55 protein-coding genes (3 of these 55 only partly in view) are annotated in these 54,504 nt (G+C 68.2%); 35 read left to right on the top strand and 20 right to left on the bottom strand.

Annotated features, from left to right (window positions below; genetic code table 11):
- Position 1, bottom strand: a 1-nt sliver of a protein-coding gene (locus AB4Z46_RS21040) for a hypothetical protein (RefSeq protein WP_442285475.1). The gene continues 446 nt to the left of window position 1, outside the view; a 1-nt sliver of its 447-nt coding sequence is all that appears in the window; only part of the start codon is in view: it crosses the left edge, with 1 base visible at position 1; its stop codon lies beyond the left edge, outside the window.
- Positions 1–371 carry the 5' portion of a hypothetical protein gene (locus tag AB4Z46_RS21035; protein ID WP_442285474.1) on the bottom strand. Its footprint begins 10 nt before the window's first position, so 371 of the gene's 381 nt are visible here — the first part of the coding sequence; it begins with the start codon at positions 369–371; its stop codon lies beyond the left edge, outside the window. Before AB4Z46_RS21035 ends, AB4Z46_RS21040 begins: the two co-directional genes overlap by 11 nt.
- A 72-nt stretch (positions 372–443) precedes the next feature.
- Positions 444–818, bottom strand: coding sequence for a hypothetical protein (locus AB4Z46_RS21030; RefSeq protein WP_442285473.1), 375 nt, complete (start codon positions 816–818; stop codon positions 444–446).
- Between the two features lie 51 nt (positions 819–869).
- Complete coding sequence (locus tag AB4Z46_RS21025; protein ID WP_442285472.1) at positions 870–1,034, bottom strand: DUF1328 domain-containing protein; 165 nt, start codon at positions 1,032–1,034, stop codon at positions 870–872.
- A 174-nt stretch (positions 1,035–1,208) separates the two neighbouring features.
- Positions 1,209–2,549: a sensor histidine kinase gene (locus AB4Z46_RS21020; protein WP_442285471.1), complete on the bottom strand. Its 1,341-nt coding sequence runs from the start codon at positions 2,547–2,549 to the stop codon at positions 1,209–1,211.
- A 107-nt stretch (positions 2,550–2,656) separates the two neighbouring features.
- On the opposite strand from AB4Z46_RS21020, the gene AB4Z46_RS21015 reads away from it, so the two are divergent.
- Positions 2,657–3,289, top strand: a complete 633-nt coding sequence (locus AB4Z46_RS21015; RefSeq protein WP_442285470.1) for a response regulator — start codon at positions 2,657–2,659, stop codon at positions 3,287–3,289.
- A gap of 265 nt (positions 3,290–3,554) precedes the next feature.
- Here the strand turns inward: AB4Z46_RS21015 and AB4Z46_RS21010 are convergent, their stop codons facing one another.
- A complete protein-coding gene (locus AB4Z46_RS21010; RefSeq protein WP_442285503.1) occupies positions 3,555–3,944 on the bottom strand; it encodes a response regulator in 390 nt (129 codons plus the stop codon).
- Positions 3,945–4,249: 305 nt separating this feature from the next.
- On the opposite strand from AB4Z46_RS21010, the gene AB4Z46_RS21005 reads away from it, so the two are divergent.
- Together AB4Z46_RS21005 and AB4Z46_RS21000 are read left to right on the top strand one after the other, a co-directional pair.
- A complete protein-coding gene (locus tag AB4Z46_RS21005) occupies positions 4,250–4,456 on the top strand; it encodes a hypothetical protein (protein WP_442285469.1) in 207 nt (68 codons plus the stop codon).
- Positions 4,457–4,465: 9 nt separating this feature from the next.
- On the top strand, positions 4,466–6,505 hold the full coding sequence (locus AB4Z46_RS21000; RefSeq protein WP_442285468.1) for an AsmA family protein: 2,040 nt from the start codon (positions 4,466–4,468) through the stop codon (positions 6,503–6,505).
- Here AB4Z46_RS21000 and AB4Z46_RS20995 read toward each other — a convergent pair.
- The 3 genes from AB4Z46_RS20995 to gpmA all read right to left on the bottom strand — a co-directional run bounded on the left by AB4Z46_RS20995 (position 6,502) and on the right by gpmA (position 9,603).
- The gene (locus tag AB4Z46_RS20995; protein ID WP_442285467.1) at positions 6,502–7,263 is read right to left on the bottom strand and encodes a HesA/MoeB/ThiF family protein; all 762 of its coding nucleotides are present in this window, start codon (positions 7,261–7,263) and stop codon (positions 6,502–6,504) included. The genes AB4Z46_RS21000 and AB4Z46_RS20995 overlap by 4 nt on opposite strands.
- A 54-nt stretch (positions 7,264–7,317) precedes the next feature.
- Positions 7,318–8,760, bottom strand: coding sequence for a S41 family peptidase (locus AB4Z46_RS20990; RefSeq protein ID WP_442285466.1), 1,443 nt, complete (start codon positions 8,758–8,760; stop codon positions 7,318–7,320).
- Between the two features lie 99 nt (positions 8,761–8,859).
- The gene (gpmA, locus tag AB4Z46_RS20985; protein WP_442285465.1) at positions 8,860–9,603 is read right to left on the bottom strand and encodes a 2,3-diphosphoglycerate-dependent phosphoglycerate mutase; all 744 of its coding nucleotides are present in this window, start codon (positions 9,601–9,603) and stop codon (positions 8,860–8,862) included.
- Between the two features lie 72 nt (positions 9,604–9,675).
- Between gpmA and AB4Z46_RS20980 the strand changes: the two genes are divergently transcribed.
- The 4 genes from AB4Z46_RS20980 to AB4Z46_RS20965 all read left to right on the top strand — a co-directional run bounded on the left by AB4Z46_RS20980 (position 9,676) and on the right by AB4Z46_RS20965 (position 11,951).
- Positions 9,676–10,083 carry a rhodanese-like domain-containing protein gene (locus AB4Z46_RS20980; protein WP_442285464.1) on the top strand — a complete coding sequence of 136 codons (408 nt, stop codon included), beginning with the start codon at positions 9,676–9,678 and terminating at the stop codon, positions 10,081–10,083.
- Between the two features lie 20 nt (positions 10,084–10,103).
- Complete coding sequence (grxC, locus tag AB4Z46_RS20975; protein ID WP_286504919.1) at positions 10,104–10,364, top strand: glutaredoxin 3; 261 nt, start codon at positions 10,104–10,106, stop codon at positions 10,362–10,364.
- A 97-nt stretch (positions 10,365–10,461) separates the two neighbouring features.
- Positions 10,462–10,926 carry a protein-export chaperone SecB gene (gene secB, locus AB4Z46_RS20970; protein ID WP_442285463.1) on the top strand — a complete coding sequence of 155 codons (465 nt, stop codon included), beginning with the start codon at positions 10,462–10,464 and terminating at the stop codon, positions 10,924–10,926.
- 23 nt (positions 10,927–10,949) lie between these two features.
- Positions 10,950–11,951: an NAD(P)H-dependent glycerol-3-phosphate dehydrogenase gene (locus AB4Z46_RS20965; RefSeq protein ID WP_442285462.1), complete on the top strand. Its 1,002-nt coding sequence runs from the start codon at positions 10,950–10,952 to the stop codon at positions 11,949–11,951.
- A 21-nt stretch (positions 11,952–11,972) separates the two neighbouring features.
- Here AB4Z46_RS20965 and AB4Z46_RS20960 read toward each other — a convergent pair whose 3' ends face one another.
- The 3 genes from AB4Z46_RS20960 to AB4Z46_RS20950 form a co-directional block, all read right to left on the bottom strand.
- Positions 11,973–12,770 carry a segregation and condensation protein A gene (locus AB4Z46_RS20960; RefSeq protein WP_442285502.1) on the bottom strand — a complete coding sequence of 266 codons (798 nt, stop codon included), beginning with the start codon at positions 12,768–12,770 and terminating at the stop codon, positions 11,973–11,975.
- Positions 12,771–12,896: 126 nt separating this feature from the next.
- Positions 12,897–13,103, bottom strand: coding sequence for a DUF3460 family protein (locus AB4Z46_RS20955; protein ID WP_442285461.1), 207 nt, complete (start codon positions 13,101–13,103; stop codon positions 12,897–12,899).
- A gap of 24 nt (positions 13,104–13,127) precedes the next feature.
- Complete coding sequence (locus tag AB4Z46_RS20950) at positions 13,128–13,322, bottom strand: hypothetical protein (RefSeq protein WP_442285505.1); 195 nt, start codon at positions 13,320–13,322, stop codon at positions 13,128–13,130.
- Between AB4Z46_RS20950 and AB4Z46_RS20945 the strand changes: the two genes are divergently transcribed.
- The 6 genes from AB4Z46_RS20945 (at position 13,228) to AB4Z46_RS20920 (ending at position 20,027) form a co-directional block, all read left to right on the top strand.
- Positions 13,228–13,881 (top strand): hypothetical protein, encoded by a 654-nt coding sequence (locus AB4Z46_RS20945; RefSeq protein WP_442285501.1) that lies wholly within the window; start codon positions 13,228–13,230, stop codon positions 13,879–13,881. The genes AB4Z46_RS20950 and AB4Z46_RS20945 overlap by 95 nt on opposite strands.
- A gap of 27 nt (positions 13,882–13,908) precedes the next feature.
- Complete coding sequence (locus AB4Z46_RS20940) at positions 13,909–14,382, top strand: outer membrane protein assembly factor BamE (RefSeq protein ID WP_442285500.1); 474 nt, start codon at positions 13,909–13,911, stop codon at positions 14,380–14,382.
- 371 nt (positions 14,383–14,753) lie between these two features.
- Positions 14,754–15,296, top strand: coding sequence for a fimbrial protein (locus tag AB4Z46_RS20935; RefSeq protein ID WP_442285460.1), 543 nt, complete (start codon positions 14,754–14,756; stop codon positions 15,294–15,296).
- A 225-nt stretch (positions 15,297–15,521) separates the two neighbouring features.
- Positions 15,522–16,298 (top strand): fimbrial biogenesis chaperone, encoded by a 777-nt coding sequence (locus AB4Z46_RS20930; RefSeq protein WP_442285459.1) that lies wholly within the window; start codon positions 15,522–15,524, stop codon positions 16,296–16,298.
- A gap of 11 nt (positions 16,299–16,309) precedes the next feature.
- The gene (locus tag AB4Z46_RS20925) at positions 16,310–18,991 is read left to right on the top strand and encodes a fimbria/pilus outer membrane usher protein (RefSeq protein ID WP_442285458.1); all 2,682 of its coding nucleotides are present in this window, start codon (positions 16,310–16,312) and stop codon (positions 18,989–18,991) included.
- A 1-nt stretch (position 18,992) separates the two neighbouring features.
- The gene (locus AB4Z46_RS20920) at positions 18,993–20,027 is read left to right on the top strand and encodes a fimbrial protein (RefSeq protein WP_442285457.1); all 1,035 of its coding nucleotides are present in this window, start codon (positions 18,993–18,995) and stop codon (positions 20,025–20,027) included.
- Positions 20,028–20,091: 64 nt separating this feature from the next.
- Here the strand turns inward: AB4Z46_RS20920 and AB4Z46_RS20915 are convergent, their stop codons facing one another.
- From AB4Z46_RS20915 to AB4Z46_RS20895, 5 genes are read right to left on the bottom strand one after another with little or no spacing between them, the layout of a single operon-like run.
- On the bottom strand, positions 20,092–21,804 hold the full coding sequence (locus AB4Z46_RS20915; RefSeq protein WP_442285456.1) for a SulP family inorganic anion transporter: 1,713 nt from the start codon (positions 21,802–21,804) through the stop codon (positions 20,092–20,094).
- Positions 21,805–21,833: 29 nt separating this feature from the next.
- Positions 21,834–22,055, bottom strand: coding sequence for a hypothetical protein (locus tag AB4Z46_RS20910; protein WP_442285455.1), 222 nt, complete (start codon positions 22,053–22,055; stop codon positions 21,834–21,836).
- 40 nt (positions 22,056–22,095) lie between these two features.
- Positions 22,096–23,259, bottom strand: a complete 1,164-nt coding sequence (locus AB4Z46_RS20905) for a CaiB/BaiF CoA transferase family protein (protein WP_442285454.1) — start codon at positions 23,257–23,259, stop codon at positions 22,096–22,098.
- Positions 23,256–24,209, bottom strand: a complete 954-nt coding sequence (locus AB4Z46_RS20900) for a Bug family tripartite tricarboxylate transporter substrate binding protein (protein ID WP_442285499.1) — start codon at positions 24,207–24,209, stop codon at positions 23,256–23,258. The genes AB4Z46_RS20905 and AB4Z46_RS20900 overlap by 4 nt, the downstream gene beginning before the upstream one ends.
- 56 nt (positions 24,210–24,265) lie before the next feature.
- On the bottom strand, positions 24,266–25,018 hold the full coding sequence (locus AB4Z46_RS20895) for an enoyl-CoA hydratase/isomerase family protein (RefSeq protein ID WP_442285498.1): 753 nt from the start codon (positions 25,016–25,018) through the stop codon (positions 24,266–24,268).
- A 58-nt stretch (positions 25,019–25,076) separates the two neighbouring features.
- On the opposite strand from AB4Z46_RS20895, the gene AB4Z46_RS20890 reads away from it, so the two are divergent.
- Positions 25,077–25,748: a GntR family transcriptional regulator gene (locus tag AB4Z46_RS20890; RefSeq protein ID WP_442285453.1), complete on the top strand. Its 672-nt coding sequence runs from the start codon at positions 25,077–25,079 to the stop codon at positions 25,746–25,748.
- On the opposite strand, the gene metG is transcribed toward AB4Z46_RS20890, so the two are convergent.
- On the bottom strand, positions 25,745–27,829 hold the full coding sequence (gene metG / locus AB4Z46_RS20885; RefSeq protein WP_442285452.1) for a methionine--tRNA ligase: 2,085 nt from the start codon (positions 27,827–27,829) through the stop codon (positions 25,745–25,747). The genes AB4Z46_RS20890 and metG overlap by 4 nt on opposite strands.
- Before the next feature lie 125 nt (positions 27,830–27,954).
- Between metG and AB4Z46_RS20880 the strand changes: the two genes are divergently transcribed.
- On the top strand, positions 27,955–28,422 hold the full coding sequence (locus tag AB4Z46_RS20880; RefSeq protein WP_442285451.1) for a GNAT family N-acetyltransferase: 468 nt from the start codon (positions 27,955–27,957) through the stop codon (positions 28,420–28,422).
- Between the two features lie 42 nt (positions 28,423–28,464).
- On the opposite strand, the gene AB4Z46_RS20875 is transcribed toward AB4Z46_RS20880, so the two are convergent.
- Positions 28,465–29,685: a patatin-like phospholipase family protein gene (locus tag AB4Z46_RS20875; RefSeq protein ID WP_442285450.1), complete on the bottom strand. Its 1,221-nt coding sequence runs from the start codon at positions 29,683–29,685 to the stop codon at positions 28,465–28,467.
- Between the two features lie 115 nt (positions 29,686–29,800).
- Here AB4Z46_RS20875 and apbC point away from each other — a divergent pair, with 115 nt between their 5' ends.
- From apbC to AB4Z46_RS20835, 8 genes are all read left to right on the top strand, one after another.
- Positions 29,801–30,892 carry an iron-sulfur cluster carrier protein ApbC gene (gene apbC / locus AB4Z46_RS20870; protein WP_442285449.1) on the top strand — a complete coding sequence of 364 codons (1,092 nt, stop codon included), beginning with the start codon at positions 29,801–29,803 and terminating at the stop codon, positions 30,890–30,892.
- Positions 30,893–30,908: 16 nt separating this feature from the next.
- Complete coding sequence (locus tag AB4Z46_RS20865) at positions 30,909–31,853, top strand: LysR substrate-binding domain-containing protein (RefSeq protein ID WP_442285448.1); 945 nt, start codon at positions 30,909–30,911, stop codon at positions 31,851–31,853.
- Between the two features lie 153 nt (positions 31,854–32,006).
- Positions 32,007–33,821: an NADH-ubiquinone oxidoreductase-F iron-sulfur binding region domain-containing protein gene (locus tag AB4Z46_RS20860; protein ID WP_442285447.1), complete on the top strand. Its 1,815-nt coding sequence runs from the start codon at positions 32,007–32,009 to the stop codon at positions 33,819–33,821.
- The gene (fdhF, locus tag AB4Z46_RS20855; RefSeq protein WP_442285446.1) at positions 33,818–36,709 is read left to right on the top strand and encodes a formate dehydrogenase subunit alpha; all 2,892 of its coding nucleotides are present in this window, start codon (positions 33,818–33,820) and stop codon (positions 36,707–36,709) included. Before AB4Z46_RS20860 ends, fdhF begins: the two co-directional genes overlap by 4 nt.
- Positions 36,691–37,593, top strand: coding sequence for a LysR family transcriptional regulator (locus AB4Z46_RS20850; protein ID WP_442285445.1), 903 nt, complete (start codon positions 36,691–36,693; stop codon positions 37,591–37,593). Before fdhF ends, AB4Z46_RS20850 begins: the two co-directional genes overlap by 19 nt.
- Before the next feature lie 100 nt (positions 37,594–37,693).
- Positions 37,694–39,988, top strand: a complete 2,295-nt coding sequence (locus AB4Z46_RS20845; protein ID WP_442285444.1) for an FdhF/YdeP family oxidoreductase — start codon at positions 37,694–37,696, stop codon at positions 39,986–39,988.
- The gene (gene fdhD / locus AB4Z46_RS20840) at positions 39,985–40,875 is read left to right on the top strand and encodes a formate dehydrogenase accessory sulfurtransferase FdhD (protein WP_442285443.1); all 891 of its coding nucleotides are present in this window, start codon (positions 39,985–39,987) and stop codon (positions 40,873–40,875) included. Before AB4Z46_RS20845 ends, fdhD begins: the two co-directional genes overlap by 4 nt.
- A gap of 95 nt (positions 40,876–40,970) precedes the next feature.
- Complete coding sequence (locus tag AB4Z46_RS20835; RefSeq protein WP_442285442.1) at positions 40,971–41,381, top strand: FHA domain-containing protein; 411 nt, start codon at positions 40,971–40,973, stop codon at positions 41,379–41,381.
- Positions 41,382–41,397: 16 nt separating this feature from the next.
- Here AB4Z46_RS20835 and AB4Z46_RS20830 read toward each other — a convergent pair whose 3' ends face one another.
- Complete coding sequence (locus AB4Z46_RS20830; RefSeq protein WP_442285441.1) at positions 41,398–41,928, bottom strand: hypothetical protein; 531 nt, start codon at positions 41,926–41,928, stop codon at positions 41,398–41,400.
- A gap of 187 nt (positions 41,929–42,115) precedes the next feature.
- Between AB4Z46_RS20830 and AB4Z46_RS20825 the strand changes: the two genes are divergently transcribed.
- From AB4Z46_RS20825 to AB4Z46_RS20770, 12 genes are all read left to right on the top strand, one after another.
- Positions 42,116–42,700 carry a DUF3305 domain-containing protein gene (locus tag AB4Z46_RS20825; protein ID WP_442285440.1) on the top strand — a complete coding sequence of 195 codons (585 nt, stop codon included), beginning with the start codon at positions 42,116–42,118 and terminating at the stop codon, positions 42,698–42,700.
- Entirely contained in the window at positions 42,693–43,283 is a 591-nt protein-coding gene (locus AB4Z46_RS20820; protein ID WP_442285439.1) for a DUF3306 domain-containing protein, read from the top strand. Before AB4Z46_RS20825 ends, AB4Z46_RS20820 begins: the two co-directional genes overlap by 8 nt.
- A complete protein-coding gene (locus AB4Z46_RS20815) occupies positions 43,243–45,324 on the top strand; it encodes a 4Fe-4S binding protein (protein ID WP_442285497.1) in 2,082 nt (693 codons plus the stop codon). The genes AB4Z46_RS20820 and AB4Z46_RS20815 overlap by 41 nt, the downstream gene beginning before the upstream one ends.
- 2 nt (positions 45,325–45,326) lie before the next feature.
- Complete coding sequence (locus AB4Z46_RS20810) at positions 45,327–45,944, top strand: TorD/DmsD family molecular chaperone (RefSeq protein WP_442285438.1); 618 nt, start codon at positions 45,327–45,329, stop codon at positions 45,942–45,944.
- 103 nt (positions 45,945–46,047) lie between these two features.
- On the top strand, positions 46,048–46,275 hold the full coding sequence (locus AB4Z46_RS20805) for a formate dehydrogenase (RefSeq protein ID WP_442285437.1): 228 nt from the start codon (positions 46,048–46,050) through the stop codon (positions 46,273–46,275).
- Between the two features lie 15 nt (positions 46,276–46,290).
- Positions 46,291–49,275: a formate dehydrogenase subunit alpha gene (locus AB4Z46_RS20800; protein ID WP_442285436.1), complete on the top strand. Its 2,985-nt coding sequence runs from the start codon at positions 46,291–46,293 to the stop codon at positions 49,273–49,275.
- A 12-nt stretch (positions 49,276–49,287) separates the two neighbouring features.
- Positions 49,288–49,908, top strand: coding sequence for a formate dehydrogenase FDH3 subunit beta (gene fdh3B, locus AB4Z46_RS20795; RefSeq protein ID WP_442285435.1), 621 nt, complete (start codon positions 49,288–49,290; stop codon positions 49,906–49,908).
- Positions 49,905–50,156: a hypothetical protein gene (locus tag AB4Z46_RS20790; protein ID WP_442285434.1), complete on the top strand. Its 252-nt coding sequence runs from the start codon at positions 49,905–49,907 to the stop codon at positions 50,154–50,156. The genes fdh3B and AB4Z46_RS20790 overlap by 4 nt, the downstream gene beginning before the upstream one ends.
- Positions 50,157–50,168: 12 nt before the next feature.
- Entirely contained in the window at positions 50,169–51,404 is a 1,236-nt protein-coding gene (locus tag AB4Z46_RS20785; protein WP_442285433.1) for a formate dehydrogenase subunit gamma, read from the top strand.
- Positions 51,401–51,820, top strand: a complete 420-nt coding sequence (locus tag AB4Z46_RS20780) for a hypothetical protein (RefSeq protein WP_442285432.1) — start codon at positions 51,401–51,403, stop codon at positions 51,818–51,820. The genes AB4Z46_RS20785 and AB4Z46_RS20780 overlap by 4 nt, the downstream gene beginning before the upstream one ends.
- Complete coding sequence (locus AB4Z46_RS20775) at positions 51,817–52,677, top strand: formate dehydrogenase accessory sulfurtransferase FdhD (RefSeq protein WP_442285431.1); 861 nt, start codon at positions 51,817–51,819, stop codon at positions 52,675–52,677. Before AB4Z46_RS20780 ends, AB4Z46_RS20775 begins: the two co-directional genes overlap by 4 nt.
- 314 nt (positions 52,678–52,991) lie before the next feature.
- A protein-coding gene (locus tag AB4Z46_RS20770; protein WP_442285430.1) for an ABC transporter permease crosses the window boundary here: on the top strand, positions 52,992–54,504 show its 5' portion. 1,004 nt of this gene lie beyond the right edge of the window; only the first 1,513 of its 2,517 coding nucleotides appear in the window; it begins with the start codon at positions 52,992–52,994; its stop codon lies off the right edge, out of view.

Raw genomic sequence — 54,504 nt, 5'->3', positions numbered from 1 at the left:
TGGTGCTCTCCGGCCGTGCGAAGCGCCTGTACGTCGGCGTCGAGCTGGGCCTGAAGGTCCGCGAATGCGTGGAAGGGCGGGGGGCGTGCCGCGACCAGCGCCAAGACCACGGCGATGAGGACCGCGACCCCCGGCACCGCGGCCAGCACCCAGTGGAAGCTGCCATACAGCGTCCCGAGCATCACGGCGACGCCGATCAACCCCAAGGCCAGCATGGCGCTGACCGCCGCCAGGACGCCCGCCGCCATTCGGGCGACCAGACTGCGGCTGGCCTCCTGGGTTTCCTGCCGTACCAGTGCGCCGTAGTTGGCGAGGTGTTCGGCGATCAGCTCCGGGTGGCCGAGCGCCGTCGAGACAATGGGATGGAGCATGTTGCTGCGCAGGCTGAAACGGAGTCACGCGGCCGAAGCCGCGCGTTGCTTGAAAAAAACGCCTGCAGCGGATCAGTAGTCGTTGCGGCGGCGGCTTGCCAGAACGATCAGCGCGGTGATGGCGGCACCGGCGGCGGCGGCCACGAGCACCGAACGTACAGGCTGGTCGGCGATGTACTTGCCCGTGACGTCCGCGGCCGCTTCGAGGCGGCGTTGAGCCCGGGCGCTGGTGGTCGATGCGGCATCCAGGCCACGCTGGACCGCCTGCTGGACACGCGCCGCCAGTTGCTCCACGGCCGGCTCGGCATCGCGACGCAGGTCGCGAACCTTCTCTCCGGCGGCATTCACGGCATTCTGTGCGTAGGCGCGCGTGGTGTCGATGGCATCGTTGGCCGTCTGACGCGCCTCGTCGGCGAGTTGCGAAGGCGTCTTGGTGGTCGTGTTCATGAGATAGGTCCTTCCGGAAAATGATTGCGTTACCCGCCCATCGTAACGACGCTAGCGCCGTCGCATCAAGCCCGCGATGAAGCTGGCGATCGCCAGAACGATGAAGACGATGAAGAGAATCTTCGCGATCCCGACTGCACCGGCGGCGATGCCGCCGAATCCGAACAGCGCGGCGATCAAGGCAATGACAAGGAACACGACGGCATAGTGCAACATGCTGACTCCTTTCGAGGGTGGCCCCGTTGAGGTGAAAACCAATGCGTTCGCGATGGGAACGGCTTGGAGTCCACGTTAGGCGGACGACCGCGAAGACCCTGTCAGCAGCGGCGGCCTGGAGGCGTAGGAGAGAGCCGTAAGAGCCGGAGGCGGCCCCGCACAAGGCGGCCGGGGTCAGGCCCGCTTGGCGGGCAGGATCGCGCTCAGGTGCGTGCCCTTGCCGGGTGTCGACGACACGGTGAGCTTGCCATTTGCGGCTTGCACGCGATGGCGCATGCCCGCGAGGCCATGGGTCGAAGGACGTGCGTGCTGGGTGTCGAAGCCCTTGCCGTTGTCCGTCACTTCGACGACCACGTGGTTGCCGTAGTTCTTCATCACGATGCTGGCTTCGGTGGCCTGCGCGTACTTGCCGATGTTGGTCAGGCTCTCCTGCACCATGCGATAGGCCGTGAGCTGGTTGTCCTCGTCGAGTTCGACGGGTTCGAGCACCATCTCGATCTCCATGCCCGAGTGCTCGGCGAACTCCCGTCCGAGGATCTCCAGCGAGGCGACCAGGCCCAGATTGGACAGCGACGAGGGCCGGAGGTCCTCGATGATGCGACGCTTGAGCGCGATGCCGCTGTTGAGCAGCTCGTTCAGGTGCTGCAGCCGCTGCGTCGCGTCCGGCGCGTCGTTGAGCCTTGATTTCAGGCGCGCGACATCGAGCTTGGCGGCCGTCAGCAGCGAGCCCAGCTCGTCGTGCAGTTCGCGCGCCAGGAACCCGCGCTCGGACTCCCGCACCTGCTGCAGGTGCGTGGCCAGCTCGGCCAGCGTCGCGGTGCGCTCCCGCACCTCGCCCTCGAGCGCATTGCGTTCGCGCTGCAGCGCCTCCTGCTGGCGCTCGCCGGCCGAGCGCAACGCATGGGTCTGGCGCAGGTAGAGGTAGAACGCGGCCAGCCCCGCGAGCGCCACCAGCGCGATGCCGATGCGGCCGAAGCGCAGCGAACTTGCGATCTGGGCCTGCCCGCGCGACAGCTCGTCGTTGCTGGTCGAGATCAGCGCCCGGACCTCGCTGCGGATGGCCTCCATCTCCTCGCGGCCGACATCGGTCGTGATGACGAACTTCCAGGCGTCGTCGCTGCCGTTCTGGCGCAGGCGTACGCTCATTTCCATCTCGGCGAGCTTGCGCGCCACGTGCTTGGACAACTCGCCCAGCCGTGCGAGCTCGCTCGGCCGTCCCGCGTAGAGGGCCTGGAGCGTCGCCAGGTGACCGTCGACCTGCTTCACCGCGAGGTCGTAGGGCTCCCGATAGCGGGCTTCGCCCGTCAGCAGGAAGCCGCGCTGCCCGGTTTCGGCATCCAGGACGTTCTGCAGCATCAGGTTGAGCACGCTGCGCGCCTGCTGGGCGTCGCTGACATTCTCCAGGGCGCGATGCGACTGCTGGTAGCCGGCCTCGTTGATGCCCACCAGCGCCAGCGCCGCCAGTGCGGCGAGCGTGAGGCCGAGGGCCATCTTGGGGAAAGCTATCCAGCGCATGAGGTCTCCGGGCAATGCCTGTGGTTCAAATTCGGGAATAATCAGAGCCGTCCAGGGATCGGCATGTTGCGACGCAAAAGACGGCAATACAACGACGAAGGTAACAGATGATCAAGATCGGAATTGCGGACGACCACGCCATCGTGCGTTCCGGCTTGCGCCAGTTTTTCTCGGAGCACGTCGACCTTCGCGTGGTGGGTGAGGCGGCCAGCGGCCGCGAAGCGATCGAGCTGGTCCGGACCACGGAACTCGATGTGCTGGTGATGGATCTCTCGATGCCTGGCCAGAGCGGCATCGACGCGCTGGCCATGATCCGCGCCAAGGCGCCGGACGTCGGCATTCTGATCCTCAGCGCCTATCCGGAGGAGCACTATGCGATGAACCTCATTCGCCAGGGCGCCAGCGGCTACCTCAACAAGGAGTGCGAACCGATCGAGATCGTGAATGCGATCCGTACCATCTCGCTGGGCCGGCGCTACATCACGCCGGCGGTGGCCGAACTGCTGGCGCGCCAGCTCGACCGCAAGGACAATGCGGCGCCCCATGAACAGTTGTCGGAACGCGAGTTCCAGGTTTTTCTCAAGCTGGCCAAGGGCGAGACCGCGGGCGACATCGCCAAGACGCTGTCGCTGTCGGTGAAGACCGTGAGCACCTACCGCACGCGCTTGATGGAGAAGATGAACCTGTCTTCCAACAGCGACCTGACCTACTACGCCCTCAAGAACAAACTGATTGATTGAGCTCGCCCCCAGGTTGGGCTCACTGCGTGTAGCCCGCCCACCCCCTACCGGGGGCGCAGTCAGCGGCCCGGCGAAGCCGGTTCCGCGACTGCTCACGAACAGGCGCGCTGCGCGCGGCCGTAGAAAAACACAGCCCGATGGCTTGGCCGGCGCAGCCCGGTCCGTTGGTGAAACACCGCGGAACCGGCTTTGCCGGGCCGCTGGTGTTGCCCCCGGTAGGGGGTGGGCGCCCGGACACGAAGTGCCGGGCAACCTGGGGGCGAGCTCATGCCGTTCGGGCGGCAGCCTGCGCGATGCAGAAGTCGATCAGGGCGTCGATCTCGTTCGACTTGTCGAACACCGCATCGACGCCGAACTGGGCGCAGCGTTTGCGGATGTCGGGGGTGGCGTAGTTGCTGAGCACCACAACCTTCTGATCCGGCCGGCGCGCCAGGCAGGTCTGCAGCACGCCAAGCCCGCTTCCCTGTTTCAGGAACAGATCGACGATCGCCAGTTCCCACTCGTCGGCATGGTCGACGAGCCATCGGCTGGCCTCCGCCTCGGTCTCGGCAAAGCCGACGGCCGAGATGCACGTGAGTTCCTCCAAGGTGCCGACGAGATTCTCTCGGATCGTGACGTTGTCTTCGACGATGTAGGTTTTCAATCTTGGATCCATGAGAACCGCTGCCCTTTGGCGAGCCTTGCGGGGCCAGGCTTGCCCCTGGGAAAGCAGGCATTCGCAATGGTAGTGAAGATCAGCCTGCATCATGAAGGCTTGCGCGGCCGGACGCTGTAGGCTGGTTCTTACGACCGAGTGCGAGACCGTCGTAGGCCGTGCCCCACAGTGACGTCGGCCGGCGGCCGACCCCGGCGAGCGGGCCGTTGTTCTAAGCTGCGGCACGGCTGTGGGGTCTCTCTCTGTGCAGGCTCGCTCGCCCAGTCCTTTTCCGGTGATTTGTCCGTCCCGTCGCAAGGTGCAGCATGAACATCGTCTGGAGCTATGTCGCCGCAGGGATCCTCACCCTGGTTGCCGGACTCGTGGTCGCGGGCGGCGAGCCGGCTGTGGCCGAACTGCGGCTGGCCGAGGCTGCCACGACCGCGGCGGCTGCCGGCGTGTCCGTCGTCTGCCTGCTCGTCCAGCCGGCCGGGAAGGCGGTTTCGGCGCGCGCAGCCGCTCCGATCGAGTGAAGGGTGCGGGTGCAGACTGCGACTGCCGCAATCCCGCCGCGCCGCCGGATCTGGTTCAAGCTCGGCGCCATCGCGCTAGGCGTGCTGGCGGCGCTGTGGCTGGCTCTCGCCTTGTTCCCTTGGGACCAGCTGCGCGAGCCTCTCAATCGCTACGTCAGCGAGCGCACCGGGCGCAAGTTCGAGATCACTCGGCGGCTCGACGTCGACCTGGGCTGGCGGGTCGCCACGGTCAGCTTCGACGGCATCGAGTTCGCCAATCCCTCCTGGGCGCGCGACCCCTACCTGGTTCGTGCCGAGCGGGCCGAATTCGACATCCGCTTCTGGCAACTCCTGGCACGCCGGATCGTGCTGCCGCGGCTCGTGTTGAGCTCGCCGTCGATCGGACTGCAGATGGAGGAGAACGGCCGCCGCACCTGGGCTCTGGGCAAGGATGGTTCCGACGCAGGCACGGTGCCGAACATCGGTCTGATCCAGGTCGATGGCGGTACGGTCGATTTCCTCGCGACCTCGCTCGACGTGGATCTGCATGCGGCGTTCAGCCTCGACAGCAGCCGCGGCGAAATGCCCTTGAGCTATGAGATCAAGGGCCGTTACCGGAGTCAGCCGCTGACCGCTTCGGGTCGCGCCGGCAACGTGCTGCAGCTCAATGCCGCCGGGCAGCCGCCGTTTCCGATCGAGATCGATCTGAAGGCCGGCCAGACCCGGCTCAAGGCGCATGGCACGGTGGTCGAATTGGCCGACCTCGACGGTCTGGACGCCGAATTCGAGATGCGAGGCCAGAACCTCGGCCGTCTCTACCCGGCCCTGGGCATTGCACTGCCCCAGACACCGCCTTACGCGTTGAGCGGCAATTTGCGCAAGAAGGCCTCTCTCTGGGAGGTGCGCGGCCTGAACGGCCGGCTCGGTCTCTCGGACATCCGCGGCGACATGCAGTTCGACAAGTCGCAGAAAGTCCCTCACCTGGGCGGTACCCTGCGCTCGCGCGTGATGGACATGGACGACCTCGGCCCGTTCATCGGCCTGCCGCCCACCGCGCGGTCGGCCAACGCAGTCGACGGCGTGGCGCCGCCGCCCGCGATCCTGCACGCCGGCAAGCGCAAGCAGGTCGATCCCGGACGCAGGGTGCTGCCGGACGCGACGCTGGACTTCGAGCGCCTGCGCGCCATGAATGCCGACGTCACGTACACCGCGGAGCGGATCCAGAACGTGCGCGAGCTGCCGATGGACAAGGGCAGTGTGCAAGTGACGCTCAAGGACGGTGTTCTGGCGCTCGACCCGCTCGAGCTGGGCGTGGCCAGCGGCAGGATCGCCGGCGCGATCCGCATCGACGCGACGCAGAACCCGGCCGACATCAGGGCCTCGCTGGACATCCGCGCGATGCAGCTCAGCCGGCTGATCCCCAAGGTCGAGACCTTGAAGACGAGCTTCGGCAGGCTCGATGGGCGAATCAACCTGTCCGGTCGCGGCAACTCGGTGGCGCACTGGCTGGGCGGCGCCTCGGGCGATGTCGCGGCCATTACCGGGCGCGGCCAGTTCAGCAACCTGTTGCTGGAATTCCTCGGGCTCGACGGCGGCGAGATCATCAAGTTCCTGCTCGAGGGCGACCACAACGTCGAATTGCGCTGTGCCGCCGTGGCCTTCGATGTCGACAAGGGCGTGATGAACGGTCGCAGCCTGGTCTTGGCCACTTCCGACACGGTGTTCAACGCCGGCGGCCACATCAACCTGGCCAACGAAAGCATGGACATCGTGGTGAAGCAGCAGCCCAAGGACATGAGCATCCTGGCGCTGCGCACGCCGCTGCATCTTCACGGCACCTTCGCGGCGCCGAAGGCCGGTGTCGAGGCCGGTCCGCTGGCGGCGCGCGGTGCTGCGGCGCTCGCCCTGGCCGCGATCAATCCCCTGCTGGCCTTGGCCGCAACCGTGGAAACGGGGCCGGGAAAGGACGCGGACTGCACGGAGGTGCTGGCCGAGGCGAAGAAGCCATCCTCGCGCGCTGCCGCGGCCGGCGCGGCCAGGGCCAGGCAGCGGCCGCCCGGCGGCGGCTAGGCCGAGGGCGGGCGGTGCCCGCACACGGCGCAGCCCGGATCGCGCGCGACGCCGAGCGTGTCGAACGCGCTGCGGCGGCCATCGAACATCAGCAGGCGGCCGGCCAGCGAGGGCTCGATGCCGGCGAGCAGCTTCAGGGCTTCGCTGGCCTGCAGCGTGCCGATGGTGCCGACCACCGGGGCGAAGACGCCGAGCACGGCGCAGCGCGTTTCCTCGAAATCGGCCTCCGGCGGGAACAGGCAGGCGTAGCAGGGCGAGGCCGCATCGCGCGTGTCGTAGACACTCAGCTGGCCGTCGAAGCGGATCGCCGCGCCCGCCACCAGCGGCTTGGCATGCGCGACGCAGGCGCGGTTCACCGCATGGCGCGTGGCGAAGTTGTCGCTGCAGTCGAGCACCACGTCGGCGCTCGACACCAGCCTGGCGAGCAATTCGTCGTCGGCCCGCAGGCGGTGGGTCTCGATCGTGATGTCCGGGTTGATCGCCTGCATCGCGGCGGCTGCGGACTCGACCTTGGGCATGCCGACGCGCGCCGTGGTGTGGGCGATCTGGCGTTGGAGATTGGTGAGGTCGAGGTCGTCGTCATCGACCAGCGTGATGCGGCCGACGCCCGCCGCGGCCAGGTAGAGCAGGGCCGGCGAGCCGAGCCCGCCGGCGCCGATCACGAGCGCATGCGCGGCGCTCACGCGCGCCTGGCCGTCGATGCCGAATTCTTCCAGCAGGATGTGGCGCGAGTAGCGCAGCAGGTCCTGATCTTCCATGCGCCGCGCCTGTCGCCGGGGCGTGGCTCCCGCGGGAGCCACCGTCGCCCGGGATCAGTTGTCCTTTTTCTCTTCCTTGTTGTCGATGATGACCTGCGTCTTGCTCACGAGCACCGGCTGGCCCTTCAGGCTCTTGACGGCCTGCGCCAGGGCGAAGTCGTCGGTGGTGCCGAATTCGGGCACCTTGCGGTCCTGCGGCGGCTTCTTGGCTTCTTCCTCGAGGCGCTTGCGGGCTTCGTCGCGCGCCTTCTCGCGCTCGGGGTCCTTGCTCTCGGGGCCCTGGCCGCTGGCCAGATGCTTCTCGAGGTCGGCCTCGCGCATGCGCAGCGCGGCGAAGGGGCTGCCCTCGGCGCTTTCGTCGACCAGCACGTTGGGCACGATGCCCTTGGCCTGGATCGATGTGCCGCTCGGCGTGTAGTAGCGCGCGGTCGTGATCTTGAGGCCGGTGTCGGGGCCGAGCGGGCGCACGGTCTGCACCGAGCCCTTGCCGAAGGTCTGGCTGCCCATGATGGTGGCGCGCTTGTGGTCCTGCAGGGCGCCGGCGACGATTTCGCTGGCCGAGGCTGAGCCTTCGTTGACGAGCACCACCAGCGGCACGGTCTTGAGCGCGGCCGGGAGGTTGCGCAGCGGATCGCTGCCGGCACGGCGCTGGTAGAACTCGGGCGCCGCTTTGTAGATCGACTTGCTCTCGGCCAGCTGGCCGTCGGTCGACACCACCGTGACGTTCTCGGGCAGGAAGGCCGCTGAGATCGCCACCGCGGCGTCGAGCAGGCCGCCAGGATCGTTGCGCAGGTCGAGCACCAGGCCCTTGAGGTTGGGATCCTGCTTGTAGATCTCTTCGATCTTCTTGACGAAGTCGTCGACGGTGCGCTCCTGGAACTGCGACAGGCGGATCCAGGCGTAGCCCGGTTCCATGACCTTGCCGCGGACCGACTGCGTGCGGATTTCCTCGCGCGTGATCGTGACCGGGAAGGTGCGGTTCTCGTCCTTGCGGAAGATCGTCAGCAGCACCTTGGTGTTGGCCTCGCCGCGCATCCGCTTGACGGCCTCGTTGAGCGACAGGCCGCGCACGGCCGTGTCGTCGATCTTGGTGATCAGGTCGTTCGGCTTGAGGCCGGCGCGAAAAGCCGGCGAACCCTCGATCGGCGACACCACCTTGATCAGCCCGTCTTCCTGGGAGATCTCGATGCCGACGCCGACGAAGCGGCCGGTGGTGCCTTCGCGGAATTCCTTGAAGGACTTCTTGTCGAAGTACTGCGAGTGCGGATCGAGCCCGGCGACCATGCCCGAAATCGCATCGGAAATCAGTTTCTTCTCGTCCACCGGCTCGACGTAGTCGCTCTTGACCATGCCGAAAACCGCAGCCAACTGCTGCAGTTCCTCGAGGGGCAGGGGGGCCAAGGAGCCTCGCGCAACGGTTTGTAACGAGACGGTGGTCAGCACGCCGGCGAAGGCGCCTGCGGCGACCCAACCGGTGATCTTCATTTTCTGGCCCATGTAATAGTGTCCTTGTCGCCTGTCAAACCAATATACACAGCTTGGAAGCAAGTTGTCTGCCCGGGTTCCGCGACCCTTTGAACAAATTAAGAATTTTTGTTAAGCCTTGCCTTGCGCGGCGACTGCGGCAAGGGCCTTCTCGGCCGCCTCGGCGTCACCGAGATAGTAGTGGCGCAGCGGCTTGAGATCGTCGTCGAGTTCGTAGACCAGCGGGATTCCATTGGGAATGTTCAGGCTCACGATGGCGTCGTCGGAAATGCCGTCGAGGTACTTCACCAGCGCACGGATCGAATTGCCGTGCGCCGCCACCACCAGCCGGCGGCCGGCGCGGATCGCCGGCGCCATGGATTCGTTCCAGAACGGCAGCACCCGGGCCACGGTGTCCTTCAGGCATTCGGTCAGCGGCACCTGGTCGGGCGCCAGTTTGGCATAGCGCACGTCGCCGCGCTCGCTGCGCGGGTCGTTCGGCTCCAGCGGCGGCGGCGGCGTGCTGTAGCTGCGGCGCCAGACCAGCACCTGCTCGTCGCCGTACTTCCTGGCGGTTTCGGCCTTGTTCAGGCCCTGCAGGCCCCCATAGTGGCGTTCGTTGAGGCGCCAGGAATGGACCACCGGCAGCCAGGTGCGGTCGAGTTCGTCGAGCGTGTGCCAGAGCGTGCGGGTGGCGCGCTTGAGCACGCTGGTGTAGGCGACGTCGAAGTCGTAGCCCTCGGCCTTCAGCAGCCGGCCGGCCTGCTTGGCCTGCTCGACGCCGGTCGGCGTCAGGTCGACATCGGTCCAGCCGGTGAAGCGGTTTTCGAGATTCCAGGTCGATTCGCCGTGGCGGATCAGTACCAGTTTGTGCATGGGAGAGGCCTTTGGGAACGCGTGCGGAAAGCCGACATTCTAAAATCCGGGGTTTGCCACTCAAGGAACACCGTGAAATTCATTGTCGACAACTGGATGCTGATCCTGATTGCGCTCAGCTCGGGCGGCATGCTGGCGTGGCCGATGGTGCGCGGCGCGAACGCCGGCTCGCTCTCGGCGCAGGGCGCGGTGCAGTTGATCAACCGCGAGCGCGCGGTAGTGGTCGATGTGCGCGAGCCGGAGGAATTCGCGGCCGGCCATGTCACGGGTGCCAAGAACGTGCCGCTGAACCAGCTCGAGCAGAAACTGCCGACGGCGGTCAAGAACAAGTCGTTGCCCTTGTTGCTCGTCTGTGCAAGCGGGTCGCGCGCCCAGCGCGCCGTGGCCACTGCCAAGAAACTCGGCTACGAGCAAGCCCAAGCGGTCGCAGGCGGACTCAAGTCGTGGAAAGACGCTAACCTGCCGCTTGAAAAGGCCTGACCCTCCACAAGATAGTCCCGATGCAAGCCGTCAAGATGTACACCACCGCCGTCTGCCCCTACTGCATTCGCGCGAAGCAAATCCTCAAGTCCAAGGGTGTCGAGCAGATCGAGGAGATCCGCATCGACAGCGATCCCCAGGCACGCGCCACGATGATGGACCTCACGCGCCGGCGCACCGTGCCGCAGATCTTCATCGGCGAGACCCATGTCGGCGGCTGCGACGACCTGATTGCGCTTGACGGGCGCGGCGGCCTGACGCCGTTGCTGCAGGGCGCCTGAGCCCGATCCGGCGGGCGATAATCACCAGTTACTTCAGCAGCCCGCACCGGGAGACCCCCCGGGGCGGGCATCGTTTTGATTCTCGAAAGTTAGAGCCATGGCCGACCAGCAAGCACAAGATCCCGTTTTCCAGATCCAGCGCGTCTACCTGAAAGACCTGTCGCTCGAGCAACCCAATTCGCCGGCCATCCTGCTCGAACAGGAACAGCCCACCGTCGACATCCAGCTCGGCGTCGACGCCCAGCCCGTGACCGACGGCATCTTCGAGATCACCGTGTCGGCCACCGTGCAGACCAAGATCAACGACAAGACCGTGTTCCTGGTCGAGGCCAAGCAGGCCGGCATCTTCGAGATCCGCAACCTGCCCGATGACCAGATGGGCCCGATCCTCGGCATCGCCTGCCCGCAGATCGTCTACCCCTACCTGCGCGGCAACGTGGCCGACGTGATCCAGCGCGGCGGCTTCCCGCCGGTGCACCTGGCCGAGATCAACTTCCAGGCGATGTTCGAGCAGCAGCAGGCCCAGGCCGCCGGCCAGGCCTCGCCGATCGTCACGCAGTAAATCCGGCGCAGCGCCTGCCGCCGATGAAGATCTGCGTGCTCGGCGCCGGCGCCTGGGGCACGGCGCTGGCGATCAATGCCTCCGGCCGGCATGCGGTCACGCTCTGGGCGCGCGATGCCGAGCAGGTCCGCGCGATGGCGCAGGCGCGCGAGAACGCGCGCTACCTGCCCGGCTTCGCATTCCCTCCCTCGCTGACCCTCCAGGCCGGCGCGGCGCTGTCGGCGACCGAAGGCGCCGACCTGGTGATCGTGGCGACGCCGATGGCGGCGCTGCGCGGTCAGCTCGGTCAGCTGCGCGATGCGGCCTGCCTGGTGGCTTGGCTCTCGAAAGGCGTCGAGCCGGCCGAGACCGGCTCCGGCGAACTTGGCCTGCTGGCCCACGAGATCCAGGCCCGGGTGGCGCCCGGGCTGCTGGCCGGCGTGCTGAGCGGCCCGAGCTTCGCGCAGGAGGTGGCGCAGGCCCGACCCACCGCGCTGGTGGCAGCCAGTGCGCATGCCCGCGTGCGCGAGGCACTGGTCGCGGCCTTCCACGGCCCGGCGCTGCGGGTCTATGCCAACGACGACATCGTCGGCGTCGAGGTCGGCGGTGCGGTCAAGAACGTGCTCGCGATCGCCACCGGCCTGGCCGACGGCCTCGACCTCGGGCTCAATGCGCGGGCCGCACTGATCACGCGCGGCCTGGCCGAGATGACCCGCTTCGGCGTCGCTCTCGGCGCCCGGGCCGACACGTTCATGGGGCTGTCCGGCCTCGGCGACCTGGTGCTCACGTCCACCGGCGACCTGTCGCGCAACCGCAAGGTCGGATTGCTGCTGGCGCAGGGCCGGTCGCTGTCGCAGGCGGTGGATTCGCTCGGGCACGTGGCCGAGGGTGTCTACTGCGCGCGCACCGTGGTGCAGCGGGCGCGGCACCTGGGGATCGAAATGCCGATATCCGACAGCGTGGTGGCGGTGCTGGACGGGCGGGTCAGGCCGGCGGAGGCGGTGGCCGGGCTGATGGGGCGCGAGCCGGGCGTCGAATCCGCCTGAACCGGCCCGAAAGGCAATGAATCAAGCCGGCGCGTAGGCCAGCCGCACGTAGATCGGCGCGAAGGCCTCGGCCTGCGTGATGTCGATCAGGGTCTCCTTCGCGAGCTCGAGCATCGCGATGAAGGTGACGATCAGCACCGGCGTGCCGCGCGTGACGTCGAACAGCTTCTCGAACTCGACGAACTGCCGCCCCTGCAGGTGCCGCAGCACGATGCTCATGTGCTCGCGCACGCTGAGCTCCTCGCGCGAGATCTTGTGGTGCTGCACGAGCTTGGCACGCTTCAGGATGTCGGCCCAGGCGTCGCGCAGGTCGACCACGTTCATGTCCGGGAAGCGCGGCTTGAGCGACTGCTCGATGTAGACCTGTGCCTTCCAGAAGTCGCGTCCGGCCTGCGGCATGGCGCTCAGCGAGGCGGCCTGCAGCTTGGTCTGCTCGTACTCGAGCAGGCGGCGAACCAGCTCGGCGCGCGGGTCCTCGGCTTCCTCACCCTCGGCCGACTTCTTTGGCGGCAGCAGCATGCGCGACTTGATCTCGATCAGCATCGCCGCCATGAGCAGGTATTCGGCGGCGAGCTCGAGGTTGGTCTGGCGGATCTCGTCGACGTAACTCAGGTACTGCCGCGTCAGCCCGGCCATCGGGATGTCGAGGATGTTGAAGTTCTGCTTGCGGATCAGGTAGAGCAGCAGGTCGAGCGGGCCTTCGAAGGCCTCCAGGAAGACCTGCAGCGCCTCGGGCGGAATGTAGAGGTCGTTCGGCAGCGCGAACAGCGGCTCGCCGTAGAGGCGGGCCAGCGCGACCTGGTCGATGACGTCGGGCATCGCGGCGACCACGACGGCGCCATCGTCCGCGATGACCTCGTCCGGCGCCGAACGGGCGCCCTTGCCCGACGCGCCGCCCTCGCCCTGGCGACGGGCGCCGGAACCCGGAACGGCGCGGATGGTCACTTACTTGACGCGGGTCTGGTAGACGTAGGGCTGCTGCGGCACATTGGCTTCGCTGTACTCTTCGAGCAGGCCGCGGTCGAGGTGCTTGTCCCACAGCAGGGCACGGCCGGCGCGCTGTTCGGCCTCCAGCGTCGGCTTCCGCTCCTTCATCTGTTCGATGAAGTTGGTGATTTCGGACGTGTAGTGGGGGCGGGCGAAGATGGACATGCAATAGGACCTTTGGCGCGGATTTTACCGGGTGGAATCCGCCTTGAAGCCGCCGTCGGCATGCGCTAGCGTGGCGGCTCCGATTCCAAACCCAGGAGAAACGCTCATGAAGCGCCGACATTCGATGGTTTTCGCCGCCGCCGCTGTTGTTGCCTTGGTGGTGGCGGCCTGCAGCAGCAGCGGACCCGCCACGCCGCAGAGCAAGATGAGCTTCTTCATCACCAGCGTGAATCCGGGCAAGGGCGCCGACTTCGGCGGCTTGGCGGGTGCCGACCGCTACTGCCAGAGCCTCGCAACCAGTGTCGGCGCCGGCGGGCGCACCTGGCGCGCCTACCTCAGCAGCACCGCGACGGCGACCAGCCCGGCCGTGAACGCGCGCGACCGGGTCGGCAGCGGGCCCTGGTACAACGTCAAGGGCGAACTGATCGCCAGCAACATTGACGAACTGCATGGCGACAACAAGATCAACAAGCAGACGGCGCTGACCGAAAAAGGCGAAGTCGTCAGTGCGAGCGGCGACCCCGTCAACCAGCATGACATCCTGACCGGCTCGTCGCCCGACGGCCGCGCGCTGAGCGATGGCAAGGACACGACCTGCGGCAACTGGACCCAGAGCGGCGACGGCTCGGCCATCGTCGGCCATCACAACCGCATGGGCACGAACGCCCCTCCGGCGTCGATGTCGTGGAACTCCTCGCATGCCACCCGGGGTTGCAGCCTGGATGCGCTCAAGAGCACCGGCGGCGCAGGCCTGCTCTACTGCTTCGCGCAGAACTGAGCGGTGCGGCGACGAAACCGGGCGCGGATCGCGGTGGGCTGGCTGGCTGCGGTGTTGTCCCTCGCGGGTTGCGACCCGCAGCGCATCGCGGAGCTGGAGGAGGGCGTGGCGACCGAGGCCGACGTGCGCGCGCGCTTCGGCCAGCCCGAGAACATCTGGGATGCGCCCGAGGGCCGGGTGTTCGAGTACAACCGCCAGCCGCAGGGGCAGAAGAACTACATGATCACGATCGGGCCCGACGGCCGGATGACGGCCCTGCGCCAGGTGCTCACCCCCGCGAACTTCGCCAAGGTGAAGCCGGGCATGGCGATGGAAGACCTGCGCAAGCTGCTGGGCAAGCCGGCCCGGCGCACGCCGTATCCGCTCAAGAAGGAAACCGCGTGGGAATGGCGCTGGGTCCAGCCGCCGAATTCGCCGATGGTGTTCACCGCCACGCTCGACGACGATCAGCGCGTGGTGGGCTCGGGGTCTTCGCCCGACCGGGGCACCGAGGCGCCTTAGCGGCGTCCCTGCCGCTGTTTCGGGCAGAACCGAGGCCGGGCTTTCCGTCTCAGTCGCAGGCCACGGTCAGGATGACGCCGCTCGCAACGCTGGCAGCAGGAGCGAACTGCGTCGCGACCGAGAGCGTGCCGCCCCGCGGCCCAAGATGGCAACCGCCCACGGGCATGGGCTTCGCGTCGGTGCAGCGCACCGGGGCGGCCGTCTGAGGGGTGGATTGTTCAGTTCGCCCTGTGCGAAGCCTCCGGCTTCGCTAGCGGCAATTTCCCAAACGTTTCTGCTGACGACCAATCCTGGGGCCTTGGCCCTAACGTTCTGCCTGCCCTGTACAGGCTCTTTCTATTTTTAGTTCTTTCCATCCTCAGGGAATACAAATGCAGAAAACCAGTTTCATCAAGCTCGCAGCACTGACCATTGCTGGTGTGTTGTCGCAAGGTGCTTTCGCAGCCGACGGCACGATCAACTTCACCGGCGAAATCACCGACTCGGTTTGCTCGATTTCGCCCGCCAGCCAGAACAAGGTCGTGCCGCTCGGCAAGATCTCGCGCAACGTGTTCACCTCCGTGGGCACGAAGGCCCCAGAGGCCAACTTCACCATCGACCTGCTCAACTGCAGCGCCAGCGCCAGGGGGGCAAGAGTATCGTTCTCAGCCCAGCAGGACGCCCTCGCGGGGGGCGCCATTGCCATTGCCAACGCCGGCCAGGTCGGTGTGGCCTCCGCTACGGGCGTGGCGGTGGCATTGAGCGATTCGGCTGGCACCCCGATTGCGCTCGGTTCGGAGTCTCAGTTGTACGTTCTGGGTGAAGGCACCAACTCCCTGAAGTTCAAGGCTGCCTACGTGTCGACCAAGGCCCAGGCTGATGTGACGGTCGGCCCGGCCAACGCTTCGGCGATGTTTACCGTCCACTACAACTAAGCCGACAAGCCTGCGTCATCTGCGGCGGCCGAAGCGCCTGGCGCTTCAGCCGCCGCGTGATGTTCGCCAGGCCTGACGCCGTGCCTCCAGGCAGTACGCCTGCGGCGGCCGGTGTCGGCCCCTCCCATTTTCTGCTCCACGGCGGTGAGTCGATGTTGATCTCGATGCGCCGTTGTGCCAGGGCCTGCGTGCCCCGCGCGTTCGATGCGCGGCGAGGAATCTTGTATGCACAAAAAGAACTGCTTTCGGTGGGCCTTCGGTCTGCTGCTGATGCTGAGTCTCCATTGGCCGGCCCGTCCCAGCGTGATGGTCGGCGGCACCCGCGTGATCCTCGGCGAGAAGGACCGCGAAGCCTCCATCCCGGCGAAGAACACTGGCACCTCCCCCTACGTGGTCCAGGCCTGGATCGATGCCGGCGAAGGTCAAAACAAAACCCCGCTGCTCGTGACGCCGCCGCTGTCGCGCCTCGACCCCGGCATGGAAAACATCCTCCGGATCATGCGCGTGGGCGGCGGGTTGCCGGCCGACCGCGAATCGGTGTTCTGGCTCAACGTCAAGGAGATTCCCGAGAAGTCGAAGGAAGAGAACACGCTGCAGATCGCGGTGCGCACCCGCATCAAGCTCTTCTACCGTCCTGCGAACCTGCCCGGCAAGTCGTCAGACGCCCGCACGCATCTCAAGTGGGCCGTGAGCGTGGGCGAGAGTGGCCAGGGTGCGGTGCTCAAGATCGGCAATGACTCGGCCTATCACGTGACCTTCACCGGACTGACGATCAACGGCGGCCAGCAGGAGATCAATGCCAACATGGTGCCGCCGTTTGGCGAGATGTCGTATCCGCTCGATGCCGTCAAGACGCCGCAAGCGATCCAGGTCTCGTACACCACGCTCAACGACTACGGCGGCGAAACGCCCCGGGAGCGGGTCCAGGTGCCTGTCGGCACCGAGCCTGTGGCCGTGAAGGCCGAGCTGGTCCCGCCTCCCGCGGACACGGCCAAGCCGTAAGAGGCCGGACCGTGCGCCACGCACTCTCCTTGTCCCGCGCACCGTTCCGGCTGACGCTGTGCGCCGCGCTGCTGGCGGCGCTGGGCGCGGCGCCGACCCATGCGCAGGAGCGATTTGCCGCCTCGACCTTCAACGAGCAGTTTCTCGGCACCGGCGGCGACCAACCCACTGCGGACCTGTCGCTGTTCGCCTTCGGCAATCGCGTGACGGCCGGCACCTACATGGTCGACGTGTCGCTGAACGAACGCGGCGTGGGGCAAAGCGAAGTCCGCTTCGTCGAGCAGGAAGGCAAGAACGACGCCGTGCCCTGCCTGACGCGCGACCTGCTCGAGGCATGGGGCGTCAACGTGCCGGTGTTCCCCGCGCTCGCCACCGCCTCGGACGAGGCCTGCATCGAACTTGCCAACATCATTCCCGACTCGGCGGTGAGCTACGACGGCGGCAAGCAGCGCCTGTATGTCAGCATTCCGCAAGCCGCGTTGAAGCGCTCGGCACGCGGTGCCGTGGCTCCGGAGAAGTGGGACAAGGGCATCACCGCCGGCATGCTGGACTACCAGCTCAACTACGGGCGCAACAGCGGCAGCAACTACAGCAGCAACCTGTCGGTCCAGCGGCAGCTGCAGATGCAGCAGAACATCTTCGACGGCAATGCGGCGCTCGACAACAACCTGGCAGGCGCCCAGATCCAGCGCGAAACCTTGTTCGCCGGCCTGCGCGCCGGCTTCAATGCCGGCGACTGGCGCTTTCGCAACTTCTCGACCTACAACAACAACGTTGCCGGCCGCAGCCGCTGGCAGTCGATCAACTCCTACGTGCAGCGCGACCTGGCGTCCATCAAGGGCCAACTGCTGCTGGGTGAAGGCACCACGCCCGGCAACTTCTTCGACAGCGTCCAGTTTCGCGGCGCGCAGATTGCGTCCGACGACGCGATGCTGCCCGACAGCATGCAAGGCTATGCACCGACGATCCGCGGCGTGGCGCAGACCAATGCGCGCGTCACCGTGCGGCAGAACGGCTACATCGTCTACAGCACCTATGTGGCACCCGGGGCCTTCGTGCTCGACGACCTCTATCCCACCGCGTCGAGCGGCGACCTCGAGGTGACCATCACCGAGGCCGACGGCCGGCAGACCCGGTACATCCAGGCTTTTTCCGCCGTGCCGACGCTGCTGCGCGAAGGCACCTGGCGCTATTCGGCCACGGTGGGCAAGTACCGCAACGGCTACGGCTACCTCGAGGCCTCGTTCGGCGGCTCGCGTCCCGCGCGGTCGCAGCCTTACTTCGCCCAGGGCACGCTGGCGCACGGCATGGGCAACGAGTTCTCGCTTTATGGTGGCCTGACGGCCGCGAACATGTACCAGGCGGTGCTGGCCGGCGTCGGCAAGAACCTGCGCGACTTCGGTGCGGTGTCGGTCGACCTGACGAGCGCGCGAACCACCGATCGCAACGACGCCAGCCACACCGGGGAGTCGCTGCGCTTTCTCTATGCCAAGTCGTTCATCTCCTCGGGCACCAACTTCCGGATCGCAGGCTACCGCTATTCGACCAGCGGCTACCGCACCTTCCAGGAAGCCGTGCAGATGCAGGATCTGTTGCCCGCGACCCCGTTCAACAGCCGCCGCAATGAGCTGCGCCTGGACGTGTCGCAGCAGATCGCCGACAAGGGCAGCGTGTTCGCTTCGGCCCGGCAGCAGAGCTACTGGGGCACCAGCGGCACGGACCGCCTGGTGCAGGTCGGCTACTCGGGCAACTACAAGCAGTTCGGCTACAGCGTGTTCTACAACTACAGCACCAACCTGAACGCGCCATCGAATCGGCAGATCTCCGTGATGCTGACCATCCCGCTGGGCAGCACGCGCGCCAACGCCCAGTACTCGGTGACCCGTGCCGACAAGGGAGGTGTCAACCAGCAGGCCGCCATCTATGGCTCCGCCTTCGACGACAGTCGCCTGACCTACAACGTGACGGCCGGCCATGCGAACCAGCAAGGCGGCAACGGCAGCGCGAGCGCCAGCTACCTCTCGCCGGTGGGCCGATTCGACATCGGCCGATCGCAGGGCCGTGGCTACGGCCAGACCACCTTCGGCATGTCGGGGGGACTGCTGGTGCATGGCGGCGGCGCCACGCTGTCGCAGCCGCTCGGTGAAACCATGGCGCTGGTGCAGGTGCCCAAGGCGCAGGGCATCGGCCTCGAGTCGCAGGCGGGCGTGGCCACCGACGGACAGGGCCACGCCGTCATTGCCAACCTGAGCCCGTACCGCATCAACCGCGTCGCCCTTCGCACCGGCGACCTGGGCGACACGGTGGAGGTGAAGAACGCGGCCTTGGATGTGGTGCCGACACGCGGCGCGGTCGTGCTGGCGAAGTTCGAAACCTCGGTGGGCTTGCGCCTGCTGATGACGCTGACCGACCCGAACGGCCGGGTGCTGCCCCTGGGCTCGAAGATCGAGAACGAGGCGGGCCAGGAGGTCGGCATCGTCGGCCCGGACGGCCAGGCCTTTGTCACCGGCGCCGCCAGTTCAGGCCAGTTGAAGGTGATCTGGGGGAAGGGCGACAGAGAGCAGTGCACCGTGCCTTACAGCTTGCCCGACGAAGAGCAGCCGCCGCCGATCCGCCAGCTGGACGGCCAGTGTGCCGCGCCGGGCGCACTCGCCACGCCTGTCGCTTCGGGCGAAGCCAAACCAAAGGAATGAAATGAGCAAGCTCCGAGTCGCACCGATGAAGACCCTGTCGCGCGGCCCCGCGCGCGTGGTCCTGCTGGCCTTGTGCCTGCTGAGCAGCACGCATGGCGCTTGGGCGGCATGCACGCGCGCCCCCAGCTTTACCGAGCGCTTCATCAACATGGACATGGGCCGCGTAATCATTCCCCCGAACACGGCGGTGGGTGCGCGCCTGGCGGACAAAACGTTCCCGATTCCAATCAAGGGCGGTGGCGTTGAAGAACTCATGTACAACTGCACCTTCAATCAAGGCGTAGCGACCGGCGTGATGCTGCAGGGCGCGCTGGTGCTCGGCGGCGAACCTCATATCTTTTCGACGGCAGTGACGGGTGTCGGCATCCGGCTGTCGCGTGTGATTTCATCGACCAACACGGTTTACTACCCACACGTCCTCCCGATTTCCACGTCCACCACCGTCCTCGTGAATTATTCGCAGTTCAAGGTGGAGCTGTTCAAGACGGGGCCCGCCACCGGCAACGGCCCGCTCGCCGCGGGCACCTACACCCGCTACTACGGCGATGGCGATCCCTCCATGTCGGCGATCACCACCTTTCTCAATGGCAACGGCATCACGATCATCACGCCCTCATGCACCGTGGACACGGGCTCGCGCAACATTTCGGTGCCGCTCGGCAAGGTGGCGCGTAGTCGCTTCGAGGGCGTGGGGACCACCGCCGGCGACAAGCCCTTCAAGATCCAGCTGAACTGCCAGCCGGGCCAGAACGCCCAGAACTTCATCTATTTGCGGATGGATGCGCAGCAGGATCCGGCGACCACCGCGCCGGGCGTGCTGAAGATCACGGGCGGCACGGGCATCGCGGGTGGTGTCGGCATCCAGGTGCTGGACGCGAAGGCCGCGCCCGTCACGTTCGGCGGCGAAGTGCTGGTTGGGCCGTCGAAGGACGGCGCTTACGTGCTGCCGTATACCGCGCGCTACTACCAGACCGGTAGCGCAGTGACGGCGGGCCGCGCCGACGGCACGGCAACATTCACGCTTAGCTATAAATAGCCTTCGGGCTACGGACGGCTCCGGGCGGCGACAGGAACGCTGAACGTCGACGAAGTGGCGCGGGTCAATGCCCCGTTGACCGCGATGGCGCCTGGGTGACCATTTCCTCGTGCGCGCTCGTGGCGCCCGCGGCCAGTTCCGCCGCGAAGCCCGAGCGCTCGATCACCTCGAGCGGCTGGGGCTGCAGCGAGTCGATGCGCAGCATGCCGCCGCGCCCCAGCACCGCCTTGTGCACCTGCCGCAGGGCGTCGAGCCCGGTGGTGTCCAGCGAGATGAGGTGCATCGCGTCGAGCACCACCGTCATGCCGCGCGGGGCTCGTTCGACGGCCTGCACCGTCGAGTCCAGCTTGGCCGCGGCGCCGAAGAACAGCGCCCCGTAGAGCTTGAAGGTCAGCACCGGTGGCTCCAGCGACACCATCTCGACGCTGAACAGCGTGCTCATGCGCTGCACGAACAGCGCGCAGGCCAGCACGATGCCCGCCTGCACCGCGACCGTGAGGTCGAACACCACGGTGAGGAAGAAGGTGCCCAGCATCAGCAGCCGGTAATGGCGGCTGAAGAGGCGCAGCCTGTGCGGAGAGAACTCCCGCCACTCGCCCATGTTCCAGGCCACGAAGACCAGGATGCCCGCCAGCACCGCCAGCGGCACGTGCCGGGCCAGCGGCGCCCCCAGCAGCACCACGACCAGCAGCGTCAGCGCATGCACGATGCCGGCGATCGGCGAGCTGGCGCCGGCACGCACGTTGGTCACGGTGCGGGCGATGGTGCCGGTGGCCGGCATGCCGCCGAAGAAGGGGGCGACCGCATTGGCGATGCCCTGCGCCATCAGCTCCTGGTTGGGATCGTGGCGCGGCAGCCCGCCGACCTGGTCGGCCACGCGGGCGCACAGCAGCGATTCGATGGCGCCCAGCGCGGCGATGGTGAGGGTCGGGGTCACCAGCTGCTTGACCGTCTCCCACGAGAACGCGGGCAGCGCGAAGCCGGGCAGGCCGTCGGGGATGCCGCCGAAGCGCGTGCCGATGGTCTCCACCGGCAGGCTGAAACCCCAGGACACCAGCGTCAGCGTGACCAGCGCGACGATCGGCCCCGGCATGCGCGAGCCGGCCTGCGCGACGCGCGACCGGGCCACGCGGCCCAGCACCCGGTGCACCGCGCGGCCGACCCAGGTGCCGGCGAGCAGCAGTTGCGGCCAGGCGGCAAGGCCGAGCAGGCAGGCCAGGCCGAGTGCGAACGCATGCGGATTGAAGCTGCCGAGGTTCGTGGCCAGCGTGTGGATCTGCGAGAACATGTCGGCCGGCATCTTCGCGATCGAGAGTCCCAGCCAGTCCTTCAGCTGCGAGATCAGGATCAGCGCCGCGATGCCATTGGTGAAGCCCACCACGATCGACAGCGGCACGTAGCGCACCAGCGTGCCGAGGCGGAACAGTCCCATCAGGAACAGCAGCACGCCGGCGCAGGCGGTGGCGATCAGCAGGTTCGCCACGCCGTAGCGGTCGACGATGCCGTAGACGATCACGATGTAGGCGCCGGCCGGTCCGCCGATCTGCACCGCCGAGCCGCCGAGGGCCGAGATCAGGAAGCCGGCGATGATCGCGGTCCAGATGCCGGCCTCGGGCTTGAGGCCGGACGCGATCGCGAAGGCCATCGCCAGCGGCAGCGCGACGATGCCGACCGTGATGCCGGCGCCGACGTCCTTGAGGAAGCGGCCCTTGTCGTAGCCCGCCAGCGCGTCGATCAGTCGGGGCCGGAAGGGTGCGAGCTTCAGGTGCGAGGTCATGGCGTCATTGTGGACGCCAGGGATCGCGCTCAGTCGGCGTCGCCAGGCAGCACCGCATCGGCGGCGGCGCCGACCGCCTTGCCCGTGATGCGCACGGTGCCGATCGCGGCGTCGGCCGCGAGGCCTACCGCCCCGGCACCGACGCTGACGGCGGTGCTCGCGACGCTCACCACTGCGCAGCCCGGGAGCAAGGGCGCGATGGCCAGGATCAGGGCCGCGAGCCGAAGGCGAGGAAGGACGGTGATCTGCATGCGCGCATTGTCCTCTCGCGCACAGGCAAGGCGACCGTTCTCAGCGCGGCAGCGCCGAGAGGATGGCGTCGCGGTCCTGATCCAGCCGCGGCGGGTGCCGGGTCAACGGCGTGCGGTGCGCCCCGACATGCACCGGATTGCCGGCCACGGTGACCGATCGTCCGCCTTGCGTGCGCACCTGTACCAGCATCTCGCGCGCCAGGATCTGCGGGTCGTTGACCACTGCCGCGACATCGTTGTAGGCGCCGGTCGGAATGCTGTTGCACATCAGCAGTTCCTGCCAGTGGGCGCAGGGGGCCGAGGCCAGCCGTTCCTCGAGCATCGTCTTGAGGCACTCGTGGTTCAGGCAGCGATCGGGATTGGTGGCGAAGCGCGGGTCATCGCGCAGCGCGGGCAGGTCCAGGACCATGCAGAGCCGTTGGAACAGCGCGTCGTTGCCGGCCGCGATCACGAACCAGCCATCGGACGCGCGGAAGACATCGAAAGGCGTGATGGAGGGATGGCGCGAGCCGATCGGCCCCGGGGCACGGCCATCGGCGTCCAGGCGGGAGATCGCGTTTTCGAGCAGCGCCACCTGGCAGTCCAGCATCGCGACGTCCACGCGCTCGCCGCGGCCGGTGCGGGCGCGCTGCAGCAGCGCCGCCTGCGTGCCGATGGCTGCATAGAGCCCGGCGCCGAGGTCTCCGATCGAGACGCCCACCCGCGTGGGCGGCGAACCGGGATGACCCGTGAGACTCATGATGCCGCCCATCGCCTGCACCACCATGTCGTAAGCCGGACGCTTGCTGTACGGCCCTGTCTGGCCGAACCCGGAGATCGATGTGAACACCAGATTGGGAAAGCGCGCGTGAAGAGCCTCCCAGCCATAGCCCAGCTTTTCCATGGTGCCAGGCCTGAAGTTCTCGACCAATACGTCGGCGCTCGCGAGCAGCGATTCGAAGACCGCGCGGTCAGCGCTCGCCTTCAGGTCCAGCGCGATCGATTCCTTGTTCCGATTGACCGACATGAAGTAGGCGGATTCGCCTTCCACGAAAGGCCCGATCTGGCGCGCGTCGTCGCCGCTGCCGGGCTGCTCGACCTTGATCACGCGCGCGCCGAGGTCGGCGAGCAGCAGCGTGCAGTAGGGACCCGCGAGCACGCGGGTCAGGTCGATCACGGTGAAGCCCTGGAGCGGGCCGCCGCTGGCGGAGGTGTCTTGTGTCATTCGTTGGTCGCGCCCGAGCGCTCCGTCAGTTCCTTCGACTTCGCGCCTTCCGCCAGGGCCCATTCGCGGAACTCGGCGAGCGATCTGGAGGGTGCCGCTTCGTTGCCGGACTTTTCCATCCGCGCCTTGACCTCCGGGTCGGTCAGCACGGCCGTGCTGGCGTCGAACAGCTTCTTTGCCACTTCGGGCGGCAGGCCGGCCGGTCCGAACAGGCCGAACCAGAAGGTGTAGTCATAGCCCTTGACGCCGGCTTCGGACATGCCCGGGATCGCCGGGAAGAGCGGCGAGCGCTGCGCCGACGTGACCGCGAGCACGCGCAGCTTTCCACCCTGGGCCATCGGCAGAACCGAGGGCGGGGTGCCGAAGGTCAACTGCACGTCGCCGCTCGCCACCGCCTGCAGCGAGGGCGCGCCGCCCTTGAACGGCACGTGCAACATGTTCACGCCGGCCGCCTTCTCGAAGGACAGCGCGGCCAGATGCGTCACGACGCCGTTGCCCGAGGATGAATAGGCGAGCTTGCCAGGGTTCTGCCGTGCCTCGGCGATCAGTTCCTGCACGGTCCTGGCGCTCACATCCTTGTGGACCGCCAGCAGCATGGGCGCCGAACTCCAGCGGGAGATCGGCGTGAAGCTTCTGGTCCCGTCGTACTTCACGCCTTTGTAGAGCAGCTTGTCGCTGCCATAGAGATTGCTGCTGCCGAGCAGCAGCGTGTAGCCGTCCGGTGCCGCGCGTGCCACGAAGTCCGACGCGATCGTCGTGCCCGCACCGGGCTTGTTGTCGATGATGACGGCCTGGCCGAGGATCTTGCCAAGCTTGTCGGACACGATGCGCGCCACCGTGTCGGCGCCGCCCCCGGCGGGAAAGCCCACCACCAAGGTGATCGGCCGGGCCGGATAGTCCGCGGCATGGACCGCGCACAGGGGTGCCGCCAGCCATGCGGCGGCGGCCATCGAGATCAGACGGCGTCGGTTCATGGGATGTCTCCAGTCTTGTGGGTGTGTGGGGGTCAGCGGCCTTTGAAGGCTGGCTGGCGCTTTTCTTTCCAGGCTCGGCCGCCTTCGGCGAGGTCCTCCGAGGCGACCGAGCGCTGCACCTCGTCGCGGATCGAGGCCGCGTCAGCGCGGCCCTGAGCAATTCGATTCAGGTGCTTCTTCATGCCGAGCAGCGGAAGCGGGGCCATCGCGGTCAGCGATGCGCGAAGCCGGTCGACCTCCGCGGCGATGGATTCGCCCTCGGCCCAGTGCGTCAGGAAGCCGCAGTCACGCATGGCCTCGCCGTCCAGCTTCTCGGCGGTCAGGAAGAGCCGCTTGGCGGTGTCCAGTCCCAGCCGCGAGACGTAGCGCTCGAGGCCGCTCTGGTAGTAGTGAAGGCCCAGGCGCGCCGCCGGCATGAACATTTCCGATCGCCTGCCGCCAACGCGGAAGTCGCAGGCCAGGGCCAGGTCGGTGGCGCCGCCGAACACGCCGCCGTGGATGGCGGCGATGGTGATGGCGCGGCAATTCTCCAGTGCGTCCACCATCGCACCGAAACTGCTGCCCTCGGTCTGGCTGCTGGCCGCCACCTCTGATATATCGTAGCCACTGCAGAAATGCTTTCCTTCGGCGCGAAGAACCAGCACCAATACCTGTTCAGTCCGGTTCACGGTGTCGAAATGACGCAGCAGCTCAGGCAGGTCCGGCGGTGTGAGCTTGTTCGCGACCTCCGGACGGCGCAGCGTCAGGGTGGCGACCGAGCCGTCGATGTGGAGGGAGGGGAGCATTGATGTATGAAATTGGTGTGTTGATATATCTGTTAGGTTAACTAATATCGTGATTGCCATGCAACCCTCGAAAACCCTCGAAAGCGGCAGCCTTCAGGACCAGATCCGGAGTCGACTCGAGCAGGACATCCATGAAGGAACGCTCTCGCCAGGCATGCCCATCGATGAAAAGGCGCTCGCGCTGAGCTTCAACACCTCGCGCACGCCGGTTCGCGAGGCCTTGCTTTTGCTGAGTGCGCGCGGCCTGGTCGACATCGTTCCGCGTTCCGGCATCTACGTGCGTCAGCTGCGAGCGAGCGAACTGGTCGCGATGATGGAAGCGCTCGGCGAACTGGAAGGGGTGCTGGCGCGGCTGGCCGCGCTACGCATCGGCCCGGCGCTGAGGGAAGAGCTGCAGCGTGCGCTGGAAGTCACGGGCGCTGCCGCGGCCGCACAGGACGCAGCCGCCTACCAGGTGGCCAACGCCGCGCTGCACGATGTGATCTATCGGGCCAGCGGCAATCCCTTCATCGTCGAGCAGGCCCGGACGGTTCGATTGCGGATCGCCGCCTACCGGGGACGCCTGTTCGAGAAACCGGGACGCCTGGCCACCTCGCAACGAGAGCACGAGCGGGTCGTGGAATGGATCCTTCAGGGCCATGCGGACAATGCCGCGGAAGCCATGCGGGAGCACATCTCGGTCGGCGGCAAGGTGTTCGCCGACCTCGTGCTGGTCAACAACCTGCGTTAGCGCACCCGCATCCCGGGCGTCGCCCCCGGCCACGGCTCCAGCACGTGGATGCCCGGGTTCGCCTTCTCGTCGGCGTGGCTGGCGGCCAGCACCATGCCCTCGGAGATGCCGAACTTCATCTTGCGCGGCGCCAGGTTGGCGACCAGCACCGTGAGCTTGCCGACCAGTTGCTCGGGCTGGTAGACCGAGGCGATGCCGGAGAACACGTTGCGCGTGCGGCCTTCGCCGGCGTCCAGCGTCAGGTGCAGCAGCTTGGTCGAGCCCTCGACCTTCTGGCAGGCCACGATCTTCGCGATCCGCAGGTCGATCTTCGTGAAGTCGTCGATGGTGATGGTGGGCGCGATGCCTTCGCCGCCGGGCAGCAGCGTGGCTTCGTCGGGCTCGGCCGCCGCCACAGGCGCGGGCGGCTCGAACAGCTGGTCGAGCTGCTTGACGTCGACCCGCTGCATCAGGTGCTTGTAGTCCTTGATCGCATGGCCGGCGCCGAGCAGGCGGCCGGCATCGGCGAACAGCAGCGGCTCGCTGGCGAGGAAGGCCTCGACCTCGGCGGCGAGCGCCGGCAGCACCGGCTTGAGGTAGATGGTCAGCAGCCGGAAGGCCTCGATGCAGGCCGTGCAGACATCGTGCAGGCGGGCCTCCATGCCCTCCTTCTTGGCCAGTTCCCAGGGCTTGTTCTGGTCGACGTACTCGTTGACCTTGTCGGCCAGCAGCATGATTTCGCGCAGCGCGCGCGCGAAGTCACGGCTGTCGTAGAGCGCCTGCATCGGCGCCGCGGCGGCCTGCAGCGTGGCCAGCAGGGCGGCGCCGTCGGCCGACACCGTGCCCAGCTTGCCGGCGAAGCGCTTGGCGAGGAAGCCCGCGGCGCGGCTGGCGATGTTGATGTACTTGCCGATCAGGTCGGCGTTCACGCGGGCCATGAAGTCCTCGGCCGTGAAGTCGACGTCCTCCACCTTGGCGTTGAGCTTGGCCGCGATGTAGTAGCGCAGCCATTCGGGGTTCATGCCGATCGAGAGGTACTTCAGCGGGTCGATGCCGGTGCCGCGGCTCTTGCTCATCTTCTCGCCCGAGACCGTGATGAAACCGTGCACGTTGACCTGGCTCGGCGTCTTTCGCCCGCTGAACTGCAGCATCGCGGGCCAGAAGAGGGTGTGGAAATAGACGATGTCCTTGCCGATGAAGTGCACCTGCTCCACCGCCGGATCGGCGACGAACTCGTCGAAGCTCTGCGTGGTGCGCGAGGGTGCGTGCCAGTGCTCGGCGGCCTGGCCCTTGTCGAAATGGTTCTTCAGGCTCGCCAGATAGCCCACGGGGGCGTCGAGCCAGACGTAGAAGTACTTGCCCGGCGCGTCGGGGATCTCGATGCCGAAATACGGCGCTTCCCGCGAGATGTCCCAGTCGGCCATGCCGGCCTCGAACCACTCGCTGGCCTTCTTCGCCATCTCTGGCTGCAGCTTGCCGTCCTGGGTCCAGGTCTTGAGGAAGTCGACCACCTTCGGGTCGGACAGCTTGAAGAAGAAATGCTCGGAGCTGCGCAGCTCGGGCGTGGCGCCGGTGAGCGTCGAGTAGGGGCTGATCAGCTCGGTCGGCGAATAGACGCTGCTGCACACCTCGCAGGCGTCGCCGTACTGGTCCTTCGCATGGCACACCGGGCACTCGCCCTTGATGTAGCGGTCGGGCAGGAACATGCCCTTGACCGGATCGTAGAACTGCTCGATGGTGCGCGTGGCGACCATCCCGCCGGCCTTGAGCTTGCGGTAGATGCCCTGCGCGAGTTCGGTGTTCTCGGGGCTGTCGGTCGAGTGCCAGTTGTCGAAGCGGATGTGGAAGCCGTCGAGGTATTCCTTGCGGCCGGCGGCGATCTCGCCGACGAACTGCTGCGGCGTCTTGCCGGCCTTCTCGGCCGCGATCATGATCGGCGCGCCGTGCGCGTCGTCGGCACCCACGAAGTGCACCATGTGGCCCTGCATGCGCTGGAAGCGCACCCAGATGTCGGCCTGGATGTATTCCATGATGTGGCCGACGTGGAACTTGCCGTTGGCGTAGGGCAGGGCGGTGGTGACGAAGATCTTGCGCTGGGACATCGCGGGGGCGCTTTCGGGACGAGGAAGAAACGGGCTGGGACGGGCTGCGGCCGGCGGCTGCGCCAGCAGGGGACCCGGCATTTTAGGTGGCGGGGCTATAGTCTTCCCGCCAACCCGAGTTCCCCGTGATCGCCGCCTACGAAATCACCCTGGCCCAGGCCGCCGACGCGCCGGCGATCGCGGCGCTGTCCCGGGACGCCATCGAGCGCGGCCTTTCGTGGCGCTGGACCGAGCGGCGCGTGCTGCGGGCCATCCGGGACCCGGCCACCAACGTGGCGGTGGCCCGGCGCCAGGGCGTGCTGCTGGGCTTCGCGATCATGCAGTACGGGGACGACGAGGCGCACATCGTGCTGTTCGCGGTCGAGGCCTCGCAACGCCGGGCCGGCCTCGGGGCAGCCATGCTGGCGTGGCTCGAAGCCACCGCCGTCGTCGCCGGCATGCGCGCCATACGGCTCGAGGCAAGGGCCGGGAATGCCCCGGCGAAATCCTTCTATCGCCGGCACGGCTTCGTGGAGTACGGGGCCAGCCCCGGCTACTACGAAGATGTGGAGGACGCTGTTCGCATGATGAAGCGCCTGGACAATGCCGCCTGAGCCGAGCGCAGCGCCATGGCATGCCGCTGCCGAACCGGGTCTTCAGGCGGTGTCGTGCCAGCCCAGAAAGCGGCACACCGCATCGCGCTGGCTGAAGGTGTCCCGCCGCCCCAGTGCCATCAGCTCCCGCGTGAAGGCCGACTCGAACAGCAGGTAGCTCGCGAGCGCCGAACCCTTCAGGGCGGCCGTCTCGGCCGGTACCGCCGGTTGGCCCAGCAGGCCGCGGACGGCGGCCGGCAACGCCTGGGCGTGGCGCGCGGCGATCATGTCGATGCGCTGTGACGGCGCGATCAGCAGCAGTTCCACATGCTGCAGCGCGGTGGCGCCGCGCGCCTCGGGCGGGATCAGCGCCAGCGTGGCGTTGATACGCTGCAGGCGCTCCACGTCGGCGGTCAGCGAATCGAGAAAGATGCTCGACAGCGCGTGCCCGGCAATCTGCGCCAGCGACGGATAGCCGCTCAGCGCATTGGGTGCCAGCGCGTGGGCCGGCTCCTGCATGCGACCCGCGCCGACGGCCAGGATGCGCCTTGCGCCCAGATGGATGGCGGCGGCCAGCGGCGCGGACTGGCGCATGGAACCGTCGCCGAAGTACTCGACGTGGCCGTCGATGTCCAGCGGCGTTGCCGGAAAGACGAACGGAATCGCCGACGACGCCAGCAGATGCTCGTGCGCGAAGCACACCGGCGCGGCCAGCCGACGGGATCGGACCCACGGCTGCTGCTGCGGACCTGCCTGATAGAAGGTCACGTGCTCGCCCGAGCCGTAGCTCGACGCCGTGACCGCCAGCGCGTCGAGGTGGCCCTGCGACATCAGTCCGGCCAGCCGGTCCAGCGGCACCATCTGTTCGAGCAGCGCGCGCAGCGGAGCGTTGTCGAGAAACGAACGCAGGCCGCTGCGCCGCCAGCGCGCAACCAGCCAGCCGGCCGACAGCAGTCGCGCCCAGGGCGCGTCGCTGCGCAGGCCGATCAGTGCGTCGGCGCGGTAGACCTGCCCGGGATCGAGCCGGGACCAGACCTGCGCGATCCTGCGAACCGTGGCGTCGAAGTCGTCCGCGCCGCAGGCCAGTGCGGCCGCGTTGATCGCGCCGGCCGAAGTGCCGGTGATGATCGGGAACGGATTGCCTCCTGCGCGGGCTCCGGCCGTGCGGCGCAGCCTGGCCAGGGCCTGGAGCACGCCGACCTGGTAGGCGGCACGCGCGCCGCCGCCGGTCAGCACCAGGCCGGTGGCGGGGATGGGGGCGGGGACTGGGCGGGACGACGGCATGGCCGGTCGAGCGTACCCGCAAGCTGCCGAACCGGTCGTGCCGGAGGGGTCAAGGGCGCGCGGCGTCCGGCCTTTCCGGCGCCGCACTAGACTACCCGCCATTCAGGAGTGATCAATGGCAGTTACGCAAGAGGCGCTCGCGGAGGTCCTCAAGACCGTCCTCGACCCCAATACCGGCAAGGATTTCGTCAGCACCCGGGCGCTGAAGAACCTGCAGATCCACGAGGGCGAGGTTTCGTTCGACATCGAGCTGGGCTACCCGGCCAAGAGCCAGATGCCCGCCATGCGCCGCGCGCTGGTGGCCGCCGCCAAGTCGGTGCCGGGGGTGGAGAACGTCTCGGTCAACATCGCGACCAAGGTCATCAGCCACGCGGTACAGCGCGGCGTGCAGCTGATGCCCAACGTCAAGAACATCATCGCGGTGGCGTCGGGCAAGGGCGGCGTCGGCAAGAGCACCACCGCGGCCAACCTGGCGCTGGCGCTCGCGGCCGAGGGCGCCAGTGTCGGCCTGCTCGACGCCGACATCTACGGCCCGAGCCAGCCCATGATGCTCGGCATCCAGGGGCGGCCCGAGAGCGACGACGGCAAGACCATGGAGCCGCTGGAGAACCACGGCGTGCAGGTGATGTCGATCGGCTTCCTGGTCGACCAGGACGAAGCCATGATCTGGCGCGGCCCGATGGCCACCCAGGCGCTGGAGCAGCTGCTGCGCCAGACCAACTGGAAGGACCTCGACTACCTGATCGTCGACATGCCGCCGGGCACCGGCGACATCCAGCTGACGCTGTCGCAGCGGGTGCCGATGACCGGCGCGGTGATCGTCACCACGCCGCAGGACATCGCGCTGCTCGACGCCCGCAAGGGCATCAAGATGTTCGAGAAGGTCGGCGTGCCGATCCTCGGCATCGTCGAGAACATGGCGGTGCACGTGTGCTCGAATTGCGGCCACGTGGAGCACATCTTCGGCGCCGACGGTGGCCGCAAGATGGCCGAGCAGTACCTGATGGAGTACCTCGGCGCGCTGCCGCTGGACATCAACATCCGGCTCCAGGCCGACAGCGGCAAGCCGACCGTGGTGGCCGACCCCGACGGCGAGGTGGCCGGCATCTACAAGGCGGTCGCGCGCCGGGTGGCGGTGGGTATCGCCGAGAAGGCCAAGGACTTCTCGGCCAAGTTCCCGACCATCACGGTCTCGAAGAACACCTGAAGCCTCCTCGGCGCCGATGAATCTCCTCGCCTCGATGCGCTACCTCGTCGCGCTCGAGGAGCACCGTCATTTCGGCCGCGCCGCCCAGGCCTGCCACATCACGCAGCCGGCGCTGTCGAATGCGCTGCGCGCGCTCGAGGCGGAGTTCGGTGTGGTGGTGGTCAAGCGCGGCCGCACCTACGCCGGGCTCACGCACGAGGGTGAGGCCGTGCTGGCCGCGGCCCACCGGATGCTGCACGAGAACGAGGTGCTGCAGCAACTTCTGAAGAGCGAGGAGGGCTTTCCCCGCGGCAGCCTGCGAATGGCGGCCGTGCCCACCGCCATCCCTCTGCTGGCCCGTTTCGCGGCCCAGCTGCAGGCGCGCCATCCCGGCATCGTGCCGACCGTCCTGTCGATGAGTTCGCTGGAGCTCGAGACGGGGCTGGAGAACCTGTCGCTCGACATCGCGCTGGGCTACACCGAGCGCATGCATCCGCGCGAAGTCAAGCTCACGGCCTGGCCGCAGAGCGTCGAGCACTACTTCCTGTTGCGCCGCGCCGAGCGCAGTGGCGCCGCGGCGCTGCAGATCGGCGAACCGATCGGGTGGGCCCGGGCGGCCGAGCTGCCGCTGTGCCTGCTGACGCCGGAAATGCACAACCGCTCGATCGTCGACCAGGCCTTCAAGGCGGCCGGCGCGGTCGTGTCGCCTGCCATCGAGACCAACTCGGTGCTGACCCTGGCGCTCAGTGTGCTGTCCGGCCGGGTCTGCGCCGTGCTGCCGGGCGCGATGGTGGATGCGGTCCGCGCCCAGGGCCAATTCGAGGCGCTGCCGTTGGTGGGGCCCGAGGTGCTGACGCCGATCGGCTTCATGACGCAGACGGCCGTGCGGCCCTCGCGCGCGCTGGATGCGGCGCTGGCGCTGCTCCAGAGCCCGGACTGGCAGCGCGAAGTCGGGGCCCACAGCGGCGCCTTGCGCGGTTGATCCCGGGGGAGGGGCGCCGGACCGCCCGGCGTTTCATTTCTTTATTGAATCACTCCATGTGCGGATTCAATTTGCCAAGCGCGCCCGAGCGGCCGACAGTCGGAGAGGCCGCCGATTCGCGCGGCAGGACAACCCCATGAGACGGCCGAGGCAATGAATCACCCAGGCACCCAGAACAAGATCGAGGCCATCCCGCTCGCCACGCCCGACCAGTTGCGCGAGCGCATTCGCCGCAAGAGCAAGCTCAAGGGGCGCCAGCCCGAGGAGAACGCGCTGGCCGAGGTGCGCGCGCTGATCGGCCCGCGCCCGCTGGCCGGTTACCGGCGCGACCTGCTGATCGAGCAGTTGCACCTGCTCAACGACGCCCACGGCTGCCTCCACGACCATCACCTGGTGGCGCTGGCCTCGCTGACCGGCATCCCGATGGCCGAGGTGTACGAGGTCGCGACCTTCTACCACCACTTCGAGATCGTGCGCGGCGACGCGCAGGCGCCCGGCCTCACGGTGCGCGTGTGCGACGGCCTGGCCTGCGAGCTGGCCGGCGCGCAATCGCTGATCGAGCGCCTGCCCGCCCTGTTGGGCGCGGCCGGCCGCGACGACGTCCGCGTGATCGCGGCGCCCTGCATCGGCCGCTGCGAGCAGGCGCCGGCGGTGGCGGTGCACCAGCAGGCGGTGCCGCTGGCGAACGCCGAGAAGGTGCTGCAGGCGGTGGCCGCCGGGCCCCGGCCGACGGTTGCGCGCCACACCCATTTCGTCCCTGCCGATCTGGCCGGGCAGAGCCTCTCTGCGCCGTCCGAGGCGGTCGAGGCCCGGCCGCCCTTCACCGACTACCGGACCTACCGTGCGCACGGCGGCTATGCGCTGGCGGCCGCGCTGGTCAACGGCGAGGAAGACGCCGAAGCGGTGCTCCGGGCGCTCGAGGATTCGGGCCTTCGCGGCCTCGGCGGCGCCGGCTTCCCGGCCGGACGCAAGTGGCGCATCGTGCGCGACCAGCCGGCCCCCAGGCTCATGGCGGTGAACCTCGACGAGGGCGAGCCCGGCACTTTCAAGGACCGGACCTACCTCGAACGCGATCCGCACCGCTTCCTCGAAGGCCTGCTGGTGGCGGCACAGATCACCGGCGTCGAGGCCTGCTACATCTACCTGCGGGACGAATACCACGACTGCCGCGCGCTGCTCGAAGCCGAGCTCGCCGCGCTGCGGGCCGATCCGCCCTGCCAGCTGCCGACCATCGAGCTGCGGCGCGGCGCCGGCGCCTACATCTGCGGCGAGGAGTCCGCGATGATCGAGAGCATCGAGGGCAAGCGCGGCGAACCGCGCATGCGGCCGCCCTACATCGCGCAGGTCGGCCTGTTCGGCCGGCCGACGCTGGAACACAACTTCGAGACGCTCTACTGGGTGCGCGACATCGTCGAGCGCGGCCCGCAATGGTGGACCGGCTTCGGCCGCCACGGGCGCAAGGGTTTGCGCAGCTTCAGCGTCAGCGGGCGCGTGAAGCACCCGGGCGTCAAGCTCGCGCCGGCGGGCATCACGGTGCGGGAGCTGATCGACGAGTACTGCGGCGGCATGCTGGACGGCCACACGCTGCACGCCTACCTGCCGGGCGGCGCATCGGGCGGCATCCTGCCGGCCCGCATGGACGACATCCCGCTCGACTTCGACACCCTCCAGCCATACGGTTGCTTCATCGGCTCGGCCGCCGTGATGGTGCTGAGCCAGCACGACCGCGCGCGCGACGCGGCGCTCAACATGATGCGATTCTTCAAGCACGAGAGCTGCGGCCAGTGCACCCCGTGCCGCGTGGGCACCGCCAAGGCGGCGGCGCTGATGCAGGCGCCGGCCTGGGACAACGCCACCCTCGAAGACCTGGCGCAGGTGATGGGCGATGCGTCGATCTGCGGGCTGGGCCAGGCGGCGCCGAACCCGATCCGCAGCATCCAGAAGTACTTTCCGCAGGAGATTCAATGAACGCACCGGCCAAGATTGCCGAACTGATGCCGCAGACGGTGGCGTTCACGCTCGACGGCCGCGCCATCGAGGCCTTCGAGGGCGAGACCATCTTCAAGGCCGCCGAACGTCATGGCGTCGAGATTCCGCATCTCTGCTACACCGACGGCCTGCGCCCCGACGGCAACTGCCGTGCCTGCGTGGTCGAGGTCGAGGGCGAGCGCACGCTGGCGCCGAGCTGCTGCCGCAGCGTGAGCGCCGGCATGAAGGTGCAGGCGACCAGCGAGCGGGCACTGAAGAGCCAGAAGATGGTGGTCGAGATGCTGCTGTCCGACATGCCCGATGAAGGCTACAAGTGGATCGGCGACGATGCCACCCGCCCGCACGGCGAGCTCAGCGAATGGGCGGCCCGGCTCGGTATCGCCGTGCGCCCCGAGCTCAAGGCCCTGCGCCGCGAACAGCCCGCGGCCGACGTCTCCCACCCCGCGATGGCGGTCAACCTCGACGCCTGCATCCAGTGCAACCGCTGCGTGCGCGCCTGCCGCGAGGAGCAGGTCAACGACGTCATCGGCTACGCGATGCGCGGCGAGCATTCGAAGATCGTCTTCGACCTCGACGATCCGATGGGCGACAGCACCTGCGTGGCCTGCGGCGAATGCGTGCAGGCCTGCCCGACCGGCGCCCTGATGCCCAAGAGCCACATCGGCTCGCAGCAGGTCGACCGCAAGGTCGATTCGGTGTGCCCGTTCTGCGGCGTCGGCTGCCTGCTCACCTACAACGTCAAGGACGAGACGATTGTCAGCGTCGACGGCCGCGACGGCCCCGCCAACCACGGCCGCCTGTGCGTCAAGGGCCGTTTCGGCTTCGACTATGCGCACCATCCGCAGCGCCTGACCAAGCCGCTGATCCGCAAGCCCGGTGTGCCCAAGCACTTCGACGAGGCACCGCGGCCCGGCGATTGGAGCGAAGCCTTCCGCGAGGCCAGCTGGGAAGAAGCGCTCGCCTTCACGGCCGGCAAGCTCAAGGGCCTGCGCGACACGCACGGCAAGAAGGCATTGGCCGGTTTCGGCTCCGCCAAGGGCAGCAACGAGGAGGCCTACCTGTTCCAGAAGCTGGTGCGCACCGGCTTCGGCAGCAACAACGTCGATCACTGCACGCGGCTGTGCCATGCGTCGAGCGTGGCGGCGCTGCTCGAAGGCGTGGGCTCCGGGGCGGTGAGCAACCAGGTCAACGACGTCGAGCATGCGGATCTGATCTTCATCATCGGCTCCAACCCGACCGCGAACCACCCGGTGGCCGCGACCTGGATGAAGAACGCCGCCAAGCGCGGGGCGAAGATCGTGCTGGCCGACCCGCGCCGCACCGACATCAGCAAGCACGCCTGGCGCACGCTGCAGTTCAAGGCCGACACCGATGTCGCGATGCTCAATGCGTTGATCCACGCGGTGATCGACGAAGGCTTGGTGGACCAGGAGTTCATCCGTACCCGCGCCAGCAATTTCGAGGCCCTGCGCGAGAACGTCAAGGGTTACAGCCCCGAGGCGATGGCGCCGATCTGCGGCGTGCCGGCCGAGACGCTGCGCGAAGTCGCGCGCGCCTTCGCCAGCGCCAAGGGCGCGATGGTGCTGTGGGGCATGGGCGTCAGCCAGCACGTGCACGGCACCGACAACGCACGCTGCCTGATCGCGCTGGTCAGCGTCACCGGGCAGATCGGCAAGTCCGGCTCCGGCCTGCATCCGCTGCGTGGCCAGAACAACGTGCAGGGCGCGAGCGACGCGGGGCTGATCCCGATGATGTTCCCCAACTACCAGCGGGTCGACAACGCGGCCGCGCATGCGTGGTTCGAGGACTTCTGGGGCCAGCCGCTCGACGCGGCGCCGGGCTATACCGTGGTCGAGATCATGCACAAGGCGCTGGCGCCCGACGACGATCCGCACAAGGTCCGCGGCATGTACATCATGGGCGAGAACCCCGCCATGAGCGACCCCGACCTGAACCATGCGCGCCACGCGCTCGCAAGCCTGGAGCACCTGGTGGTGCAGGACATCTTCATGACAGAGACCGCCTGGCTGGCCGACGTCGTGCTGCCGGCGAGCGCGTGGCCCGAGAAGACCGGCACGGTGAGCAACACCGACCGCATGGTGCAGCTCGGCCAACGGGCGCTGAATCCGCCCGGCGATGCGATGCCCGACCTCTGGATCATCCAGCAGATCGCCCAGCGCATGGGCCTCGACTGGAACTACGAAGGCGAGGAATCCGGCGTCGCGGCGGTCTACGAGGAGATGCGCCAGGCGATGCACGCGGCCATCAGCGGCATCAGCTGGGAGCGGCTGCAGCGCGAGTCGAGCGTGACCTATCCCTGCCTCGACGCCGACGATCCGGGCCAGCCGATCGTGTTCATCGACAGCTTCCCGACCGCCGACGGCCGCGTGAAGCTGGTGCCGGCCGACATCATTCCGGCCGCCGAGCGGCCCGATGCCGACTATCCCTTCGTGCTGATCACAGGGCGCCAGCTCGAGCACTGGCACACCGGCAGCATGACCCGCCGCGCCAGCGTACTCGACGCGCTGGAGCCGATGGCCACGGCCTCGATGAACCAGGACGACCTGCAGGCGCTGGGCCTGGTGCCCGGCGACGTGATCACCGTGCGCTCGCGCCGCGGCGAGGTCGCGATCCACGTGCGGCGCGACGACGGCACGCCGAGCGGCGCGGTGTTCGTGCCCTTCGCCTACTACGAGGCGGCGGCCAACCTGATGACCAACGCGGCGCTCGATCCGTTCGGAAAGATCCCGGAGTTCAAGTATTGCGCGGTGCAGATCCGGCGCGGTGGCGAACCGATGGCGGCCGCCGGCTACGGCACCGGCGCGACAGGCGACAATGCGCGCCTGTCATGGACAGCCTCGACCTGATCAAAACCTTCCGCGAGGTCGCCTCGCACGGCAGCTTCTCGCGCGCCGCGATCAAGCTCGACGTGTCGAAGGCCACGGTGAGCAAGTACATCGCCGAGCTCGAGACGCGGCTGGGCGTGCGGCTGCTGAACCGCTCCACGCGCGCCGTGAGCCTCACGGACGCCGGGGCGCTGCTGCTCGAACGCAGCAAGCCGATGATGGAGATGTTCGAGCTCACCCAGGCCGAGGTGCAGGAGCATGCCAACCATCCCACGGGACGGCTGCGGATCTCGGCGCCGCTGGGCTCCGGCCAGGGCGACCTGCCGAAGCTGCTGGGCCAGTTCATGGGCCACTATCCCGACGTCAGCATCAGCCTGGAGCTGACCAACCGCGCGATCGACATGGCCGAGGACGCGATCGATGTGGCATTGCACTTCGGGCCGATCGAGGACGAGAACCTGATCGTGCGCAAGCTGGCGCGCGGCCATCTGGTGGTGTGCGCGTCGCCGGCTTACTGGAAGAAGCGGGGCAAGCCGGCGCATCCGCGCGAGCTCGCCGACCACGATGCGCTGACCCAGTCGCGGCTGGGCGCCCACCCCGAGTGGCGCTTCGAGGTGGACGGCAAGCCCTTCGACGTCGAGGTCAGGAGCCGGATGGACGCGACCGAGAGCGCGCCGCTGATCCAGATCGCGCTGCAGGGGTTCGGCGTGATCTACATGCCCAACATCCTGGTGCAGCCGCACGTCGAGCAGGGCGAACTGGTGCCGGTGCTGCAGGACTACGTGCGCAGCGACATGTGGCTGTCGGCCGCCTACCTGCAGCGGCGCCACAACAGCGCCGCGCTGCGCGCCCTGCTCGACTTCCTCGAATCGCGCTTCAGCGGGCGGGGCAAGGCCAGGGGCTGAACGAGCGGCACGGCCGCGCAGGCGGGGCCATTTCCATTTTGAATCGCTGCATGTCGCGATTCAATTTGACGCTGTGGCGGGCGGCCTCAACACTGCCCGCATGCAGGAACAGAAGATCGAGTTGTACAAGGGGCCGGCCGGCGGATGGGGCGCGCTGCGCAGCGTGACGCGCGCGCTGCGGGCGCAGAACATCGCGCTCAAGGGGGCGAAGACCATGCTGTCGGCCAACCAGCCCGATGGCTTCGACTGCCCGGGTTGCGCCTGGCCCGACCGCAATCACGCCTCGGCCTTCGAGTTCTGCGAGAACGGCGTGAAGGCGGTCGCGGCCGAAGCCACCGCCCGGCGTGCGGGGCCCGAGCTGTTCGCGCAGCACACGGTCAGGCAGCTGGCCGCGCAGAGCGACTTCTGGCTCGAGGACCAGGGCCGCCTGACGCACCCGATGGTCTACGACGCCGCCAGCGACAAGTACCTGCCCATCGACTGGGACGATGCCTTCGCGCTGGTCGCCCGACACCTTCAGGCGCTGCCCGACCCGGACCAGGCCATGTTCTATACCTCGGGCCGTGCGAGCAACGAGGCCGCCTTCCTCTACCAGTTGTTCGTGCGCGAGTACGGCACCAACAACTTCCCCGACTGCTCGAACATGTGCCACGAGCCGAGCGGAAGCGGCATGCGCCCGCAGATCGGCGTCGGCAAGGGCACGGTCACGCTGGAGGATTTCGAGCTGGCCGATGCCATCTTCATCTTCGGCCAGAACCCGGGCACCAATCATCCGCGCATGCTCGGCGAACTGCGCGCGGCGCACCGGCGCGGCGCCCGGATCGTGAGCTTCAATCCGCTGCGCGAGCGCGGGCTGGAGCGATTCGCCGATCCGCAGGACAAGCTCGAGATGGCCACGCTCGGCTCGACGCCGATCAGCACCCACTACTTCCAGCTGCGCGTGGGCGGCGACTTCGCGCTGGTCAAGGGCATGATGAAGCACCTGATCGAGCGCGAGGACGCCGGCGAGGCGGTGCTCGACCCGGCGTTCATCGCCGGGCACACGCTGGGCTTCGAGACGCTGGCGGCGGATCTGCGCGCCGAATCCTGGCCGCTGCTGGAGCGCGAGTCGGGCCTGTCCGAAGCGCAGATCCGCGCCGCCGCCGAGGTGTATCGCCAGGCCGAGCGCGCCATCGTCTGCTGGGGCATGGGCATCACGCAGCATGTGGATTCGGTCGCCACGATCCAGATGCTGGTCAACCTGCTGATGCTGCGCGGCAATCTGGGCCGGCCCGGCGCCGGCGCCTGTCCGGTGCGCGGCCACAGCAACGTCCAGGGCGATCGCACCATGGGCATCTGGGAGAAGCCGCCCGCGGCCTTGCTGGACCGGCTGCGCGAGGTGTTCGGCTTCGAGCCCCCGCGCGCGCCCGGCTGGGACACGGTGGAGTCGATCCGGGCGATGCGCGACGGCCGCGGCAAGGTCTTCTTCGCGCTCGGCGGCAACTTCGCCGCCGCCACGCCCGACACGCACGAGACCTGGAAGGCGCTGCGCAATTGCGACCTCACGGTGCATGTCGCGACCAAGCTCAACCGCAGCCACGTGGTGCATGGCCGCGAGGCGTTGATCCTGCCGTGCCTGGGCCGCACCGAGATCGACCGGCAAGCCGGCGGCGTCCAGGGCGTGACGGTGGAAGACTCGATGAGCATGGTCCACATGTCGGTGGGCATCAATCCGCCGGCTTCGGAGCATCTGCTGTCGGAGCCGGCCATCGTGGCGCGGCTGGCGGCCGCCGCCATCGGACATCGCAGCCGCACGCCCTGGCTCTGGCTGATCGAGGACTACGGCCGCATCCGCGACAAGATCGAAGCGGTGTTCGACGACTTCAAGGCGTTCAACCGCCGCGTGGCCTTGCCGGGCGGCTTCCGCCTGCGCAACACGGCGGCCGAGCGGGTCTGGGACACGCCCTCGGGCAAGGCCGTCTTCTTCACGCACGCGGTGCCGCAGGACACGCCCTCGCACCGGGCCCGGGCCCGGCTGCGCGACACGGTGGTGTTCACGCTGCTCACGACCCGCTCGCACGACCAGTACAACACCACCATCTACGGCCACGACGACCGCTACCGCGGCGTCTTCGGCCAGCGCCGCGTGGTCTTCATCCACGCAGAGGACATCCGGGCGCTGGGCCTGAAGGACGGCGACTGGGTCGACATCCGCACCGTCTGGGACGACGGCCAGGAACGCAGGGCCGACCGCTTCAAGCTGGTGGCCTACAACATACCGCGCGGCAACCTCGCGGCCTACTATCCCGAGACCAATCCGCTCGTGCCCCTGGATTCGGTGGCGCTCCATGCCGGCACGCCGGCGTCCAAGTCGATCCCGGTGGTCCTGCTGCCGCACGAGGCGACGCCGCAGTGAGCCCCGTGGCCGAATCCGAGGCGCTGGCGCCGCTGTCGCGCCGCGGTGTGCGCGTGTTTGGCGAGGCCGGCGCGCCGGCCTCGGGACTGGCGCGCGGCGACTCGCTGGCGGCCGAAGTGCCGGTCGCGCTGGTCTTCAACGGCGTCTCGCACGCGGTGATGATGGCCACGCCCCAGGATCTGGCGTCCTTCGCGCTCGGCTTCGCGCTCAGCGAAGGCATCCTCGATCATGTGCGCGACTGCCGCGGCATCGAGTCGAGGCGCATCGCCTCGCGAGACGCGGGCCTGCCCGAGGGCATCGATGGCATCGAGGTGCATCTCGAGATCTCGGCGCGCAGCTTCGAGCGGCTCAAGGGCCGCCGCCGCAGCGTGGCGGGGCGCACCGGCTGCGGCGTCTGCGGCGTCGAGAGCTTTGCCGCGCTCGACCTGCAGACCTCTCCCGTCGCGCGCCGTGGCTGGATCGGGCGCGTCGACCTGCCGACCGTGCTGCGCGCCCTGGCGGGGCTGCCTGCGCGCCAGGTCCTCAATGCCGAAGCGGGGGCGATCCATGCGGCCGCCTGGGCCACCCTCGGCGGCGAGCTGACCGATGTGCTCGAGGACGTGGGCCGCCACAACGCGCTCGACAAGCTGCTCGGGACGCTCGCGCGGGCCGGCCGGCTGAGCGAGCCCGGCTTCGTCGTGATGTCCAGCCGCGGCAGCCATGAGCTGGTGCGCAAGTGCGCGCGCCTCGGCATCGCGGCGCTCGCCACCGTCTCGGCGCCGACGGCGATGGGCGTGCAGGTTGCGCAACTGGCCGGCCTGCGGCTGTGGGGCTTGTGCCGCGCGCCCCGCGGCGTGCTCTATGCCGCCGGCAGCGGGCCGGGATGCCAAGAATTGAAGCCTGTGTAACGAACAAGAATGGATTAACCCTTCTGTTTCGTTCTTTCCAGACCGGCCTGTGGTCCTAAGCTTCAACCCAGTTCAATGAACCACAGGAACGGGGTATGGCAAGACTGATCATCCTGGCGCGGCACAGCAGCGTGCGGCAGGTCAACATCGCAGGCCCGATCACCACCATCGGGCGGTCCGGCAGCAACAGCGTGTGCATCGACAGCGAGCGGGTGAGCCGGCATCACGCCGCCATCGAGTGGACCGGCGACCGCTTCATGCTCACCGACATGGGCAGCCGCAACGGCACCTACGTCAACAACGAGAAGGTGAGGGCCCACGCGCTGTCCAACGGCGACGCGATCGTGGTCGGCGACTGCCAGCTGCGTTTTCTCTACAGCCGGGCCCTGCCGCCGGCCGATGCGCTGCGGCTCATGACCCTGCCCGACCATCTCGTGGCGATCGATGCGCAGATGGCGCGCAGCGCCAGCCGACGCGCGCCGGAGCGCCGCGTGTTCGCGCGCTGAACGCTGCGCGCCGGCCTCAGGCGTACTGCGCTTGCATCGACCGGCCGTGTGCCGGCATGGGCATCATGGGGGTCGCTGGCATCGCGGTGCGCTGGCTGCGTTCGGCGATCAGCCGGGCGGCCAACTGCGCGGCCATCTCGAGCTTCTTGAGGTCGCGTGCCTCCAGCGCCGGATCGGGAGTGAAGCTGTAGGAATAGAAGGTGCCGTAGATCGTGCCGTTGCCGAGCACGACCGGCGCGCTGAGGTAGCAGCCCGCGGGCACCTTGGCGCTGAGCACCTGCTTGCAGAAGGCGAGTTCGAGCGGCTCGGCCTGCTCGTCGATGAACTGCGCGCGCCCGGAGGGCTGCCGGCGGTGCGACACCTGCCGGCCTTCGACGAACTCGCAGGCGAAGGCGGCCTCCATGCCGTGCTGGTCGCGCAGCAGCTTGAGGACCTGGTGCACCGAGGGATCCAGCAGCGGGTCGCTCATGTCCGGCGTCGCCATCAGCAGTTCGGACACGGTCACCTCGACGGCTGCGAGTGCGAGATCGTGTTCGTAGTAGCTCATGGTGGGGTCTCCGGTGGAATGGCTTCATTGGAGCGCACAAACCCCCGGTTTTTAAAAAATGAGAACTAAGGTTTCCTTTTTCTGTGGACCTTTGTCACAGAAATGGGGCTCGATTTGCATCAAAACGTGACGCGGCCATACACGCGGCAGCCGCGGGGGCGCTCCGGCATCGGCTATCGTCGCCCCCATGACGAACCCTGAAACCTCTCCGGCCGCGCCCCGCCCGACGCTCGACGTCGCGGTGGTGATGCGGCGCGAACGGCTTCACGGACCGTCCAGCCACTGGCAGCCCTGGCGCTGGACGCTCGATGCGGTCGTGCCCGACGAGCCCGGCTTCGGCACCGGGCCCCGGCTGCTGCGCGACGACCAGGGCGAGCAGTCCTGGCTGCATCCCGGCTTCAAGGTCGAGCTGTTCCGCGACGAGGCCGAGGGCTATCACCTCAACGCGACCACGCCGGCACCCTGCTGGTTCGTGCTCTGGCGCATGGACGAGGCAGCGACCCTGGGCCCGGAGCCGATTCCCCGTCCGGTGGTCGTGACCCTGAGCTACTACGAGGCCGGGCGCTGGCTGGACGCGCAGGAAACCGTCGAGCAGGTGCCGGCCCCGCCCGAAGTGCTGGAATGGCTGCGCGACTTCGTGCAGGCGAACTACGTGGTCGAGCCCAAGAAGCGCAAGCGGCCGGAGAGCTTCCGGCCGCTGGTGGACCGCTTCGGCAACGCCGCGAGTGTGTCGACCGAGAAGAAGCGGGGCAGGGGGGCCGGCGATGTCTGACGGCTTCTTCGATCGTTGGTCGCGACGCAAGCAGCAGGTGCGCGCGGGCGAAGTGCCTCCCGAGCCGGTGGCCATGGCCGAAGACGAGGCGCGTGAACCCGCCGCGCCGCCCGGGCCGCCGCCTTCGGTCCCGCCGGCCGCGGAGGCCCCGCCGCCGCTCACGCTGGCCGATGTGCAGGCGCTGGACAGCGATTCGGACTTCAAGCCCTTCGTCGCCGAGGGCGTGGCGCCGGAAGTCAAGAACGCCGCCTTCAGGAAGCTCTTTGCCGATCCGCACTTCAACGTGATGGATGGGCTCGACACCTACATCGACGACTACGCCAAGCCCTCGCCCTTGCCCGACAGCGTGCTGCGCCAGATGGCGAGCGCCAAGTTCCTGAAGCTCTTCGAGGAAGAGCCCGAAGAAACTCCCGGAAACGATGGATTGCCCGACGTGGCACAGTCCGATCCGGGAGACCCCCCCAGCCCGCCGGTTGCCGTTGCGCAACCAGCCAGCCAACCGACCGATGACCACCACGCTGATCTGCGACTGCAACCAGACGATGCCCCTCGAGCCGAAGACGCTCGGGACGGCACTGGCTGAAACCCTGCCCCTCCATTCCTCCCTGTGCCGCCGCGAAGCGGCGTCCTTCCAGCGCGCCATCCAGTCCGGCGACGAGGTGGTGCTCGCCTGCACGCAGGAGAAGCGCCTCTTCGGCGAGCTGGCCGGGCAGACGCCCGATGCCACCTCGCCGATCCGTTTCGTCAACATCCGGGAGACCGGCGGCTGGAGCCGCGACGCGCGGACCGCGATGCCGAAGATCGCCGCGCTGCTGGCCGCCGCCAGCCTGCCCGAGCCGGACCCGGTCGCGACCGTCGGCTACGCGAGCCAGGGCCGGCTGCTGATCATCGGCGCGCTCGACGAAGCCGAGAAGGCTGCGGCGCTGGTCGGCGACAGCCTCGAGGTCACGATCCTGTCCCAGGGGCCGGGCATGCTCGGCGGCGCCCAGGAGCGGCGCTGGCCGGTGCTCGCCGGCCGGCTCGAGTCGCTGGCCGGCTGGCTCGGCGCCTTCCAGCTGCAATGGACGCGCGACAACCCGATCGATCTCGACCTGTGCACCCGCTGCAATGCCTGCGTGGCGGCGTGCCCCGAACAGGCCATCGGGCTGGACTACCAGATCGACCTGGGCAAGTGCACGTCGCACCGCGATTGCGAGCGCGCCTGCAGCGTGGCCGGCGCGATCCGCTTCGATCGTGCGCCGCAGCGCCTGGACGGCGCCTTCGACCTGGTGCTCGACCTCGGCGCCTTGCCGGTCATCGACTGGCACGCGCCRCCGCAGGGCTACTTCCATCTGCCCGGCGGCCTGGCGCATGCGCGCGGCCTGCAGACGCTGCTGCGCCTGCGCGAACTGGTCGGCGAGTTCGAGAAGCCGAAGTTCTTCGACTACAAGCAGAAGCTCTGCGCCCACAGCCGCAACGAGGTCGTCGGCTGCAACGCCTGCATCGAGGTCTGCTCGGCGCACGCGGTCACGAGCGACAAGGAGCGCCAGCGCATCGTCGTCAATCCGAACCTCTGCGTCGGCTGCGGCGCCTGCACCACCGTGTGCCCGACCGGCGCACTGGGCTACACCTATCCGCGCGCACCGCACCAGGGCCTGAAGCTGCGCACGCTGCTCGCCACCTACGCGGGCGCGGGCGGCCGCGATGCCGCGCTGCTGCTGCACAGCCAGGAAGACGGCCAGGCCCTGGTCGAGCAACTGGGCCGCCAGGCCCAGCTCGGCCGCGCCCACGGCGTGCCGGCGAACGTGATTCCGGTCGGGCTCTTCCATGCGGCGAGCACCGGCATCGATCTGTGGCTGGCCGCCGTGGCCTTCGGCGCCTCGCAGGTGCTGGTGCTGGCGACCGGCGAGGAGGCGCCGACCTACCTGGCCGCGCTCGGGAAGCAGATGGACATCGCGCAATCGCTGCTTCGCGGGCTGGGCTACATGGGCACGCATTTCCGGCTGATCGAGGCCGCGACGCCCGAGGTGCTCGATGCCGCGCTCGCGGGCCTGGGCGCGAGCCGCCAACAGCGGCCGGCGAAGCCGGCCCGCTTCGCGGTCGGCGCCGAGAAGCGCAGCACGCTCGAGCTGGCGCTCGACCACCTGATGGAAGAATCGCCGGCGCTGCGCAGCCCGGCCACCGACGCGCCGCTCGCGATTGCGCTGCCCGCGGGGGCGCCCTTCGGCGGCATCGCGGTGAACAAGGACGCCTGCACCCTGTGCCTGGCCTGCGTCAGCGCCTGCCCGGCCAGCGCGCTGCAGGACAACCCGAACGCACCGCAACTGCGCTTCATCGAGAAGAACTGCGTGCAATGCGGCCTGTGCGAGACCACCTGCCCCGAGAACGCGATCTCGCTCGTGCCGCGGCTGCTTGCGGCGCCGGAACGCAAGCAGCCGGTGGTGCTGAACGAGGCCAGGCCCTGGGTCTGCATCCGCTGCAGCAAGCCCTTCGGTACCGAGAAGGCGATCGAGGCCATGCTCGGCAAGCTGGCCGGTCATGCGATGTTCCAGGGCGAGGCGCTGGAACGCCTCAAGATGTGCAGCGACTGCCGCGTCATCGACCTCTACAGCGCGCAGAACGAAATGAAGATCACGCCGCTATGAACATGAACGAGCGAATTCCCGTCACTTCCGCGCTCGACGAAGAGGTCGCGCGTGCCGAACTCTACGGCCTGCTGGCCCGCCTCTGGTACGCCGCGCCCGACGCTGAACTGCTCGAGGCCTTCCAGGTGGCGCCGACCGAGGCGCCTGCCGCCGGCGCCTTCCTGGAGGAACCGTGGCGCCAGCTGGTCGGCATGGCGCGAGGCACCGGCCTGGCCGAAGCGCGCGCCGAATACGACGCCCTGTTCGGCGGCATCGGCAAGCCCGAGGTCTACCTGTTCGGCTCGCACTACCTGAGCGGCTTCCTGAACGACAAGCCACTGGCCCAGTTGCGCAACGACCTCGACCGCCTCGGCCTGGCGCGTGAGGAATCGGTGTCCGAGTCCGAGGACCACGTCGCCTGCCTGTTCGAGGTCATGCGGTACCTGATCGCGGGCGACGATGTGGAAGTTGCCAATTTAACGCAACAAAAAGTATTCTTTTCTACTCATTTGCAAGCTTGGCTGCCCGCGATGTGCGAGGCGGTCTCGGTGCATCCCCGGGCCCGCTTCTATGCCGCGCTGGCCGGTCTTACCCGCGCCTTTTCGGAAGTGGAGAGCCAGGGCTTCGACATGTCGCACTGAGACCGAGGGATATTTCCGATCCCGGTCCTCTGGGTCTGAACTAGTATTCAAAGATATGTAACTGGTTTCATATCTCGTTCAGTCAGCCACTCCTGGAGACGTCATGCAGGACAGCCAATCTGCCGGCCCCCGACCGGCCTCCCGCCGGGGATTCTTTTTCGGCGCCGCCACTGTCGGCGCAGCCGCAGCCGCCGTCACCGTGCTGCCCAAGGTCGTCGAGGCGCCTGGCGCCGCGACCGCTGCTTCCGCGCTCCCGCCCGCCCCCGAGAAGGGTGGCGGCTATTCGCTGAGCGAGCACGTCAAGCGCTACTACAAGACCGCGTCTGCCTGAGCACGAAAGCCCACGATGCTATTGACCAAGAAAGCGCCCGCCGCCGCGCGTGACGGCACCGACGCCCGTTCCTCCTCCTCGCCTTTCGTCCACAGCCTGAGGCGCGGCCTGTCGAACGCGCTGCCGACGATGGACCGGCGCGCCTTCCTGCGCCGCTCCGGCCTCGGCGTGGGCGTCGGCCTCGCGGCCGGCCAGCTCTCGCTGATCAAGAAGGCCGACGCCATGCAGGGCCAGGCGACCGCCATCGGCGCCGGCAAGATCGAAGTCCGGCGAACCGTCTGTTCCCACTGCTCGGTCGGCTGCGCCTCCGATGCCGTGGTCGAGAACGGCGTCTGGGTGCGGCAGGAGCCGGTGTTCGACTCGCCGATCAACCTCGGCGCGCACTGCGCCAAGGGCGCGGCGCTGCGCGAGCACGGCCACGGCGAGTACCGGCTGCGCTACCCGATGAAGCTGGTCAACGGCAAGTACGAGCGGATCAGCTGGGACACGGCCCTGACCGAGATCACGGCCAGGCTGGTGGAGCTGCGCAAGGCCAGCGGACCCGATTCGATCTACTGGATCGGCTCCAGCAAGCACAGCAACGAGCAAGCCTACCTGATGCGCAAGTTCGTGAGCTTCTTCGGCAGCAACAACTGCGACCACCAGGCGCGCATCTGCCACTCGACCACGGTCGCGGGCGTGGCGAACACATGGGGCTACGGCGCCATGACGAATTCGTACAACGACATGCGCAACGCCAAGGTCGCGATGTACATCGGCTCGAACGCGGCCGAGGCGCATCCGGTGAGCATGCTGCACATGCTGCATGCGAAGGAGAACGGCTGCAAGATGATCGTGGTCGACCCGCGATTCACCCGCACCGCCGCCAAGGCCGACGAATACGTGCGCATTCGCTCGGGTTCCGACATCCCCTTCCTCTTCGGCCTGCTCTATCACATCTTCAAGAACGGCTGGGAAGACAAGAAGTACCTCAACGACCGCGTCTTCGGCATGGAAGACGTGCGCGCCGAGGTGATGGCCAAGTGGACGCCCGACAAGGTCGAGGAGGCCTGCGGAGTGAAGGAGGCGCAGGTCCTGAAGGTCGCGACCTGGCTCAACGAGAACCGGCCCGGCACCATCGTCTGGTGCATGGGCCAGACCCAGCACACGATCGGCAACGCGATCGTGCGCGCCTCGTGCATCCTGCAGCTGGCGCTGGGCAACGTCGGCACCTCGGGCGGCGGCACCAACATCTTCCGCGGTCACGACAACGTGCAGGGGGCCACCGACGTCGGCCCGAACCCCGACTCGCTGCCGGGCTACTACGGGCTGCTCGAAGGCTCCTGGAGGCACTTCGCAGCAACCTGGGGCGTCGATTTCGACTGGATCAAGGGCCGCTTCGCCTCGCCCGCGATGATGACCAAGCCCGGCATCACGGTGTCGCGCTGGATCGACGGCGTGCTCGAGAAGAACGAGCTGATCGACCAGGACTCGAACCTGCGCGGCGTCTTCTACTGGGGCCATGCGCCGAACTCCCAGACCCGCGGGCTCGAGATGAAGCGGGCCATGGACAAGCTCGACCTGCTGGTGGTGGTCGATCCGTATCCGTCGGCGACCGCGGCGATGGCCGCGATGCCGGGCCGGCCGGAAGACCAGAACCCCAACCGCGCGGTCTACCTGCTGCCGGCCTGCACCCAGTTCGAGACCAGCGGCTCCGTCACGGCGTCGAACCGCTCGCTCCAGTGGCGCGAGAAGGTCATCGAACCGCTCTGGGAGAGCCGCAGCGACCACATGATCATGCAGCAGTTCGCCGACCGGCTCGGTTTCGGCAAGGAGCTCAGCAAGAACTACAAGATGCAGAAGGTCAAGGGCATGGACGAGCCCGTGCCCGACGACATCCTGCGCGAGATCAACAAGTGCTGCTGGGCCGTCGGCTACACCGGGCAGAGCCCCGAGCGCCTGCAGGCCCACATGCGCAACATGGCCGCCTTCGACGTCCGTACGCTGCGGGCCAAGGGCTCGGTCAAGGACAAGGTCAACGGCTACGACATCGCGGGCGACTACTTCGGCCTGCCGTGGCCCTGCTACGGCACGCCCGAACTCAAGCACCCGGGCTCGCCGAACCTGTACGACACCTCGAAGCACGTGATGGACGGCGGCGGCAACTTCCGCGCCAATTTCGGCGTCGAGCGCAACGGCAAGAACCTGCTGGCCGAGGACGGATCGCATTCGCTGGGCGCGGCGATCACCACGGGCTACCCCGAGCTCGACCACCTGCTGCTCAAGAAGCTGGGCTGGTGGGACGAACTCACCGAGGTCGAGAAGACCAAGGCCGAGGGCAAGAACTGGAAGACCGACAGTTCGGGCGGCATGATCCGCGTGTTCATGAAGAACCACGGCTGCCATCCCTTCGGCAATGCCAAGGCGCGCGCCGTGGTGTGGAACTTCCCGGATGCGATCCCGCAGCACCGCGAGCCGCTGTACGGCAATCGGCCCGACCTGATGGTGAAGTACCCGACACACGACGACAAGATGGCGTTCTGGCGTCTGCCCACGCTCTACAAGACGATCCAGCAGAAGAACATCGCCGACAAGGTCGCCGAGAAGTTCCCCTATGTGATGACCTCCGGCCGCCTGGTCGAGTACGAGGGCGGCGGCGAGGAGACCCGCTCCAACCCCTGGCTGGCCGAACTGCAGCAGCAGATGTTCATCGAGATCAATCCGAAGGTGGCCGCCGAGAAGGGCATCCGCAACGGCGAGCGGGCCTGGGTCCACACGCCGACGGGCGCCCGGCTCAACGTCCAGGCCCTGGTGACCGAGCGGGTCGGACCCGACACGGTGTTCATGCCCTTCCACTTCTCGGGCCACTGGCAGGGCCAGGACATGCTTGCCTACTACCCGGCGGGCGCGCACCCGATCGTGCGCGGCGAGGCGATCAACACCGCCACCACCTATGGCTACGACAGCGTCACCATGATGCAAGAGACCAAGACGACGATCTGCAACGTCGAGAAGGCATAACGAGGAATCCCCATGGCAAGAATGAAGTTCGTCTGCGATTCCGAGCGCTGCATCGAGTGCAACGGCTGCGTCACGGCCTGCAAGAACGAGAACGAGGTGCCGTGGGGCGTGAACCGCCGCCGCGTGGTCACGCTCAATGACGGCGTGCCGGGCGAGAGGTCGATCTCGGTGGCCTGCATGCATTGTTCCGATGCGCCCTGCATGGCGGTGTGTCCGGTGCAGTGCTTCTACCGCACCGATGAGGGCGTGGTGCTGCACGACAAGGACGTCTGCATCGGCTGCGGCTACTGCTCCTACGCCTGCCCCTTCGGCGCACCGCAGTTCCCGGCCCAGGGCACCTTCGGTGCCCGCGGCAAGATGGACAAGTGCACCTTCTGCGCCGGCGGCCCCGAGGCCAACGGCTCGGAGGCCGAGTTCGAGAAGTACGGCCGCAACCGCCTGGCCGAAGGGAAGCTTCCGGCCTGCGCCGAGATGTGCTCGACCAAGGCCCTGCTGGCCGGCGACGGCGACGTCGTGGCCGACATCTTCCGCACCCGCGTGGTGGCACGCGGCAAGGGCGCCGAGGTCTGGGGCTGGGGCACCGCCTACGGCTCGCAGCAGGCCGGCACGCCGAACAACGGAGGCACGAAATGAAGCGCGTCTGGACCTCCGCGGCGCTGCTCGCCGCCGCGCTGCTGCTGGGCGCCTGCTCCGAAAAACCGCAGACCAATGCGCATGGCGTCCGGCTGGACGCCGCGCCCTGGACCGGCACCGGCGCGCAGGCCAACACCGGCACCGCCTTCACCGCGCCGGGCTGGCAGGTGGGTGACCGTGCTTCCTGGCAGGAGCACCTGAAGCAACGCGCGCTCAACGGCCAGAACGAATACACGCGGATCAACTGAAGCGGAGGCCGCATGAGACAAGTTCTTCACGCCCTCGTCTTCGCTGCCGTGTTCGGCGGCGGCGCCGTGGCGATGGCCCAGGGCGCCAATCCGGTGGCGGCCGGCGCGGTCGCCGAGGCGCCGGCCACGGCGAGCCCGGCGCCGGCTGCTGCTGTCGCTGCGCCGGCCACGGGCGGCATCCGCAGCCAGAACATCTTCGAGGTCAAGCCCGAGGCCAGCGCCGACCCGAACTACCTGAACCAGACCAACGGCGAGCGCCAGCGCGTGCAGCCGGGCAACAACGCGCCGATGTGGCGACAGGTGAGCGGCGGCCTGACCGGCTTCAGCAGCCTGCCGGCCAGCGAGGCGCCCGAGGCGGGCAACCTGATCCAGGGCTTCGTCAAGTACCCGGGTTCGCTCTACACCAACGCCGGCGAAGCCTGGCGCCAGGTGCGCAACAACTGGATCATTCCGTACGGCGCCGCGCTGCTCTTCGTGACGCTGCTGGCGCTGGCGATCTTCTATTTCACGCGTGGGCCGATCGGCCTGCACGGACAGGAGACCGGCCGCAAGATCGAGCGCTTCACGCCCTTCGAACGCGCCACGCACTGGTCCAACGCGATCGCCTTCGTGGTGCTGGCCATCTCCGGCATCGTGATGGCCTTCGGCAAGTTCTTCCTGCTGCCGGTGCTGGGCGGCTCGCTGTTCGGCTATCTGACCTACGCGCTGAAGACCGTGCACAACTTCGTCGGGCCGCTGTTCGTGGTGACGATGCTGTTCATGGTCTTCACCTTCATCCGCAGCAACTGGCCGCGCAAGAACGACCTCGACTGGATCAGGAAAGGCGGCGGCCTGTTCGGCGGCGAGGAACCGCCCTCGGACCGCTTCAACGCCGGCGAGAAAGTGGTGTTCTGGGGCGGCGTGCTGTTCCTCGGCAGCATCGTGATCGGCTCCGGCCTGTTCCTCGACAAGCTGTTGCCCGGCTTCGTCTACACGCGCGGCCAGATGCAGATCGCGCACATGATCCATGCGGTCGCGACGCTGTGCATGATGGCGCTGATCATGGGCCACATCTACATCGGCACGCTGGGCATGAAGGGCGCGTACAAGGCGATGCGCACCGGCTATGTCGACGAGACCTGGGCCAGGGAGCACCATGCGCTCTGGTACAACGACATCGCCGCCGGCAAGATTCCGGCCGAGCGCAGCGCCGAGGCGCGTGCCGCCGCGCCGGCATCCGGCATCCGGATCGAAGGAAGTCCCTCATGAAGAAGCTGCTGACCCATTGCGCCCTGGCCGTCGGCCTGGTGACCGGCCTGGCCGCTGCGCCGGCCGCTTTCGCCAAGCTGCCCGCCCCGACCCCGACGCCGGAAGCCAAGGCCAAGGCGGCCGAAACCGCGGCCAAGACCGCCTGGAGCGCCAAGGTCGACACCTTCCAGCTGTGCCAGGCGCAGACCCGCGTCGCGACCCGCTACCGCGAGGAGGCGACCGCGGCCGGCCGGCAGCTCGCGCCGGCCACGCCGACGCCGCCTTGCACCGACCCCGGTCCGTTCGCCTTCGCCCCGCCGGCGGAGGAGGCCAAGCCGATCGAAGCCTCGGGCGCGCACTCGCCGGCGACCACCGCGGCCTCGCCGCCGAGCTCGAACCAGACCTCGGCCGAGACCAATCCCGCACCCAAGAAGTGACGCTGCCGCGGCTGACCCAGGCCCGGGCACCGCTCACGCGCGAGGTCGAGGTCGTCGACGAGCATGGCGAGTCGGGCCGGGTCTCGATCCCCGCCGAACGCGACCTCACGATCTACGTCGACCGCCGCGAGCTGGTCACGCTGATGACCCTGGGCGCGCAGCCCGAATTGCTGGTGCTGGGCTATCTGCTGAACCAGCGGCTGATCGAATCGGCGGCGGACGTCGAATCGATCACGGTCGACTGGGACGTCGGCGCCGCGGCCGTCCGGACGCACGCAGGCATCGATCGCATCGAGGAGCGCACCGCGAAGAAGGTGGTGACCACCGGCTGCGGCCAGGGCAGCGTGTTCGGCGAACTGATGGCCGGCATCGATCGCCTGCAATTGCCCGGCACCCGCATGACGCAGGCGCAGCTCTATGCGCTGGTCAACGCGATCCGGCTCCAGGAGAGCACCTACAAGTCGGCCGGCTCGGTGCATGGCTGCGCGCTGTTCACGCTCGAGGCCGACGAGCAGGTCCGCATGCAGTGCTTCGTCGAGGACGTGGGCCGCCACAACGCGATCGACACCATCGCCGGCTGGATCGCGATGCAGTCGCCGTCGCAGCTCGGCGGTGCGCGGGTGTTCTACACCACCGGGCGCCTGACCAGCGAGATGGTGATCAAGTCGGCCCAGATGGGCGTGGCGATCGTCGTTTCGCGCAGCGGCATCACGCAGATGGGGCACGAGGTCGCGGTGCGGGTCGGGCTGTGCGCGATCGGGCGGGCGACGAACCGTCGCTTTCTCTGCTTCGCCGGGGCCGAGCGGCTGGTGCTGCAGCCGGAACTGGCCGGCGCCAAGGTCGCAGGCACGGTCTAGGGCGTGTTCACCCTATTTCCAGGGTCGCGAAGGCATGCCAAGGCGGGCCAATCAAGGCGCGCGACGCCGCATGTGCGTTGGCACATGCAAGGAGTGCAACGCGGAGTGGCACGCCTTGGCATGCCTTCCCTTCGGGTTGCCCGGCCAAGGGGCCGTCTGCGGCGTTGCCCGCGCTTGCAAGGCGAAAGCCTTGCTGCGCACGCGCGCCTTGCATCCAGCCCCTGGGCCGCGCAACGCGATCCCTGGAAATAGGGTGAACACGCCCTAAATCCTTCGATTTCGCGGGCACCGGCGGCTCGGCTATCGTCGGGCCCATGAAAGCTTTTCTTCGCCTCGGCTGGCGCACGCTCTGGCGCGATCTTCGCGCCGGCGAACTCCGTCTCCTGATCGTCGCCGTGTTGCTGGCGGTGGCCGCGCTGACCGCGGTCGGCTTCTTCGCCGACCGGCTCAAGGGCGGACTGCAGCGCGATGCGCGCCAGTTGCTGGGCGGCGACGCGGTGCTGGCCAGCGACAACCCGACGCCGCCGGCCTTCGTCGAGCGCGCGCGGGCCCTGGGCCTGCAGGGCGCCAGCACCTACGGCTTCCCGACCATGGCCCGTGCCAGCGAGGCGCAAGGCGGCGCCACCAAGCTGGTGGCGCTCAAGGCCGTCGCGGCCGGCTACCCGCTGCGCGGCAGCGTGCAGGTGGCGCTCGGCGCCGAAGGCCCCGGCCAGGCGACGCGCGAGGTGCCGGCGCCCGGCGAGGCCTGGGTCGACGGGCCGCTGCTGGATTCGCTTGCGCTCAAGGTCGGCGACACCCTGCTGCTGGGCGACGCCGGCCTGCGCATCGCGCGCGTGATCACGCTGGAGCCCGACCGCGGCGCCGGCTTCATGAGCTTCGCCCCGCGCGTGATGCTGAACCAGGCCGACATCGCCCGCACCGGGCTCGTGCAGCCGGCCAGCCGCGTGAGCTACCGCTTCGCCGTGGCGGGGGAGGCCGCCGCGGTGAAGCGCTTCAGCGACGCCGTCGATGCGGCGATCAAGAAGGGCGAGCTGCGCGGCGCCCGGCTCGAGTCCTTCGAGAGCGGCCGCCCCGAGATGCGCCAGACAATGGACCGGGCCGAGAAATTCCTGAACCTGGTGGCGCTGCTGGCGGCGCTGCTGTCGGCCGTGGCCGTGGCCCTGGCGGCGCGCGGCTTCGCGGCCAGCCACCTCGACGACTGCGCGATGCTGCGCGTGCTGGGACAGAGCCAGCGCACCATCGCGGCCGCCTACGCCTTCGAGTTCGCCGCGATCGGCCTGCTCGCCAGCGCGATCGGCGTGGCGATCGGCTATGGCGTGCACTACGTCTTCGTGCTGCTCTTGGCCGGCCTGGTCGAGAGTGCGCTGCCGGCGCCGACCCTTTGGCCGGTCGCCTTCGGTCTGGGCGTCGGGCTCACGCTGCTGTTCGCCTTCGGACTGCCGCCGGTGCTGCAGCTGGCCCGGGTGCCGCCCTTGCGCGTGATCCGGCGCGACGTCGGCAACCTGAAGCCGGCCTCGATCGCGGTGCTCGGACTCGGCGTGGCCGGCTTCGCGGCGCTGCTGGTCGCGGCCAGCAGCGACCTCAAGCTCGGGCTGATCGCGGTCGGCGGTTTCGCCGCGGCGGTGGCCGTGTTTGCGCTCCTGAGTTGGCTGGCGGTGTGGGTGCTGCGCCGCAGCGTCAACGAGACCACCGCGCCGCGCTGGCTGGTGCTGGCGACGCGGCAGATCTCGGCGCGGCCCGCCTATGCGGTGGTCCAGGTCAGCGCGCTGGCGGTCGGCCTGCTGGCGTTGATCCTGCTGGTGCTGCTGCGCACCGACCTGGTGGCGA

Source organism: Variovorax sp. M-6, from assembly GCF_052114385.1.
Lineage (GTDB): Bacteria > Pseudomonadota > Gammaproteobacteria > Burkholderiales > Burkholderiaceae_C > Variovorax.
The sequence above is the reverse complement of the archived record's forward strand: the minus strand, read 5'-3'. Positions and strand labels throughout refer to the sequence as shown.

Bases quoted from the DNA above. Each gene is read 5' to 3' on its own strand.
- secB (WP_442285463.1), top strand. From the start codon at position 10,462: ATGGCCGACCAGCAAGCACAAGATCCCGTTTTCCAGATCCAGCGCGTC.
- AB4Z46_RS20990 (WP_442285466.1), bottom strand. From the start codon at position 8,760: ATGGGCCAGAAAATGAAGATCACCGGTTGGGTCGCCGCAGGCGCCTTC.
- AB4Z46_RS20910 (WP_442285455.1), bottom strand. From the start codon at position 22,055: ATGCAGATCACCGTCCTTCCTCGCCTTCGGCTCGCGGCCCTGATCCTG.
- AB4Z46_RS21030 (WP_442285473.1), bottom strand. From the start codon at position 818: ATGAACACGACCACCAAGACGCCTTCGCAACTCGCCGACGAGGCGCGT.
- AB4Z46_RS20800 (WP_442285436.1), top strand. From the start codon at position 46,291: ATGCTATTGACCAAGAAAGCGCCCGCCGCCGCGCGTGACGGCACCGAC.
- AB4Z46_RS20780 (WP_442285432.1), top strand. From the start codon at position 51,401: ATGAAGAAGCTGCTGACCCATTGCGCCCTGGCCGTCGGCCTGGTGACC.
- AB4Z46_RS20920 (WP_442285457.1), top strand. From the start codon at position 18,993: ATGAGCAAGCTCCGAGTCGCACCGATGAAGACCCTGTCGCGCGGCCCC.
- AB4Z46_RS20810 (WP_442285438.1), top strand. From the start codon at position 45,327: ATGAACGAGCGAATTCCCGTCACTTCCGCGCTCGACGAAGAGGTCGCG.
- AB4Z46_RS20845 (WP_442285444.1), top strand. From the start codon at position 37,694: ATGCAGGAACAGAAGATCGAGTTGTACAAGGGGCCGGCCGGCGGATGG.
- AB4Z46_RS20835 (WP_442285442.1), top strand. From the start codon at position 40,971: ATGGCAAGACTGATCATCCTGGCGCGGCACAGCAGCGTGCGGCAGGTC.
- AB4Z46_RS20890 (WP_442285453.1), top strand. From the start codon at position 25,077: ATGCAACCCTCGAAAACCCTCGAAAGCGGCAGCCTTCAGGACCAGATC.
- AB4Z46_RS20860 (WP_442285447.1), top strand. From the start codon at position 32,007: ATGAATCACCCAGGCACCCAGAACAAGATCGAGGCCATCCCGCTCGCC.
- AB4Z46_RS20960 (WP_442285502.1), bottom strand. From the start codon at position 12,770: ATGCCCGACGTCATCGACCAGGTCGCGCTGGCCCGCCTCTACGGCGAG.
- AB4Z46_RS20950 (WP_442285505.1), bottom strand. From the start codon at position 13,322: ATGAAGAAGCTCATCTTGCTCTGCGGCGTGGCGGGTCCGCTGCTGCTG.
- AB4Z46_RS20955 (WP_442285461.1), bottom strand. From the start codon at position 13,103: ATGTCCATCTTCGCCCGCCCCCACTACACGTCCGAAATCACCAACTTC.
- AB4Z46_RS20865 (WP_442285448.1), top strand. From the start codon at position 30,909: ATGAATCTCCTCGCCTCGATGCGCTACCTCGTCGCGCTCGAGGAGCAC.
- AB4Z46_RS20790 (WP_442285434.1), top strand. From the start codon at position 49,905: ATGAAGCGCGTCTGGACCTCCGCGGCGCTGCTCGCCGCCGCGCTGCTG.
- grxC (WP_286504919.1), top strand. From the start codon at position 10,104: ATGCAAGCCGTCAAGATGTACACCACCGCCGTCTGCCCCTACTGCATT.
- AB4Z46_RS21010 (WP_442285503.1), bottom strand. From the start codon at position 3,944: ATGGATCCAAGATTGAAAACCTACATCGTCGAAGACAACGTCACGATC.
- AB4Z46_RS20850 (WP_442285445.1), top strand. From the start codon at position 36,691: ATGGACAGCCTCGACCTGATCAAAACCTTCCGCGAGGTCGCCTCGCAC.
- AB4Z46_RS20895 (WP_442285498.1), bottom strand. From the start codon at position 25,018: ATGCTCCCCTCCCTCCACATCGACGGCTCGGTCGCCACCCTGACGCTG.
- AB4Z46_RS20915 (WP_442285456.1), bottom strand. From the start codon at position 21,804: ATGACCTCGCACCTGAAGCTCGCACCCTTCCGGCCCCGACTGATCGAC.
- AB4Z46_RS20965 (WP_442285462.1), top strand. From the start codon at position 10,950: ATGAAGATCTGCGTGCTCGGCGCCGGCGCCTGGGGCACGGCGCTGGCG.
- AB4Z46_RS20825 (WP_442285440.1), top strand. From the start codon at position 42,116: ATGACGAACCCTGAAACCTCTCCGGCCGCGCCCCGCCCGACGCTCGAC.
- fdhF (WP_442285446.1), top strand. From the start codon at position 33,818: ATGAACGCACCGGCCAAGATTGCCGAACTGATGCCGCAGACGGTGGCG.
- AB4Z46_RS21025 (WP_442285472.1), bottom strand. From the start codon at position 1,034: ATGTTGCACTATGCCGTCGTGTTCCTTGTCATTGCCTTGATCGCCGCG.
- AB4Z46_RS21020 (WP_442285471.1), bottom strand. From the start codon at position 2,549: ATGCGCTGGATAGCTTTCCCCAAGATGGCCCTCGGCCTCACGCTCGCC.
- AB4Z46_RS20900 (WP_442285499.1), bottom strand. From the start codon at position 24,209: ATGGCCGCCGCCGCATGGCTGGCGGCACCCCTGTGCGCGGTCCATGCC.
- AB4Z46_RS20935 (WP_442285460.1), top strand. From the start codon at position 14,754: ATGCAGAAAACCAGTTTCATCAAGCTCGCAGCACTGACCATTGCTGGT.
- AB4Z46_RS20995 (WP_442285467.1), bottom strand. From the start codon at position 7,263: ATGGAAGATCAGGACCTGCTGCGCTACTCGCGCCACATCCTGCTGGAA.
- AB4Z46_RS20930 (WP_442285459.1), top strand. From the start codon at position 15,522: ATGCACAAAAAGAACTGCTTTCGGTGGGCCTTCGGTCTGCTGCTGATG.
- AB4Z46_RS20785 (WP_442285433.1), top strand. From the start codon at position 50,169: ATGAGACAAGTTCTTCACGCCCTCGTCTTCGCTGCCGTGTTCGGCGGC.
- AB4Z46_RS20820 (WP_442285439.1), top strand. From the start codon at position 42,693: ATGTCTGACGGCTTCTTCGATCGTTGGTCGCGACGCAAGCAGCAGGTG.
- AB4Z46_RS20875 (WP_442285450.1), bottom strand. From the start codon at position 29,685: ATGCCGTCGTCCCGCCCAGTCCCCGCCCCCATCCCCGCCACCGGCCTG.
- apbC (WP_442285449.1), top strand. From the start codon at position 29,801: ATGGCAGTTACGCAAGAGGCGCTCGCGGAGGTCCTCAAGACCGTCCTC.
- AB4Z46_RS20830 (WP_442285441.1), bottom strand. From the start codon at position 41,928: ATGAGCTACTACGAACACGATCTCGCACTCGCAGCCGTCGAGGTGACC.
- metG (WP_442285452.1), bottom strand. From the start codon at position 27,829: ATGTCCCAGCGCAAGATCTTCGTCACCACCGCCCTGCCCTACGCCAAC.
- fdh3B (WP_442285435.1), top strand. From the start codon at position 49,288: ATGGCAAGAATGAAGTTCGTCTGCGATTCCGAGCGCTGCATCGAGTGC.
- AB4Z46_RS20905 (WP_442285454.1), bottom strand. From the start codon at position 23,259: ATGACACAAGACACCTCCGCCAGCGGCGGCCCGCTCCAGGGCTTCACC.
- AB4Z46_RS21005 (WP_442285469.1), top strand. From the start codon at position 4,250: ATGAACATCGTCTGGAGCTATGTCGCCGCAGGGATCCTCACCCTGGTT.
- gpmA (WP_442285465.1), bottom strand. From the start codon at position 9,603: ATGCACAAACTGGTACTGATCCGCCACGGCGAATCGACCTGGAATCTC.
- AB4Z46_RS20945 (WP_442285501.1), top strand. From the start codon at position 13,228: ATGGTTTTCGCCGCCGCCGCTGTTGTTGCCTTGGTGGTGGCGGCCTGC.
- AB4Z46_RS20805 (WP_442285437.1), top strand. From the start codon at position 46,048: ATGCAGGACAGCCAATCTGCCGGCCCCCGACCGGCCTCCCGCCGGGGA.
- AB4Z46_RS21015 (WP_442285470.1), top strand. From the start codon at position 2,657: ATGATCAAGATCGGAATTGCGGACGACCACGCCATCGTGCGTTCCGGC.